We start from the raw sequence: 46,028 nt of genomic DNA on the forward strand, positions 1-46,028 counted from the left end.
CCGTCGAACGTGGCAAACGATAGCGGTTGAAATTCCATGTGCCGTTGCCGGGGCCGTCTTCGTAGAGCGGCAAATACTCATGCAGCGCATGACCGATGCCCATCGCAAGACCGCCTTGCAACTGGCCCGAAACCAGTTGAGGCGACAACTGGTTGCCACATTCGAGAATGGAGTGATGCGTCAATACTTCGACCTCGCCGCTCGACTCGTTCACTGCAAGTTCGACGAGCGTGCCGACCGCGCTGTAGTACGTGACCATTGCGTTATTGCGCTGCACGGGCGGAATGAACACGCGCTTTCGATCGAGCACACGATAGCTGTTGGACGTCGTCGCGGACTTCTGGCCGTTCGGCATTGCGCCGTTGCCGTAGCGAAGCGACAGTCCGTCGATTGGCAGGCGCTCTATCTTGCCGCCGACTTCGAACTCGGCCTCGGCCCATTGCCAGCGATTGAATACATGCACGGTGGCGCCCGTCACGAGTCCGAGTTCGTGCGCCTTTTTCGCAATCTGCTCGAACGGCAATGCTTCGAGTCCATCCGCCGACAGCTTGCCGTTCACCCAGCGCGCGTCTTCTATGCGCACGACAAGCGATGCGGCCTGACCGCCGCCCGCGCCGCTCGACCATATCGACATCGCCGCCGGCCATAAGCCGTGCACAAAAAGAACGCGCGCTGCTTCGCGAGTACTGTGCGTGAAGTAATAGGCCGAGTTAGTCGCACTCGACGGCGACATAAAGCCGGGCGACCAACGCGGATTCCTCGAAAGGCGATCCTGATCGGCCTGCGACATCAGGTAAGGATCACCGCTCGTGATTACCGGAAGATCGGGCCAGTCGGCCAACGCGAAATGCACGGTCGACGCCGGCACGCCGAGCCATTTCGCCACGGCAATGGCTTGCGATGTCGACATACCCGTGCCGATTTCCGAGCCCGAATGATGCAGCGTGATCTTGCCGTCTTCACTCATCTCGACTTTGGCGAACGAACATTCGGCGCCTGTGCCGAAGTCTTTTTGCACGCACGCGAAGCCCACGCCATAGCGTTTGCCGGGATGCTCCGCTTCGTACTTCGCTTTCTTCTGCGTGCGGTTCTTCCATAATGGATGCGACTTTGCCTTTTGCAGAACTTCATCGACGCGAACAGCGCCAGCCGGTATTGCGCCCTGCGTATTCTTCATTCCCGACCGCAACGCGTTCGTGAGGCGGAAATCGATTGGGTCGAGCTTCAGTTGTTCGGCGATTTCGTCGATCATCGTCTCGGTTGCGGCCATGCTTTGCAGCGTGCCGTAGCCGCGCGCAGAGCCGGCATCGACTGCGCGCGACGCAATGGCGGTTGCAGTGGGATCGCTCTTCGGAAAGTAGTAGATCGATTGCGCGGCGGTCGCACCGACCATCGCCACAGACGGCGAAAAGTTCATGCGCCCGCCGCCATTAGCTTCGAGATCGCCTTTGAACGACTGAAGCAGTCCCGTCTTTCTGTCGACAGCAATGCGGTACTTCATGTTGAACGCATGGCGTTTGAGCGCGCTTTGGAACTGCTCGTAGCGATCGTTAGCGAGGCGCACCGGTCGGCCATCGCCATACATCGCAGCGACAAGACCATAGAACGGCATGTTGTAGTGATCTTTCGATCCATAACCGACCGTGTAGCACGGGTGAAGGAATACACTCTTCACCGCGAAGCGGCACTTCGCGACCATCTCCGCCACGCTTTGCGCCACTTCCGCAGGGCCTTGCGTCGGCACGATCATGTGAAGCGCGTGCGAGTCGGCGTCATACCAGCAGTTCGCGTTATCCGGCTCGAGCGCGGCGGTATCGATCGACTGCGTGGTGTAGTCGCGCTCCATCACCAGCCAGTCCGCAGGCGGATGTGCGAGCGCGTAATTGCGCATTTCAAACCGGGTACTTCTAGCTCATCGCATGTCCGCACCGACTGAACCTCGTATTGCCGTACTTGTTCCCTGCCTCAATGAAGCGTCAACCATCGCGAACGTTGTCCGTGATTTCAAAACCGCGCTGCTGCGAGGTCTTCATCTTTGACAACAACTCGACCGACGCGACCATAGAAGTAGCGCGGAATGCTGGCGCGCATGTCCGCACCGTGGCACTTCGTGGCAAGGGCAATGTCATCCGGCGCATGTTCGCTGACATCGAAGCCGACATCTACGTTCTTGTGGACGGCGATGACACCTACGATGCGAACGCGGCGCCACAGATGGTTGCGACGCTCTTCGACGAAGGACTGGATATGGTTGTCGGCACCCGTATCTCGGAAGAGCAAGCGGCCTATCGATTTGGGCACAGATTTGGAAACGTCGTTCTGACCCGGTGCGTGGCTGGCATCTTCGGCCGCACTTTCTCCGACATGCTGTCCGGATTCCGCGTCTTCTCGCGTCGTTATGTGAAGTCGTTCCCGGCGCACGCGTCCGGCTTCGAGACAGAAACCGAACTAACCGTGCACGCGCTAGAGCTACGTATGCCGGTAGCCGAGACTCCTACCGTGTATAAGGCTCGTCCCGAAGGTTCAGCCAGCAAGCTCAATACATATCGCGACGGACTTCGAATCCTCATCACTATCGCCAGGCTCTTTAAAACTGAAAGACCCCTCGCCTTTTTCTCAATTGGCTTTGGCATCTGCGCGCTTGTCTCGATCCTGCTCGCAATTCCGCTATTCGAGACATACATCGGCACGGGGCTTGTACCACGTTTGCCAACCGCTCTGCTCTGCGTCGCCCTCATGCTGTTCGGCGCGATTCTGTTGATATGTGGGATCGTACTCGACACCGTCACGCACGGACGCACTGAATCGAAGCGCCTTGCCTATCTGGCGATCCCCGGTCCACGCCGCGCATGGTGAACTCGCAGTTCATTCGATTCGCCGTTGCAGGCGTCGTCGGTTTTGCAGCGGACGCAGGCGTGCTGTACCTTGCACTTGCTTGCGGACTGGGACCATTCTTCGGCCGCGTCATATCCTTTCTCGCCGCCGTTTGGGTGACGTGGCAAATAAACCGGCGATACACATTCCGGGAGCGTGCTGAACGCTCTGCCTGGGTTGAATGGTGGCGCTATTTGCTGTCGATGCTGACCGGGGCCAGCGTCAACTACGCGGCATACACGCTCGTCATATTGTCGGACTCTCGCAGTTCGTGGCTGCCGCTTGTCGGCGTCGCATGCGGCTCTGTCGCCGGAATGTTCGTGAATTTCTTTGCGGCCAAGCTTTGGGCCTTTCCTAAGTAGGCCGACTCAACGCCCACCAAATGAACGCTTCAACCATACAAAAACGAATGCACTGGCTTCGAGGCGTCAATATGAACAGCCCTCGTGCGCTGATGCACGCATGCTGGATCGTGCCAATTATCTTTGGTCTCTATTCGCTCGGTCAGGGTGCCGACTCGAATTGGGACCTCCGCAACTACCATCTATACAACGCCTACGCGTTTCTGCACGGCAGACTCGCGGTTGACCTGGCTCCAGCGGGGATGCAAAGCTATTTTAATCCGCTGCTGGACGTTCCCTATTACCTGATGACCATGCATTTACCTGCGATGCTGGTCGGGTTCATTATGGGGGTAATCCACGGTCTTAACTTCGTCCTCGTCCTCGGAATTTGTCGCCTGACACTGTCCGACCTCCCTGAATCGCTGCGCTATCGCGCGCCGTTCTGGCTCGCGCTCGCTGGCTGTGTGACCGCCAACTTCCTGTCTGCCGTCGGCAACAGCATGGGAGACAACACCACCTCGCTCGTCAGTCTGGGCGCTTTACTCATCGTCCTGAGGATATGGCCGCGACTCGCGCAGACCAGTGTGCACGTAATCGCGATGCTGTTCCTTGGCGGCATCGTTTCAGGCGCAGGTGCCGGTCTCAAACTAACGACCGTCGTCTATTCCGTCGCCCTCTGCGGTGGCCTGTTGTTCGCACCGGTATCAATCCCGGCTCGCTTCCGCGCTGCGTTCGTATTCGGACTCGGCGTTCTTGCCGGCCTCGCCATGACGGGCGGCTTTTGGTTCGCGGAGCTTTGGACCCGGTACGGGAACCCCCTTTATCCGCAGTTCAGTTCAGTCTTTCCAAGTCCGCTTACGGCTCCCGTGTCTGTGGTTGACACGCAGTGGCTTCCAAAGAATCTTTGGGAGGCACTGGCCTATCCCTTTATCTTCTCGATCAACCCGCACAGGGTCGCTCAGGCTCGCCTGCATCAGATCATCTGGGCTGTGGCTTACGTATGCTTTTGGTCCTGGGTCATCTATTGCGGCGCGCGAGCGCTTAAACGCTCCGCCCGGCCGCTGTTGCCAAGCCGTGGCCGTTACGTTATCGCATACGTCGTTATCGGTTTCGTCGTCTGGATGAAGCTCTTCAGCATTCAACGATATCTGGTCGCGGTCGAAGTGTGCTTGCCGCTGGTGATCTACCTGCTGCTCGGACAGATGCTTGCTTACGAACGAGCACAGCGGATCTGCAAGAGAATTCTTATCGCGTGCTCGGTCCTCGTCCTGATCGGCGGGGCACATTCGTGGGGCCATGAGTCGTGGGCTAGAAACATGTTCTCTATCGATTTGCCGCCTCTCGCAGAGCCTGAAAAAACGACCGTGTTGCTCACAGCAGGCGATCCGCCGCTCGGCTGGATGGTCCCCCTATTCCCGCAGGATGTCGCCTTTGCCACCACCCGCTCGGCGTTTCCGCAGGCTCGACCCGCCTTCGATAACAAGATCCATGAAATTGCACGCTCGCGGGGAGGGCCGGTCTACGCATTGATACCAGGCTATTGGGACAAAGATCGATACGATGTGCCAAGAAATGCACGCGAGATGGCGGACTCGCAAGCGGCCCTCGCGGACTATGGGTTCTCGCTGGACGTTGCGTCGTGCGTCTTATACAAAGGACACATCGGGGCTGGCACCTATCCGTATCAGTGGTGCCGCCTCGCCAGTAAAAGGTAGCCGATGAAATCCGGTGAAAGTACGGCGCCGATCGGCGAGACCGCCGATCACCCGACTCTTGATGCGAGTGCGTCGGACGTTGTGTATTTCACTCGAAACTGGGCAATGATTCCGCGGCAAGCAGGACAGGCATTTCACGCGAGGCTGGACATCGGCCACCGCCGTTTCCGCGACGAGCATGAACAGGCAGCTAGCGATATTCGTCGATTTCGATCGTTCCGCGCATTGCTTCGATTATTGAGCGGATGTCGTTGGGCACGTCGGGTACACGGTTTCCTGAGGGGTTGAACCAGAAGCAGGAGAACCCAACCTTCGCACCGTTCTGTTGCACGATCTCCTTCAAACCCTCGCGGGGCAAACCAAGGCGCGCTATGAGATACCGCAAATGCGGTTCCAGCAAATCGCTTTCTACCGCCGATTCGCTGCTTACGCCCCACAGGCCCGTTTTCCCCAAAGCCTTACTGGACTTTCCGGAAGGAAGGGCAAATGACTTTCCTTTGACGATCGCGGTGTCAGGGGTTATCTGAAAGTACTGCGTCCAGAATTCCGGTGATACGGCGTCTCCGGTTATCAGGAAAGACGCGTAGGCTCCGGCGTCCGCGCTCGCATTTGATGTTGAAGACTGGTTATGGTGCATAGTCGTGAATGCTGTCCTCAAATATTTTCCCGTTGAATTCCACGTTGCCATTGTCGTGAAAGATGCTGTTATCCGCTGGTCCAAGACGATTGGCATCTTTGAACTTGTGGAGCATAGTCCCGAACGTTTTGTAGTCGTAGCCAAGCATCTTCGCCGCATAGCGTGGATTATTCGTACTAGCCGCCAGTTCCGCTATGTCGCCGCTCACCGGATCTGGCGCGTAATCGAACGGCTGCGCATCGCCAAGCGGCGTAGCCGTTTCCGTAAGGTCACTCACAGCGTCGGCCAGTGACGAAGACTCAGCATTCGCATAGCGATCTGCAACCGCATTCGCCCGGTCCACAATGTCGTTATAGCGGTCAATGTATGCCGTCGCGGCATCGTAGGACATTCCGCAATCGTTCATTAACGAGCTGCGGAAGCTCGGGACCCTCTCCGGCTTAGGCACCGGATTGCCCACCGCGCCTCCCGTCCGCGATTGCTCGGCAATCAGCACAACACTCTCGCCACGGATCATCGACTGCAACGTCTCTACGACCTCAACGTCAGCGCCATTCTTTGCCAACCGCTCGTGCCAATAGAAATTCGTCGCGAGAAACGCGCGGACCCGCCGAACCAGCGCCGCGTCTTTAGCCCACACATCGGCATATGCGCGTTGTGAGAACTTCTTGCCCTCTTCAACCGCCTCTTTCTGCTCGGTAGAAAGAAAGATACGCCCACTTCCATAGGCATCCTTACGGTACATCACCCACCGTTGAAACGAATCCGTCTTCAGTTCGGTTCCACCCATCGCGAGCCTCGTCGCTTATGACGGCGTAACCCTGGCAGATCGCCCGACTCCCATGTTTTTGGGATCGCTCGTCACAAGCAAAAAACGCGTTGAACGTGACCACGTTCAACGCGTTTCCTTACTACAGGCTTTTAACTTCGTCTGAAACTTCGTCCGAAGCTCAAGCCGCCTTCAACAGCCCATGCGGATCGATCACGAACTTGCGCGGCGCACCGCCGTCGAACTGGCGATAACCGTCCGGCGCCTGATCGAGCGACACCACCGTCACGTTCACGATGTCCGCAATCGGCAGACGGTCCCACAAGATCGCCTGCATCAGATTGTGGTTGTACTTCATCACCGGCGTCTGGCCCGTGTGGAACGAATGCGACTTCGCCCAGCCGAGCCCGAAGCGGATGCTCAGACTCCCCTTGCGCGCGGCAGCGTCCGCGGCGCCCGGATCGTCGGTGACATAGAGCCCCGGAATACCGATCGCCCCCGCAGCCCTCGTGATTTCCATCAGCGAGTTCAGCACAGTGGCGGGTGCTTCCTCGTGCGAGCCGCTGCTGCCGTGGCCGTGCGCCTCGAAGCCCACGCAGTCCACCGCGCAATCCACTTCCGGCTTACCCAGAATCTGCTCGATCTGTTCGCCGAGCGTCGCATCCTTCGACAGATCGACGGTCTCGAATCCCATCTTGCGAGCATGCGCAAGGCGCTCCTCGTTCATGTCGCCGACGATCGTGCACGCCGCGCCCAACAGACGCGCCGACGCGGCCGCCGCCATGCCGACCGGCCCGGCGCCTGCGATATAAACCGTAGCGCCCGGCTTCACGCCCGCCATGACCGCGCCGTGATAACCGGTCGGCAGAATGTCGGACAGGCACGTCAGGTCGCGAATCTTCGACATCGCCTGCGCCCGGTCGGGAAACTTCAGCAGATTGAAGTCGGCATACGGCACCATCACGTACTCGGCCTGGCCGCCGATCCAGCCGCCCATGTCCACGTACCCATAAGCGCCGCCCGCACGCGACGGGTTCACGTTCAGGCACACGCCGGTATGCTGCGACTTGCAGGTCGGACACCGTCCGCATGCCACGTTGAACGGCACGGAGACGAGATCGCCAACGCTCAGCGTCTCGACGTCGCGGCCGACCTCGATCACTTCGCCGGTAATCTCATGGCCGAGCACGAGGCCGACTTCCGCGGTCGTGCGGCCCCGCACCATGTGCTGGTCGGAGCCGCAAATATTCGTGCTGACCACCCTCAGAATCACACCGTGACCGATCGAACGGCCGCGTGGGTCGACCATCTTCGGATAGTCGATCGATTGCACTTCAACCTTGCCCTGCCCCAGATAGACGACGCCGCGATTGCTGCTCATTGAATGTCTCCATGTCTTGTGAGCGGTGCGCGGCACTGTGCGCCGCACGCCGTTCAACGAGCGTAGCGCCCGCCGCGGTCAACCACCTGCACCGAACCCGACACGAGTTTGGCCGAAACCGACATGCCCCTTCTTCGCAGGTTTTTATTGATTGACCGTTCAATATAAAAAAACTACCATGCGTCGATCGAACCTGCGGGCGAGGTGCCGGCAGCCAACCGTCTGATCTTTACAGTCACGCCATGCCCAAGCTCGGAATGCGCGAAATTCGCCGCGCGCAGTTGATCGACGCGACGCTGCTCACCATCGACCAGACCGGCCTCGCGGGCGCCACGCTCGCGTCGGTCGCGCAGCGCGCGAGCATTTCCACCGGCATCGTGAGCCACTATTTCGGCGACAAGGACGGTCTTCTCGAAGCCACCATGCGCCATGTGTTGCGCGATTTGTGGCAGGCCACGTCCCGCCGCCGTCGCGCGGCAAAAACGGACCCGCGCTCGAAACTGCGTGCGGTCGTCGCCGCCAATTTCGATGCCGAGCAAACCAGCGCGCCCGTCATGAAGACCTGGCTTGCGTTCTGGTCCGAGAGCATGCACAAGCCGCAATTGCGGCGTCTGCAGTATGTCAACACGCGCCGCTTGAACTCCAATCTGTGCGCGGATTTTTCTAAAGCGCTGCCGCGTGCGGCGGCGCGGCGCGCGGCCAGCGGTCTCGCGGCATTGATCGACGGATTGTGGCTGCGTGGCGCCTTGTCGGGCGAACCGTTCGACACGAAAGCGGCGCTGCGCGTCGCCAACGAATACATCGACCTGGTTCTGGCGGCGCGCGAATAACGCGCGCAGCAGCCGGCGACATCTCTACCAAGGAGCACATGATGGCGGTATTCGCAACGCAACGTCTGTACATTGGCGGCGCTTACGTCGACGCGACCAGCGGTGAAACCTTCGACACCGTCGACCCCGCCACCGGCGAAACGCTCGCGACCGTGCAGCAGGCGAGTGCCGCGGACGTCGATCGCGCGGTGCAATCCGCGCGCGACGGTCAGCGCGAGTGGGCCGCGCGCACGGCAATGCAGCGCTCGCGCATCCTGCGCCGCGCGGTCGAGATTCTGCGCGAGCGCAACGACGAACTCGCGCTGCTCGAAACGCGCGACACCGGCAAGCCGATCGCCGAAACGCAGGCGGTGGACATCGTGACCGGCGCGGACGTGATCGAGTATTACGCGGGACTCGCGACCGCTATCGAAGGGCAGCAGATTCCGCTGCGGCCGTCGTCGTTCGTGTACACGCGGCGCGAACCGCTCGGCGTTTGCGCGGGCATCGGCGCATGGAATTATCCGATTCAGATTGCGTGCTGGAAGTCCGCGCCCGCGCTTGCCGCAGGCAACGCAATGATCTTCAAGCCGAGCGAGGTCACGCCGCTTACTGCGTTGAAACTCGCCGAAATCTACACCGAAGCCGGCGTGCCGCCTGGCGTGTTCAACGTCGTGCAAGGCGACGGCCGCGTGGGCGCGATGCTGGCCGCGCATCCGGACATCGAAAAGATTTCGTTCACGGGCGGCGTCGAAACGGGCAAGAAGGTGATGTCGATGGCGGGCGCGTCGTCGTTGAAAGAAGTGACGATGGAACTCGGCGGCAAGTCCCCGTTGCTCGTGTTCGACGACGCGGATCTCGAACGCGCCGCCGACATCGCGATGAGCGCCAACTTCTTCAGCTCGGGCCAGGTCTGCACGAACGGCACGCGCGTGTTCGTGCAGCGCAATGTGATCGAGCGCTTCGAGGCATTGCTGCTCGAACGCGTGAAGCGTATTCGCGTCGGTGCGCCGACCGAGGCGTCCACCAACTTTGGCCCGCTCGTGAGCGCCGCGCAATTGCAGAAGGTGCTCGGCTATATAGAAAGCGGCGTTACAGAAGGCGCGCGTTTGATCGCGGGCGGCAAGCGTTTGACAGAAAATCATTATGCGCAAGGTCAATACGTAGAGCCAACTATCTTCACCGGCTGCCACGACGACATGCGAATCGTGCGCGAGGAAATCTTCGGGCCGGTCATGAGCATTCTCGTATTCGACGACGAAGACGAAGCCATCGAGCGCGCGAATCGCACCGCGTATGGCCTCGCCGCGGGCGTCGTGACGGAAAATCTCTCGCGTGCGCATCGCGTGATTCATCGGCTGGAAGCAGGCATTTGCTGGATCAACACGTGGGGCGAGTCGCCCGCCGAAATGCCCGTGGGCGGCTATAAGCAATCCGGCGTGGGCCGCGAAAACGGCATCACGACACTCGAGCACTACACGCGCATCAAGTCCGTGCAGGTCGAGCTGGGCCCTTATCAACCGGTGTTCTGAGAGCGCTGCCATGAGTTCCAACGAATACGATTACATCATCGTCGGCGCGGGTTCGGCGGGCAACGTGCTGGCCTCGCGTCTCACGGAAGACGCCGACGTCACTGTGCTGCTGCTCGAAGCGGGCGGTCCCGATTACCGCTTCGATTTCCGCACGCAGATGCCCGCCGCCCTCGCCTATCCGCTGCAAGGGCGCCGCTATAACTGGGCGTACGAGACCGACCCCGAGCCGCATATGGACAACCGTCGCATGGAATGCGGACGCGGCAAGGGACTCGGCGGGTCGTCGCTGATCAACGGCATGTGCTATATCCGCGGCAACGCGCTCGATTACGACGGTTGGGCTCAGCACCCAGGCCTCGAAAACTGGACGTATCTCGACTGCCTGCCGTACTTCCGTAAAGCCGAAACGCGCGACGTAGGCCCGAACGCGTATCACGGCGGCGACGGTCCGGTGCATGTGACCACCAGCAAGCCCGGCAACAATCCGCTGTTCGCGGCGATGGTCGAAGCCGGCGTGCAGGCCGGCTTTCCGCGCACCGACGATCTGAACGGCTATCAGCAGGAAGGCTTCGGCCCGATGGATCGCACGGTCACGCCCAAAGGCCGGCGCGCGAGCACGGCGCGCGGCTATCTGGATCGCGCGAAGGCGCGTTCGAACCTGACCATCGTCACGCACGCGCTGACCGATCGCGTGCTGTTCTCCGGCAAGCGCGCGGTCGGCGTCGCGTATCTGCAGCATGGCGCGGCCATCAACGCGCATGCGCGCCGCGAAGTGCTGGTCTGCAGCGGCGCGATTGCATCGCCGCAATTGCTGCAACGCTCCGGCGTGGGCCGCTCGACGTGGCTGCGCGAACTGGACATTCCGCTCGTCCACGACTTGCCGGGCGTCGGCGAAAATTTGCAGGACCATCTGGAGATGTATATCCAGTACGAATGCAAGGAGCCCGTCTCGCTCTACCCCGCATTGCAATGGTGGAATCAGCCTGCTATTGGGCTCGAATGGATGGTGAACGGCACCGGCATCGGCGCGAGCAATCAGTTCGAAGCGGGCGGTTTTATCCGTACACGCGACGACGACTTGTGGCCGAACATTCAGTATCACTTTCTGCCGGTCGCGATTAATTACAACGGCTCGAACGCGATCAAGATGCATGGCTTTCAGGCACATGTCGGTTCGATGCGTTCGCCAAGCCGCGGACGCGTGAAGCTCACGTCGCGCGATCCGGCGGCGCATCCGAGCATCCTATTTAACTACATGGCCGATCCGCTCGACTGGCGCGAGCTCCGCGACGGCATTCGCATCACACGCGAGATCATGCGGCAGCGGGCGCTGGAGCGTTATCGCGGACGCGAGCTGAATCCCGGCGCCGAGCTGACTACCGACGCGCAACTCGACGCTTTCGTGCGGGCACGCGCCGAGACGGCGTTTCATCCTTCGTGCTCGTGCAAGATGGGCTACGACGACATGGCCGTGGTGGACAACGAAGGACGCGTGCATGGCATGGAGGGGCTGCGCGTGGTCGATGCGTCGATCATGCCGCTTATCACCACGGGCAATCTGAACGCGCCGACCATCATGCTGGCCGAGAAGATCGCGGATCGGATTCGTGGACGCGAGGCATTGGCGCGCGTGGACACGCCCTACTTCGTCGCGAACGGTGCGCCCTTCAGAAAGCGCGAACGTGTGACCGTTTAGCGCATTGCGTCAGCCGCCCGATTCTGTTTGCGAATCATGATGCCGTGAGGCCGTCAGGCGGTCACGCATCTCGTTCTTGACTTCCTCCTACCCAACATCCAGATTAGATCAGGAGTATTGAAAGCTCTCTGAGGACTCGTTGTCCGCAGATGGATGTTGTTGGCGAACCGCTAGCGTAGGCCCGGAGGCAAGATGAAATGGTTAGCATGGGTGTTGCCGTTAAGCATAGGTGCGCAGGCGTATGCACAATCGAACGAAGCAGGCGCGACTAGTCCCGCGAGAAACGACGCAACGACACAGACCAGGCAGGTGAACCAGCAGATCGCGAGTTACCTGAATCTCGCAGACAAGCGGGATTTCGAGGATGCCGGACGCGGCTTCATATCGTCCCTGCCGCAACCAGTTCTGACCACCGCGTCGGGGCGCACGGTGGTCGACCTCACACGCTATGCTTTCCTGCGCCCCGGAACCGAAGCTCCGCCCACGGTGAACCCAAGCCTGTGGCGTCAGGAGCAGATACTGACGATGAACGGCCTGTTCAAGGTGGTCGACGGCATCTATCAGGTGCGCAATATCGACCTGGCCAACATCACGTTTATTCGAGGGGCGACCGGCTGGATCGTCGTCGATACCGGAAGTTCAGCCGAGACAGCGAAGGCAGCGTTGGAACTGGTCAATGAAAAGGTCGAACGCCGGCCGGTTAGCGCCGTCATCATCACGCATAGCCACGTCGACCATTTCAGCGGCATCAGAGGCGTGGTCGACGAAAAAGACGTGGCCTCGGGCAAGGTTCCATTGATCGCGCCGGAAGGCTTCATGGAAGAAGCAATCAGCGAGAACATTTTCGCTGGAAACGCAATGAGCCGCCGCGCGTCGTACATGTACGGCGATCTTCTCGAGAAAGACCCGAAAGGTACGGTCGGCAGCGGCCTCGGCCTCGTCAATGCGACCGGCACGCTCACGCTGCTTCAACCGAACCGCCTCATCAAGAAGACGGGCGAGAAGCTGACGGTGGACGGCGTCGACGTCGTCTTTCAGATGGCGCCAGGCACCGAAGCGCCCGCCGAGATGCTGTTCTACTTCCCGCAGTTCAAGGCGCTCGATCTCGCCGAAGACGCGAATCATTCGTTGCATAACATTCTGACGCTCAGAGGCGCGAAGGCGAGAAGCGCGCAGAAGTGGGCTGCGGCGCTCGATCAAACCATTGCCATGTTCGGCAACGACGCTCAGGTGTCTTTCGGAAGCCACCATTGGCCGCAGTGGGGAAATGAACGCGTCGTCGAGCATTTGTCGAAACAGCGGGACCTGTACAAGTACATCAACGATCAGACACTGCGCATGGCCAACGAAGGCTTGACCATGCATGAAATCGCCGAACAGTTCGTGCTTCCCGATTCGCTCGCCAAGGAATTTTATAACCGTGGCTATTACGGCAATCTGAAACACGACGTCAGATCGACTTATCAACTCTACCTGGGATGGTGGGATGCCAATCCCGCGAACCTCGATCCGCTTCCACCCACCGAGGAAGCGAAGAAATACGTCGAGCTTATCGGCGCCGACAAGATCATGGCGAACGCGCGTGACGCCTATAGCAAAGGCGAGTACCGATGGGTCGCCACCATCACCAACAAGCTGGTATTCGCGCAACCTGATAATCAGGCCGCGCGGCGTCTCGAAGCCGATGCACTTGAACAGTTGGGCTATCAGTCGGAATCGGGCACCGTCCGCAATGTTTATCTGAGCGGCGCTCACGAGTTGCGCGGTGGCGTGAAGAAGATGGCCGGCGTGAACACGGCGGCACCCGACATCATCACGGCCATGTCGCTGGAAATGTTCCTCGACTTCCTGGCGATCCACCTGAACGGCCCGCGCGCGGCCAATAAAAACTATGCGTTCAATCTGATCCTCCCCGACGTGAAGAAGCAATTTGCGCTTACCGTGCGCAACGGTGTGATGAACTATGTGGAAGGCCGTCCATTGGAGCATGCCGACGGAACGATCACGTTCGACAAGTCGACCCTGGACGACATCGCGCTCGGCAATGTGAAGCTGCAGCAATTGTCCGAGACGGGTAAGGTGAAGTTCGACGGCGATAAAGCGAAGTTCCGGGAAATGCTCGGAATGTTCGATAAGTTCGATTACTGGTTTTCTATCGCGGAACCGTAAGCATTTTCCAACGGCGCGATTACGGTTGCGAGGAGACCGTATTGCGCTCACCGCGAACTGCAACTGCACGCCCTCAGTTTTTCTTGACCCTCGCATAAGTTATCGTCGATTGTCAGCGCTTTGCCAAAGCGGGATAGTGCTGCGTCTGGACACCCGCCGATAACCGTTCGAGGAAGCATTGCACATGAAGCTAAAAGCCGTGAGCCTGATGGTCACCCTGCTGTTTGCGCTGGGCGCACCTGCGCAGGCAAGCCGCGCGGCAAGCGAAGGCGAAGCCGAACGCCAGGTGAAATCCGTAGTGGACTCCGCAATCGAGCCGCTAATCGCGAAACATCATGTGCCCGGGATGGCGGTCGGAATCGTCGCCAATGGCAAAACCTACGTCTTCGACTACGGCATGGCATCGGCGGAAACCGGCAAGCCGGTCACGCAGCGCACGCTCTTTGAAATCGGCTCCGTGAGCAAGACATTCACCGCGACGCTCGCCGAATATGCGCAGTTGAACGGCCATCTGAGGCTATCGGACCCGACGCAAACATACTTGCCGTCCTTGCGAGGCAGCGCATTCGGCAAGGTTAGCCTGCTGAATCTCGCCACGCACACGCCCGGCGGTCTGCCGCTCCAGGTGCCCGACGAGATCCACGACAACGCGCAGTTGTTGCAGTACTTCAGCACATGGAAACCGGCCTACGCGCCGGGCACGTATCGTACCTACGCGAATCCGGGGATCGGCACGCTCGGTCTGATCACGGCGAAAAGCATGAATCAGGACTTTGCGTCGCTGATGGAGCAGCGCCTGTTTCCGGCGCTCGGCATGACGAGCAGCTACATCCATGTTCCGCCGACGAAAATGTCCGACTACGCGCAGGGCTACACGAAGGACGGCGCGCCGATCCGCATGAAAGGCGGCGTGCTCGCCGACGAAGCGTACGGCGTGAGGACCACCGCCGCCGACATGCTGCGTTTCGTGCAAGCGAACATGAATCTGATCGACGTCGACAGCCAGCTTCAGCGCGCGATCACGGCGACACACACGGGCTACTTCAAGGCCGGCGTGCTGACGCAGGACCTGATATGGGAGCAGTACGCGTATCCCGTCACGTTGACGACCTTGCACGAAGGCAATGCGCCCGCGATGGCCACCACGGCGACGCCGGTCATCGCAATCGAGCCGCCCTTGCTGCCGCAGCAGAATGTGTGGATCAACAAAACCGGTTCGACGAATGGGTTCGGCACCTACGTTGCCTTCATTCCGCAGAAACACGTCGGCGTCGTTTTGCTTGCCAACAGGAATTTCCCGATCGAGGACCGCGTAAGCGCTGCGTATCGGATCGTGTCGGCACTGGTGGCGAGCAAACAGTAAGCGCCGATGCCCGGTTAGCTGTGAAGAGCGCAGCCGACAACGACTGCGCTCTTCGCGGGTGGGTCGTCAATCGCGCACCGGACTCAGCACGCCGTGCGCGTCGGTCTCCACCGCTTCCGAGACGAGCGTCTCCAGCGCGAGTCCGCGTGTTTCGATGCCGAGTATCCACACAGCCGCGGCCGCGATCACGAAACACATTGCGCCGAGCGAGAACACGCCGCCCTGTCCGAACATCGGCAGCACGACGCCGACCACGTACGGCCCGATCAGCGAGCCCACGCGGCCGATTGCCGACGCGAAACCGGAGCCCGTCGCGCGCGCGCCGGTGCCGTACAGTTCCGGCGTGTACGTGTAGAGCACCGCCCACATCGCGAACAGGAAAAACTGCATCGCGAGACCGGCGCAAATCAGCAGCGTGGGCGTTTGCGCGTGCAGCGCGGTTTGTCCATAGACGTAGGCCATCACCGCACTGCCCGCGAGCGACGCGATACATGTCGGCTTGCGTCCCCAACGCTCGACCAGCCACGCCGCGCAGATAAATCCGGGAATGCCGCCGAGCGAAATCAGCACCGTATACAGCACCGACTTCGTCACCGCGAAGCCCGCCTGCTGCATCAACGCGCCGAGCCACGAAGTCAATCCGTAAAAGCCGAGCAGCGCAAAGAACCACAACGTCCACACCATGATCGTGCGACGCCGGTAAGCCGCGCTCCAGATCTCGCGAAACGCGCCCGCGCCTTTGGCGGCCACCGGTTCGACCAGCATGACCGGCTCGCGCAAACGGCTCAGACCGGCGGCCTTCATCACCTTGACCTCGATGTCGGCGAGAATTTTATCGGCCTCGCCGCGACGTCCGCGATGTTCGAGCCAACGCGGCGACTCGGGCACGACACGGCGCACGATCAGCACAAACACGGCCGGAATCGCGAGCAACGCGAACTCCGTGCGCCAGCCATAGGCGGGCAGCACGAAGTACGACACCACGCCCGCCGTGATGAAACCGAGCGGCCAGAAGCCGTCCATCAACGCAATCAGGCGTCCGCGCGACGAAGCGGGAACGAATTCCGACAGCAGCGTTTGCGCGATCGGAAACTCCATGCCCATGCCGAAGCCGAGCAGCACGCGATAGAAAATCAGCGCTTCGACGCTTTGCGCCGTCGAACAGAGATACGATGCGAGGCCCCACAGCACCATGCTCCACTGAAAAACCGGCCGGCGTCCGAAGCGATCGGCCAGCAGTCCCGCCACGGCCGCACCGCCCACCATGCCGAAGAAGCTCGCACTCGCGACGAGCCCCGCGGTTGCCGTCGACAAGCCGAATTCGGTCTTGATCGAACCGAGCACGAAGGTCATCGTGCCGAGATCGACGGAATCGAAGAAGAACGCAATCGCGATGATGATGAAGATGGTCCGGTGATAACCGGAGAACGGCAGCCGTTCGAGTCGCGCGGCGGCAGTTGCGCGAGGCTGAGAAACGGTAGGCATGGCATCCCCTGAATGATGCGGCGACGGCCGCGAGTGATGTTTCGAGCAGCGTTTTCAGTAGACGCCGACATAAATCGGCCACATAGAAGAAATACGTCATCCGGATGGAACAAGGGCGTCGTGAGGACGTTGTGTTAAGTTGATCGCCTCCTTTTTTTCTTGCGGCTTTTTTTACGCGAAGGCACGGTCCTGACGTTGCCTCCTGACGTTGGCTCCGATTGCGGCGCGCGCGATTTTCTAGGGACAATGGCTGTTCGGACTGGGCACTGATCGGGTAACGACTTGACGACCGCATTCACCAGACAAGTGGCATCCACGAGGTTTTCGCCGCCGCGCATCGGCTCGAAAACGGTCCGGCGCGCCGACCTGCTCACGCATCTCGAGCGCATGCGGCACGCCACGCTTGCGCTCGTCACCGGGAGCGCGGGCTACGGCAAGACCACCCTCCTCGCCCAATGGCGCGAGCGATGCGTGAAGGCGGGCGCGGACGTCGCGTGGTTATCGCTGAGCGCGGACGAAGCCGATTGGTCGCTCGCCGCCGCGGCGCGGCGCGTTCACCTGTCGCAACCCGCGTTGACGCGCAGCATTCAGGCGCTCGAGGCGCAAGCCGGCTTGCCGCTGTGCGAGCGAGGCCCGCGCGGCGTCAAACTGAACGCCGCGGGGCAGATGGTGGCCGAACGGGCAAGGCGCATTCTGTTCGAGACCAACAGCCTCGCCCGCGATCTGGTTCTTCTACAGCAGCATGAAGTGGGGAGTGTGGACTTCGGGCTTGGGCCGCTGCCGGCCGCGATCATGCTGCCGGAGGTGCTCTGCACGCTCAATCGCGATTGGCCTGGGCTGCGCGTGAACGCGGAAGTCAATGAAGGAGAAGCGCTGGTCGAATCGCTGCGCACGGAGCGGCTCGACTTCGTCGTGGTCGAACATCGTTACGCCCCGCTCTCCGCGGAACTGAAAATTCACCGCTTGCCTGTCGAGCCTGCCGGCTGTTTCGTTCGTCCGCAGCATCCGTTGCTGGCGGGCGAGATGACAGTGGAACGTCTGCGGCAAGCCGCGCTCGCTTGTGTGCGCGCGCCGCATAGTGCGCAGCAAAGGATGCGTGAGGTTCTCGGTTGTCTGCCGGGCGAGAACCTGCGCTTTCAGGTCGTCACCAACGATTTTCATGCGCTGGTTCATGTCACGCGTCGCTCGGATCTCGTCCTGCTGTCGCCGACGCGCGCGGTGCAGAACGAATTGCAGACCGGCAGCCTCGTGCAGTTGACGGTCCCGGCGATATTCAACCTTTCCGCGCAATTCGCCGTGGTCAGCCTGACGCAGCGCGCGCTGTCGCCGTCCGCGCAGCGGGCGATTGTCGCGATCGAGGCCGCGAGCGGTTCGACAGCAAGCGCGTCATTTCCAGAGCAGCCTGCGTAGGCTGAATGCACTCGCTCGCGGATGCGTCTCGCTAGAACCAAAAAGAGGTGCGTGGTCAGTGCCCGGTAACAGCGCGGCCAACACATCACAACGCCGAATCGAAAGCCCACGCCTACGAACGCATGCGCGCCCGCGCCGCGCCCGCAATGCGCGCGAGCGTCTCCGCACTCAAACGCGCGGCGACTTTCCGCACATAGTCATGATGCCGCGCCTGCAACGGCGCGCCGAGTTGCTGCGCGAGCAGATAGCGGATCAGCGCAATGCGCCGGTGCCGCAGCAGCATGCTTTGATCGAGCAGCGCGAGCGCGGCATCGGCATCGCCTTGGTGGCACGCGCGCTCGGTGAGTCGCGCGGTGACGACACGGGTCGACGTCATGTGAGTCCCGCAACGGGAAAACCGCGAGCGGCACGTGAGAGCAGCGCTCGCGGCGTGACGGCAGTCACGACATCAGCGGCTCGGCTGCGTCGAGCATGATCTTCACGAAGTAATCCGCGAAGCTGCGGCGCACGACGATGTCGAAGCTGTCCGCGCCGGTCGGCACGAGCGTGATCGACGCCTTGAAATAATGGCTTTGCGCGCACTGCCCTTCGCCGAACAGCTTCGGATGAAGATCGAGCGGACAGCCGCGCGACAGCACTTCACGCGTGCGCGTGCCGCTGATTTCGAGCACCGTATAACCGCTGCCGATGTCCACCGCCGACGCGAATACCCCTGCAAACGCAGTGCCGAGCGCCGCTTGCAACGGCGCTGTGCGCGTCGCGTCGTGCGTCATCGCCGAGCGCACGAGCCACTCGTCCGGGCCGAGCCACAGCATGTCGTAGCCGTTGCCGCGCGCGATCGTGTTGGGTGTCTCCGGCGGCTTGCAGCCGAGCACCTGTTCGACTGCCTGCACGAACGCGGCGTCGCGCGTATCGCCGCGCACATTCACGAGCTGAAGAAACGGCCGCTCGCTCAGCCTGAATGCCGCGGTCGCCGAAGCCTGATGCTTCTTCAGGAGCGCATCCACGCCCACGAGCGGCGACTCCTGCCACACGCCGGTCTGCTTGCCGACGGCGCGATCCACCACCGACGCCGCCGTTTTCGTTTCATTCCACATGTTGACGCGCTCCTTCGCTGTCGTAGAAGACCGAACTGGTGATCTTCGCTGCAATCTGTTTGCCGCTCGAAAGCGGGACCGTGACCGTTTCGCCGATCTTGTCGAGGCCGCCCTTCACGACCGCCATCGCGATCGAGCGCTTGAGAATCGGGCTGTAATAGCTCGACGTGACGTGTCCGAGCATCGGCGCGGTCTCGCCCTGGAACGGCCCCGCGACGATCTGCGAGCCTTCGGGTATCACGAACGACGGATCGTCCGCGAGCAGTCCGACAAGTTGCTTGCGCCCCGCCTTCGCCGTGTCCGAACGCGTGAGCGAACGCTTGCCGAGAAAGTCCTTCGACTTCGCGACGAGCCCGCCCATGCCGACGTCATGCGGCGTCATCGAACCGTCGGTATCCTGGCCGACGATGATGTAGCCCTTCTCCGCGCGCAACACGTGCATCGTTTCCGTGCCGTACGGCGTGATGTCGAATTCGGCGCCCGCGGCCATCAACGCTTCCCACACCGCGCGCCCGACGTTCGCCGGCACGTTCACTTCATACGCGAGTTCGCCCGAGAAACTGATCCGCATCACACGCGACGCCGCGCCCGCGACCGTGCCCTCGCGATAGCTCATGAACGGAAAGGCCGCGTTCGCGAAGTCGATGTCGTGGCAAACCTTCTGCAAGACCTTGCGGCTATTCGGGCCGACCACGGCGAAGGTCGCCCAGTGATCGGTGACCGACGCGAGGCGCACGCGCATGTCGGGCCATTCGGTTTGCAGCCAGCGTTCGAGCCACGTCAGCACGCGCGCGGCGCCGCCGGTCGTGGTCGTCATCATGTAGTGCTGGTCGGCGAGGCGCACGGTCACGCCGTCGTCGAAGATCATGCCGTTTTCGTCGAGCATCAGACCGTAGCGGCACTTGCCGACTTCGAGCTTGCTCCACGGATTCGTATAGACCCAGTTCAGCAGCTTCGCCGAATCGGGGCCCTGAATGTCGATCTTGCCGAGCGTGGACGCATCGAGAATGCCGACGCTCGTGCGCACCGCGAACGATTCGCGCGCGACGGCCGCATGCAGGTCTTCGCCCTTCTTCGGAAAGTACCAGGGGCGCTTCCAGTTGCCGACGTCCTCGAATTCCGCGCCGTTTTCGACGTGCCATTCGTGCACCGCCGTCTTGCGCACGGGATCGAGAAACTCGCCGAGCTCGCGCCCCGCGAACGTGCCGAACGTGACCGGCGTGTAGTTCGGGCGGAACGTCGTCGTGCCGGTTTCCGGAATCGTCTTGCCGAGCGCCTGCGCGAGAATCGCCATGCCGTTGATGTTGCCGAGCTTGCCCTGATCGGTGCCGAAGCCCATCGCGGTATAACGCTTCACGTGTTCGACCGACTCGAAGCCTTCGCGCGCGGCAAGGAAAATATCCGCGGCCGATACGTCGTTCTGGAAGTCGACGAACTGCTTCGGCCCACGCGTGGCGAGTTCGCGTCCGCCGACGAGCCACAGCGGCTGCATCTTCGCTTCGGTGATCTCGGCGACTTGCACGGTGTTCGGCCGCTTGACGATATAGCCCGCGGCGCGCGCGGCTTCGACGCCGGCATCGACGGCAAAACGAATGCCCTGGCCCAGCGTGAAGTCGCCATTGCAGGCGCCCACGCTCGTCTCCGGCTGCATCGCCTTGCCGGGCACGAAGCAGGCTTTGTCGTCATGCCAGTGTGCCTTGCCGCCCGATTGCGCGAACAGATGCAGCACGGGACTCCAGCCGCCCGACATCGCGAGCAGATCGCACGGCAACTCGCCTTGCTTGGCACCCACCTGACCATTCGCGTACGAAGCGACATCGACGGAAGCCACGCGCAGTTTGCCGTGCGCCGCCGTGATCACCGCACCGCTGATCACCTTCACGCCATAGCGGCGTGCGAGCGCGGGCAACGTTCCCTTCGATTCGCCCGCGCGTGGGTCGATCACCGTGACTTGCGCGCCGGCTGCTTTCAGATCGAGCGCGCATTGATAGCCGTCGTCGTTGTTCGTGAACACGATCGCGTCGCGTCCCGGCAGCACCGCATAGCGATGCAGATACGTCGACACCGCCGACGCGAGCATCACGCCAGGCAGATCGTTGTTGCCGAACACGATGGGCCGTTCATGCGCGCCGGTCGCGAGAATCACGCGTTTCGCGCGGATTTTCCACATCAGTTCGCGCGTGCCCTTGCGTTGCGACACCGGCAGATGATCGGTCAGACGCTGCGTGACCGTCACGAGATTGTGGTCCTGATAGCCGAACGCGGTGCTGCGCGACAGAATCTTCACGCCGGGCATTTGCCGCAATTCGTCTTCGATCTTGTGAACCCATTGCAAAGCCGGCTTGCCGTCGATCTCCGCGCGGCACGACAGCAGCGAGCCGCCGAGTTCCGGCTGATCGTCGACGAGCGTCACGCGCGCGCCCGACAACGCCGCTGCATGCGCGGCCGCGAGACCCGTCGGCCCGCCGCCGACCACCAGCACGTCGCAATGCGCGAAGCACTTGTCGTAGCGATCGGCGTCGAGTTGCTCCGGCGCCTTGCCGAGACCCGCCGCGTCGCGAATCACTTCTTCGTACTTCGGCCAGAACTTGCGCGGCCACATGAAGGTCTTGTAGTAGAAGCCCGCCGGAATAAAGCGCGCGATCTTCTGATTGACCGCCATGCGATCCTTCTCGATGCTCGGCTTCGCGTTCACGCTATTCGCGACGAGCCCCTGATACAGCTCGACTTCAGTGGCACGCGCATTCGGCACCGTGTACGCGCCCGTTTCGAGTTGCACGACGGCATTCGGCTCTTCCACGCCCGCGGTCACGATGCCGCGCGGCCGGTGATACTTCCAGCTACGCGCGACGAAATGCAAGCCGTTCGCGAGCAGCGCGGAAGCAAGCGTGTCACCCTGATAGCCCTGATACTGGCGTCCGTTGAAGGTGAACGTGAGCGGCAATGCGCGGTTGATGCGCCCGCCATTCGGGAGTCGGTCTTTCTGGCTCATTGCGTCTTGCCCTCTTGTGCGTTGCCGTCGTTGCTGTCCATCTTCAGCAGCGGACGGTCGAACGTTTCGTAGCCCTGAATCTCATAGCTCACCGTGTCGCGCTGCGCCTTGAACCAGCGGCGGCAGCCTTGCGCATGCATCCATTGCTCACGATGCACGCCGCGCGAATTCTTGCGCATGAACAGGTAGTCGCCCCATTCCTTGTCGGTGAGTTTTTCAGTGTCGAGCGGACGCATGATGTCCGCTTCGCCGCCGCAGGAAAATTCGGTTTCGGCGCGTGGCCCGCACCAGGGGCATTCGATCAGCAGCATGGTTGTCTCTCTATCTGGCTCAAGTGCGTGAGTGCCTGAGTGCGTTAGTGGGCGACGGCGGCGGCGCCGTGTTCGTCGATAAGATGGCCCGTATAGAAGCGGTCCAGCGAGAACGGCGCATTCAGTTCATGCGGCTCGTCTTTCGCGATGGTGTGCGCGTACGCCCAGCCCGAACCCGGCGTCGCCTTGAAGCCGCCCGTGCCCCAGCCGCAATTGAAGTAAAGGCCCTTCACGTCGGTCTTGCTGATAATCGGACAGGCGTCCGGCGACACATCGACAATGCCGCCCCACTGACGATTCATCCGCACGCGCGAGAACACCGGGAACATTTCGACAATGGCTTCGAGCGTCCCTTCGATAATCTGGAAACTGCCGCGCTGACCGAAGCCCGTGTACTGATCGACGCCCGCGCCGATCACCAGATCGCCCTTGTCGGACTGGCTGATATACGCGTGCACCGCGTTCGACATCACGACCGTATTCACCACCGGCTTGATCGGCTCCGACACGAGCGCCTGCAACGGATGGCTTTCGAGCGGCAAGCGAACGCCGGCCATGTCCGCGAGCGTCGACGTATTGCCCGCGGCCACGATCGCGACTTTCTTCGCCTTGATGAAACCCTTCGTGGTGTCCACGCCCGTCACCTGGCTGCCGTTACGGCGAATGCCCGTGACCTGGCAGTTCTGCACGATGTCGACGCCGGCCTGATCCGCGCCGCGCGCGAATCCCCATGCCACCGCATCGTGACGCGCGACGCCGCCGCGCCGCTGAATCGACGCGCCGAGCACCGGATAGCGGCTATTCAGATTGATGGTCGGCTCGATTTCCTTGATCTGCGCGGGCGTGAGGAATTCGGCATCGACGCCGTTCAGCCGGTTCGCATTCACACGGCGCTCGGTGTCGCGCACGTCCTGCAGCGTATGCGCGAGATTCATCACGCCGCGCTGGCTGAACATCACGTTGTAGTTCAGATCCTGCGAGAGTCCTTCCCACAGTTTCATGGCCTTTTCGTAAAGCGCGGCCGACTCGTCCCACAGATAATTCGAGCGCACGATGGTCGTATTGCGCGCCGTATTGCCGCCGCCGATCCAGCCTTTTTCGAGCACGGCGACATTGCGCACGCCGTGTTCCTTCGCGAGGTAATAGGCCGTGGCGAGACCATGCCCGCCGCCGCCGACGATCACCACGTCGTACTCGCGTTTGGGCTCGGGACTCTTCCACTGCCGTTCCCAGTTCTCGTGATACGACATCCCGTTGCGCAATAGGCTGAATATCGAATAGCGGCTCATCATTGATCCTTGTGGGTACTGTCGGTGCTTGCTGCCTGGTGCTTCATGAAATATGCAATGCGTGCTTCAACATTCGATGACGTTCACGGCCAAGCCGCCGCGCGACGTCTCCTTGTATTTCGTCTTCATGTCCGCGCCGGTTTCGCGCATCGTCTTGATCACGTTATCGAGCGACACGTAGTGCTGGCCGTCGCCCTTCATCGCCATGCGCGCGGCGTTGAGCGCCTTGATCGCGCCCATTGCATTGCGTTCGATGCACGGAATCTGCACGAGTCCGCCGACCGGATCGCAGGTCATGCCGAGGTTGTGTTCCATGCCGATTTCCGCGGCGTTTTCCACTTGCGTCGGGGTGCCGCCCATCACGGCGGCGAGCGCCGCGGCGGCCATCGAACAGGCCACGCCGACTTCGCCCTGGCAGCCCACTTCGGCGCCCGAGATCGACGCGGTCTCCTTGTAGATGATGCCGATAGCGGCAGCGGTCAGCAGGAAGTCGACGATGCCTTCGTCGTTCGACGCATGCATGAACTTCACGTAGTAGTGCAGCACAGCGGGAATCACGCCGGCTGCGCCATTGGTCGGCGCGGTCACGACGCGGCCGCCCGCGGCGTTTTCTTCGTTGACGGCCATTGCGTAGAGATTGACCCAGTCGAGCATGGAAAGCGGATCGCGCAGCGACTCTTCCGAACGCGAGCGCAATTGCGCGCAGAGGTCGGCGGCGCGGCGCTTCACATGCATCGGTCCGGGCAATTCGCCGCGCACCTTGCAGCCGCGTTCGACGCAAGCCGACATCGCGCGCCAGATCGCGAGCAGGCCGTCGCGCACTTCCTGTTCCGGGCGCGCCGCGCATTCGTTTTTCAGCGTGATTTGCGCGATCGAAAGGCCGGTTTCGCGGCACACACGCATCAGATCATCGCCGGTACGAAACGGATGCGGCACTTCCGCGCCGGCGCGCACGCCGTTCACGCGATCGCCTTCGCGATTCACCACGAAGCCGCCGCCAATCGAGTAATACTCTTTTTCTACAAGCAGTTGCCCGTTTTCGTCGAATGCCTGAAAGCGCATGCCGTTCGGATGCACGATGCTCGAACCGGGTGCGCCCGGCATCAGCTTGCGGAAAAAGCCGATGTGTTCCCGCTCGTCGAATTTCACCGTGTGCTTGCCGAGCAACGCAAGCTGCTTCGTCTCGCGGATGGCCTGCAAACGCGGCTCGACCGTGTCGGGGTCGATCAGTTCCGGCAGGTTGCCTTCGAGTCCGAGCAACACCGCCTTGTCCGTGCCGTGCCCCTTACCGGTCGCGCCGAGCGAGCCGAACAGCTCGACCTTCACGCGGCGCACGAAGGCGAGCAGATTGGCATCTTCGATATGCGACGCGAAGCGGCAAGCAGCGATCATCGGCCCGACCGTGTGCGAGCTTGAGGGACCGATGCCGATCTTGAAGAGATCGAAGACGCTGACGTTCATGGCGTTCCTTGTGCGTTGCAATGCCGGTTTGGCGGGATATCCGTTGAAACAGGCCCTATTGCACCGCACGTCAAATTGAACCGATAGAATAAAAACGGCATGACAGTGGGATAGTGGCGTCAAGCGCCTTGCGCGCCAAGCGTCGCGGCGTATTTACGAAGGCTTCTGACGTATTTTCGACAGGCGCGGCATTGGCGCTGCATTGGCCCGGCCCGATGGCGATTGCCGTTGCCGCTTCGGCCGCATTACGATGCATGCCGCGCCGCATCGCGGTGCTATGCTTGGCTCAACTCTTCTTTCGCTCCGGCTGCATTGCATGAACTCCGCTGAACCGCTTCCCCTTCAATCTATCGACGGTGCGCCCAAGCAGCGCATCCGCTTCGGCATTATTCTTCTGCCGAACTTCACGCTGACGGCGTTCTCGGGTTTCGTCGACCTGCTGCGTCTGTCCGCGGACGAAGGCGACTTCAGCAAACCCGTGCGCTGTTCCTGGAGCGTGATAGGGGAAACCCTTGCTCCGGTGCGCGCGAGCTGCGGCATCCAGATCACGCCGTGGGAAACGTTCGACGGCGCCGAGCCATTCGATTACGTGGTCGTGGTGGGTGGCCTGCTGCATTCGGGACCGGCTGCGAGCGACGCGACGCTCGCCTTCATTCGACGCGCTGCCGCGGCCGATGCCACGCTCGTCGGCATGTGCACCGGCGTGTTCTCGCTGATGCGCGCGGGCGTGCTCGACGGCTATCGGATTTGCGTGAGCTGGTTTCACTACTGGGACTTCATCGAGCGATTTCCGTCGGTCAATGAAGAGGCGCTGGTGGCCGACCGGCTATTTGTTATCGATCGGCGGCGTATTACGTGTTCGGGCGGACGCGCGTCCATCGACGTGGCCGCGGCTATTCTGTTGCGTCACTTCGAAACGGCGACGGTGCAGAAGGCGCTGCGCATTCTGCTCGTCGACGACATGCAGAAAGGCAACGCGCCGCAGCCGCATCCGCCGGGACTTGCGCCTGCCGCGCATCCGAAGGTGAAGCGCGCGATTCTGCTGATGGAACAGCACGTGGGGCGTTCGTTATCGCTCGACGAACTGGCGCGCAAGCTGGACTTGTCGCCGCGTCAATTGGAGCGGCTTTTCAAGGCGCAAACCGGCAAGGCGCCGCAGGCTTACGCGAAGCAGGTGCGGTTACGCACGGCTGCGTGGTTGTTGACGAGTTCGGACAAAACTGTGGCTGACATTGCTTCGAGTTGCGGCTTTTCCGATGCATCGCATCTGGGCCGCGAATTTCGCAAGCAATTCGGTTTGCCGCCGATGATGTACCGCGAGCAGCGCGGCACAGCGGCGGAAGCGGAAGATAGCGGTGATTATGATGAGACGTTTCCGGGGCGGGCGCAGGCGATTTGAGGTATTGAATCGAAGCGTCCAATTCGAAATCTCGATTTGAGGCCCTTATTCATGGCCTCAAATCGCGCAGCACCAATTTTCGCGCCGCATACCTAACGCGGCGCGAAACTCCCGCTTCACTTCCCCGCCACAAACGCCTTAACTGCCGGCAATCCATCCTTCCCATCAAACGTCTTCACCCCGGCAAGCCACTGATCCAGCACCGCCGGATTCGCCTTCAGCCACTCGCGCGCGGCCTTGTTCGGATCGACCTTATTCATGATCGGCATCATCACGTGGTTCTCGATGTCGGTCGTGAAATGCAGATTCGACACCAGCTTCGCGACGTTCGGGCAACGCGTCGCATAGTCGGTCGGCGTCACCGTCATCACTTTTGCTTCGCCGTAATTCGGACCGAACACGTCGTCGCCACCGGACAGATAATCGATCTTCATCTGCACATTCATCGGGTGCGGTTCCCAGCCGAGAAACACGATCGGCTTCTTGTCGCGAATCGAGCGGTTCACTTCGACCAGCATGCCCGCCTCGCTCGACTCCACCAGCTTGAACTTGCCGAGCCCGTACTGATTGCTGTCGATCATCTTCTTGATGAGCGCATTGCCGTCGTTACCCGGTTCGATGCCGTAGATCTTGCCGCCGAGCTTGTCGTAATTCTTCGCGATGTCGGCGAACGACTTGATGCCCGCCTGATACGCGTAATCCGGCACCGCCAGCGTGTACTTCGCGCCGGTAAGGTTGGGTGTGGGCAGCACATTCACCTGACCGGCTTTCTTGAACGGATCGATCATCGGGTCCATCGTCGGCGACCAGTAGCCGAGGAACACGTCGATCTGTTTGCTCTTCACGCCGGCAAACGTGATCGGCACCGAAGCGATCGTTTTGGTCGGCTTGTAGCCGAGTCCCTCGAGCACCGTCGACGCGAGCCCGGTCGTCGCCGCAATGTCGGACCAGCCGACGTCGGCAAAGCGCACGTCGCGGCACGCGGCAGGTTCGGCGGCAATAGCGGAAGTGACGGACGACACAGACAGCGCGCACAACGACGCAGCCCACAAACGTTTCATGGCGGTTCCTCAGGGTCTCAGGGTGATGAATGCTTGACTGCTTCTTTATGCCGACAGCCGCCGCTCCACGCTCGGCGCATGACCGAATTGCGCGCGATACGCCTTGCTGAAATGGCACGGCGAATGGAACCCGCAGACCGCCGTCACGCGCGCGATCGACGCGTCGGTGTTACGCAGCAGTTCACGCGCGCGGCGCAGGCGCAGCGTCAGGTAATAGTGCGTCGGCGATACGCTCAGGAACATCTTGAACATGCGCTGCAAGTGACGCTGCGACAAACGCACGAGCCGCGCGAGTTCGTCGAGCGACAGAGGCTCCTCGATGTTCGCCTCCATCAGCCGCACGACTTCGATCAACTCGGCGCGCGTGAAGCCGACGCGCGCATCGACGGGAATGTGCTGGTAGTCGGTCGAGCCGCGAATCCTTTCCACGATGAACTGCTCGGACACCTGCGCCGCCACCGAGTGGCCAAGCCGCATGCCGACCAGGTTCAGCATCAGATCGAGCGGCGCCGTGCCGCCCGTGCACGTCATGCGGTCGCGGTCGATCACGAAGAGTTCGTCGGCGAAACGCACATGCGGGAAGCTCTTGTGCAGCGGCGACATGTCTTCCCAATGCACGGTGCAGCGATAACCGTCGAGCAGACCCGCCGCGAGCAACGCATACGGTCCCGTGCAGATGCCGCCGAGCGGAATGCCTTGCGCGGCCACGTCGCGCAGCAGCGCGATCACCGTGTCGTCCACGTAATCGCGCACGTGCCATCCGGCGCAGACGATCAGCACGTCGGGCATGCCGGCCTGTTCGAGCGTGGTGGTCGGCTTGACGATGATGCCGTTGCTGGCTCGCGCCGGCTCGCCGTCCGGCGTGATGACCGACCACCTGTAGTGCTCCGCGCGGCCGACATAGTTAGCCATCCGTAGCACTTCGACCGCGCTCGTGAACGCGATCATCGAAAAATTCGGCAGCGTCAGGAAGCCGACGTGCGCGAGTCGGGAAAGCGGCGACCCGGACGGGGCTTCTATCGGAGTGATCGCGTCGCGCTTCATGGGGCGGCTCAGCTATGCTGCGCCGCCGGCGCCCGGCGCACCTTCATCAGATTGCGCACACCCGAAAGCAGCGGCGCGCGTGCCATGCCGGGCGAGCGGCCGAAGCTCTCCGTGATGCGGTCGAGAATGATCGCGAGCATCACGACCGAGAGTCCGCTCTCGAAACCGAGCCCGATGTCGAGCCGCTGAATGCTGGCGAGCACGTCGTTGCCGAGACCGCCTGCGCCGACCATCGACGCGATGATCACCATCGACAACGCCATCATGATGGTCTGGTTCACGCCCGTCATGATCGACGGCAGCGCGTTCGGAAACTGCACCTTGTAGAGCAACTGCCACGGCGTGCAACCGAACGCCTGACCCGCTTCGACGATTTCGCGGTTCACGTGCTTGATGCCGAGCGACGTGAGACGCACTGCGGGCGGCATCGCAAAGATCACGGTGGACAGAATGCCGGGCACGCGGCCAAGACCGAACAGCATCGCGGCCGGAATCAGATAGACGAACGCGGGCATGGTCTGCATCAGATCGAGCACGGGGCGCACCATCATCTCGACGGTGCGGCTCTTCGCGGTCCAGATGCCGAGCGGCACGCCGAGCACGAGGCTAATGAAGGTGGACGACAGCGTGAGGCCGAGCGTGATGACCATCTGATCCCAGAAGCCGGTACCGTAGATCAGCAGCATCGCGAGCAACGTGAAGAGCGCGAAACGCCAGCCCACCCGCCACAAACCGATGCCGACGAAAAACGCCATCAGCGCCCACATGGGCACTGCTTGCAGACCGTGTTCGACGATCGCCGCAAAGCTCTCGATGACCTTGCCGATGGAATCGAAAGTCTTTGCGTCGTGGTCGAGCAGATAGTGAACGCCGTGATCGACCCAGGCGCCAAGTGGAATGATTTCAGACATGGGAACCTCGATGGCGCGTGAGAACGTGCAGCACGTTCGTCTTGTTGACCGAACCACAGTAGGAGCCGTCTGCTTCGACGACCGGCAGGGGCGCGCGGCTCGCGACGACGCGCTGGACCACATCGTCGAGCGGCGTCGTGCGTCGGATGCACTCGACGTAGTTCAGCTTCGCGGATGCGTTGCCCGTTTCGTCGCGGCACACGAAGCCGCGAATCTTGCGCTCGCTGTCGAGCACGAAAGCGTAATCGGCGCTGCCGTTCAGCGTGGCGGCCACGCTCGACACGTCGATCTGCGGCGAGTGCGCATGCATCAGCGGCACGGCGTCGGTCTGCATCAGATCGCCGGCCGTCAGATAGCGGCTCGTGTCGATGCCTTCGAAGAACGCGCGCACGTAATCGTCGGCGGGATTGGTGATGATCTCCTGCGGCGTGCCGATCTGCACGACCTTGCCGCCTTCCATGATCGCGATGCGTGTGCCGATGCGCATCGCTTCCTCGAGATCGTGCGAGACGAACAGAATCGTGCGTTGCTGCTCGCGTTGCAGATCGAGCAGCACGTTCTGCATTTCCTTGCGCTTGAGCGGATCGAGCGCGGAGAACGCTTCGTCCATGATCATCAGCGACGGGTTCACGGCCAGCGCCCGGGCAAGACCCACACGCTGCTGCATGCCGCCCGAGAGTTGCGCGGGCAGCTTCTGCGCGAACGGCGCGAGGCCGACCTGCTCGAGCACCGTCATCGCGCGCGCTTCGCGTTCCTTGCGGCCGATGCCCGCCACCTCGAGCCCGAACGCCGCGTTCGAGAGCACCGTGCGTTGCGGCATCAGCGCGAAGGACTGGAACACCATGCTCATGTCCTTGCGGCGCAGCGCCGTCAGTTCGCCGCGCGGCACGCTGGCCACATCGCGCCCGTCGATCAGCACCTTGCCTGCCGACGGCTCGACGAGCCGGTTGATCAGGCGAATCAGCGTCGACTTGCCGGAGCCGGACAGGCCCATGAGCACGAAGATCTCGCCTTCCTTGACCTCGAACGATACGTTGTGAACGCCGACGATCTGACCGGTGCGCGCGAACACTTCTTCTTTCGTCGCGCCTCCTGCCAGCATGCCGAGCGCCTGTTTCGGGTTGGTGCCGAACACCTTGCACAGCCCTTCGACCACGACCTTGGGGGAATTCATTGAATGCTCTCCATGCAAAGCTGTCGGGCAGAGTTGGTGCTTTAGCACCTTACTCTGGTCCCATGCAAAGCTGTGGCGGACGTCCGTCCGCGCTGTGCATACATAGTTGCCAGAAAAAAGTGCGACTAGCCGACTATTTGCGACAACCACATGTGGAAATACGACACCTATGTCGCGTGGTTGCTGTCGCGCCAGCGTGGAAGCCTTGCTGGGCAAGGGTTTGACGCATATCGACGAAGTGCGCCGAAGATGTCGTTCCAAGCCAAATGAAGGCTTTTTTGGAGCAAAAAACGGCGAGGAAATACGAAATGCGGGGGTGTCGCGGCGCAACAGACGTTGGTGGTCAACGCCAACTCGCGTCGGGAATCGTCTGGCGAAACGCAGATGACACGCGAAACACCAGGAGACAACGCGTCCGCTAAGGGCTCTCAACGAGCGGCGAGCCATTGCAGCAGCCGCCTGCGAAGGCTGCCGAGGTCAGCGCCTTATCACGCGTTTTTACGCGTGCAGCACGAGCATCGCGCCGCACGACTGCAATGATTGCGGATGAATATCTACTGACTCGCGCCCGTACCGATGCCCGCTTTTTTCTGCGCCTTCTGCAGATCGTCCGGATAGTTCGGGTCGTTGCGCGACGGCTGATAGCCCGCATCCTCGAGCTTCTTCAACTCGGCATTCTTCTTTGCGCGAGCCTGTTTGCGTGCCGCTTTGCGCTCCGCCTTGGTCGGCTTGGCGGTGCTGCTCGCGCCGGTCGCGCCAGGTTGGGCGGTCTGCGCGTTCGTGTCGGTCGTGGTCTGCGCGGCGGCAAGCGGCATGCCGCCTGCTACCAGCGCGGATACGGCGAGGCCGAGCATCATCTGTTTGATGGCAATGGTCTTCATGGCTAACTCCTCTCAAGTTGGCAATTGCATTCAGTTTGTTCAGAACGCATCGTTCACTGCCGCGGATACCGCGCGATGATGCCATGCACGGCCGCAGTCAGAGCTTAATGCCAAACCGCATCGCGCGTGTGGTTGCCAGCACCTCGGCAGTTCGCGCCACGGCCAGTTTTTTTCTGCATGAGCGCGCGTGCTGAGCTATTGTTTAAGCGCGCCGGGAGCGCCGCCGCGGCACGCTTGAACAAAACAGGACGCTCCCAGTGAGAAGAAAACCGCTCACAGGCGTGTGTTTTTTTGCATGCAACGAAGCGACATTAACTTTTCGAGGATGGAGAAAACGTGAAAACAGTCAATCTTTTAAAGGCGCTCGGCATTGCATTGTGCGTCGCCACGGCGTCGAGCGCGTATGCGCAAGCGAGCGATGCGGCAATGGCCGACACGACCGCATCGTCGACTGCGCGCACAAAAGCGGTGAAAAAGACGGACCGCAAGCTCGGCCTCGACGTGCGCAAGGCGTTGTCCAAGGCACAAGGCTTCGACGTGTCAAACGTATACGTTCGGGCTCGCGGCGGCGCGGTCACGTTGACCGGATCGGTGCCTGACGGTGCGCAGATTCCGCAGGCCGAGGACGTGGCGAAGAATGTCGCCGGTGTGAAATCGGTGTCCAACAAGCTGACCGTGGCCACGCCGAACGGCGGAGGTTGAACGCCCGGCTTCACATGATCAACGGCGTCCTGCCGGATTGCATCGGACGACGAAGGGTTGCGCCTCGCACTGCTTTACGCGCATACGGCGCTACCCTTTGTCCCGGTATGTGAATCACAAGCCCGACGGCGCGCCGCTCACACGCGCCCCGCATGCGACGACCTCGCATAACGCGCGAGCATCCACACCGCGGCCGCACCGGCAGCGAGCATGACGGTTTGCCGCGGATGCATCGACGCCTGCGTGTACAGGCTCGACTCCAGCACCCTGCGCTTCTGTCCCGAACGCTCGCGCAACGCGCCGTCGTCGCCATGATTGCCGTCCGGCGTACGCGGCGGTTCCTGCGTACGTTGCGAAGCAATGCCGATGCGGCTCATCACACGGTCGTACAGATTCGGCGCGCGACGCGCGAACGTCACCATCGCCGCCGATGCGCCGCCGACATACAGATCGCGAACCGGCGTGCACGCCGCATGCAGAATCGCCTTGGCGACGATGTCCGGTGCATAGACGGGCGGCGGCAACTTCGGCTGCACGTCGAGATGATTGCGCGCGTGCTCGACGAACTGCGTATGAATGCCCGATGGTTTGATCAGCGTGACGGAAACTGGCGCGCGCTCTTCGATCAACTCCATGCGCAGCGTGTCGGTGTATCCCTTCACTGCATGTTTGGACGCAACGTAAGCGGCTTGCAGCGGCAATGCAATATCGGATAGCTCGCTGCCCAGGTTGATGAGCGCACCGCCGCGCTGCTTCAGGTGCGCAAGCGCAATCATCGATCCCTGCACGACGCCCCAGAAGTTGGTCTCGAACAACTCCTTCTGCTCGTCGATGGGGACATCGGCGCAGCGTCCGAAAATCGAGCCGCCCGCGTTGTTCACCCATGTGTCGAATCCGCCGAAGCGCGCGATGGCCTTGTCCGCGGCGGCCTGCAATTGCGCCTGGTTGCTCACGTCGGCGACCGCGTATTCGACAAGCGCCCCCTGATCGCCGAGTTGTGTGGCGAGCGTGCGGAGCGCTTCCTCGTCGCGCGCGATCAGCATCAGGCGCGCTCCCCTGCTGGCGGCCAGACGCGCGGTCGCAAGACCGATGCCGCTCGTCGCGCCGGTAATGACGATGACCTGCTGGGAGACGGGTTTGAGCTTCACTGTCATGGCAAAGTCCTCGAAAGAAGTCACGAATGGCGGCAGCTAACCGTGGAGACGGCGCACTGCGCGAGCCGGGTTCGCGTGTTGCAGCATCTCGCGTGCCGACTCGTGTTTTTCGGGCAAATCCCGCGCGCGGCGCCCCGCGCCCGCCAATTGCCGCGCGGCTCGCGGCACAGCATGACAGCAGACCGTCAGCAAGCGTTATGCAAATGAATGGCGATCGAGAGCCAGCGTAATATGCGCGCCCTTAAATCTTAATCATCGAATGCTTCAATGCGCGCAGCCTGTCGGGGCTGCCGCGCGCACGTCGACAGGCACAGCACCATTTCCAATAAACAAGATCTTCAGCGGACTCCACACGTGCATCAATGGAAGCGCTGAACGGCGAAGTCGAATCTGGAGCCTGTCACATGTTGCGCAGAACCCTGTTACCCATCCCGTTTGCCGCGTTGCTGACGCTCGCCGCGTGCAGCGATCACAGCGTCAATTCGACTGCGTCGTCGACGCCGGCTTCGTCGCCGGCGCCCACGGTGACCGCGCAGGACGCCGTGGCGACCGCGACGCCGATCAAGCACGTCGTCGTGATCTTCGGCGAGAACGTGTCGTTCGACCACTACTTCGCCACTTATCCGCAAGCGGCGAATCCCGTCGGCGAGCCGCAATTCACGGCAGCCGCGGGCACGCCCGCGGTCAACAACCTCGCGAACAACAATCTGATCGCGACGAATCCGAATGCGCTTTCCACGTCGCCGAATACGGCGGGCCGCACGGTCGGTGCCGTGACGATTGCCGGTCTCGGCCTTCCCGCCGCGGATCTGCTGCCGTTTCGCCTCGACCGCTCGCAGGCGAACACGTCGAGCCAGAACCACGCGTACGCCGCGGAACAGCTCGCGTACAACAACGGCGCGATGGACTCGTTCCCGCTCTTCACGGCCGCCGGTTCCACTATCGCCGGCAGCACCGGCGCATTTGCGACGAAGGGCCAGGTGCTCGGCTATTTCGACGGCAACACAGTCACGGCGCTATGGAACTACGCGCAGCACTTCGCGATGAACCAGAACGCGTACACCGACACGTATGGTCCGTCGACACCGGGCGCGCTCGCAGTCGTGTCCGGACAGAACAACGGTGTGATCGTTGCGGGCGGCACGTCGGGCAACGCGATTCCGGATTCGGCCGGCGGCTTCACGATGGTCGGCGACCTGGACCCCACGGGCGACGTCTGCACCCTCGCGGCGAACAGCGCCGTGACGGGCACGATGTCGTCGAACAACAAGAATATCGGCGACCTGCTCAACGCGAAGAACATCACGTGGGGCGGCTTCATGGGCGGCTTCAATCTGCAGACGGTCAACGCAAACGGCACAACCGGCTGCGCGCGCTCGACGTTCTCGCAGGTGCTCAACGCGACGAAGACCGACTACGTGCAGCACCATGCGTGGTTCCAGTACTACGCGAGCACGGCGAACCTCGCGCATACGCGTCCTTCGTCGACGGCTGTGATCGGTGCGACCGATCCGCTGGATAACACGGCAACGCCGGTTCATCATCAGTACGACACCGATGATTTCTTTGCCGCGGTGAAGGCGGGCAACTACCCGTCGGTCAGCTTCCTGAAGGCGCCGGCTGTCGAGGACGGCCATCCGGGCAACTCGGACCCGATCGACGAACAGGCATTCGTCACGAAGGTCGTCAACTTCCTGCAACAGCAGCCTGACTGGAAGAACACGGCCGTAATCATTGCCTATGACGATTCGGACGGCTGGTACGACCATCGCTACAAGGCGCCGACGAGTTCGTCGTTCGACTCGACGACCGCGCAATCGGCGGGCGGCAAGACCGTGGCGGGCAGCGACAACCTGAGCGCGGCGGGCCAATGCACGGCAGCCGGCGCGGTGCAGCCGCAAGGCGTGAACGGCGGCGCGGTGAACGGCCGTTGCGGTCCGGGCACGCGCACGCCGTTTGTCGTGGTGTCGCCGTGGGCGAAGGCTAATTTCGTCGACGACACGGCGATCACTCAAGCATCGGTCGTGAAGTTCATCGAGGATAACTGGCTCGGCGGGCAACGCATCGGCGGCGGTTCGTTCGATGCGACCGCGGGCAGCATCATGAACATGTTCGACTTCGCGGGGTCCGGCAACAATCCGCCGTTGTATCTCGATCAGAACCTCGGCACGAAGCTCGCGACCGCGCCGGCAATCTGAGCGTAAGCGTGAGCCTGGGTTGCGTGCGAACCTTGCCGTCTTTCGACGGCCGCGCGCAACTCACGGTAGAAGCGTAATCAGGCGTCGAGCCAGCCCCTGCATGCTGGCTCGATTCGCTTTTTTCATCGTATACGAAGCACTATTCGTCATCATCGCCATGAACCGATCTTCAGACGCCGCCCTGCCGCCGACCCTTCCCGCCGGCGGCGAACCGGGTCCCATTGTCACGCGCCGCTCGCTGCTGAAACTCGCTGCATGGGGCGCTGTGTGCAGCGTGATTGCGGCCGTTGCGCTTGGCGCGTATGCACTGGTTTATCCCGAGCGCATGCCGGCTTCTGTCGGCGCAATCGTTGAAGAGATCACCGGCGCGAATCCGCAACCCGTGCATCTAATGCGACCGGCTCGCGCGCCGTTGAGCGCCGTCGCATTGCTCGGCAAGCAGATTTTTTTCGACCCGTCGCTGTCGGCTTCGGGCACGCAATCGTGCGCGTCGTGCCACTCGCCAAAGAATTCATATTCACCGGACAACGCATTTCCGGTTCAGCTCGGTGGCGCGCACATGAATGAAGCGGGTTATCGTCCGCCGCCGTCACTCACGTATCTGTATCGGCAGGCGCCGTTCAGCATTGGCCCCGATCAGGGCGACACCGACGCGCCCGTCGATCTCACGCAACTCGCTTCGCAAGCCGCCGGCGTGCAGCGCGCACAGAAGACCGCCCTCGCCGCGCCCGCCGCTCCGGCGATGGTGCCGCAAGGCGGACTCTTCTGGGACGGCCGCGCCGATACTTTGCAGGACCAGGCAATTGGCCCGCTGACGAATCCAGTGGAAATGGCCAACAAGACGCCGGAAGACGTCGCGCACAAGTTGCTACAGACAAAGTACATCGACCAGTTCAAACAGATCTTCGGGCCGGCGATTGCTGCGAACCCGAGCCTGCTGATCTCCGAGGCGATGTTCGCAGTGGGCCGCTATCAGATCGAAGATCCGTCGTTTCACGCATTCACGAGCAAGTACGATTATTGGCTCGAAGGCAAAGCGCGGCTCACGCATGCCGAACTGCACGGCCTGCAATTGTTCAACGATAAAGACAAGGCCAACTGCGCGGGCTGCCACCTGAGTCAGCCGACCAGGGACGGCCTGCCGCCCGTGTTCACCGACACGCAATATGAAGCGCTTGGCGTGCCGCGCAATCCCGCGATTCCCGCGAACAGGGACCCGAAGTTCTTCGATATGGGGGTATGTGGGCCGTTTCGTGATGATCTCGCGAAACAGACGCAATACTGCGGCATGTTCCTCACGCCGACGCTGCGCAATGTCGCGAACCGCAGGGTGTTTTTCCACAATGGCGTCTATCACGACCTGAAGCAGGTGATGGACTTCTACAATCTGCGCAATACGTCGCCGGAAAAAATCTATCCGCACGATGCATCGGGCCACGTACAGAAGTACAACGATTTGCCCGCGCAATATCGCGCGAACGTGGATGTTTCCGACGCGCCTTTCGACCGCAAACCGGGCGACCAGCCCGCGATGAGCGAGGAGGACATTCAGGACATCATCGCGTTTATGAAGACGCTGAGCGATGGCTATCGCGAGGGCGGCTCGTGAATGAGGCGGCGCAGCGCCTCGCGGGCCGTTGAGGTATTCTTTGCGGTTCCCCGACTCTTGCCCTACTCCAACCGATGGCTGATTTCCCCTTCGACGCAGTACTCTTCGATTGCGACGGCGTGCTCGTCGATTCAGAACCAATTACGAATCGCGTGCTAACCGAAATGCTCGGCGAATTAGGCTGGCAATTGAGCATCGAAGAGACAATGCGGATTTTCGTCGGCAAAGCCGTGAAGGATGAAGCGCCGTTGATCGAAGCGCGGACCGGCGTGGCGATCACCACCGACTGGCTGATGCAATTCCGCGCGCGCCGCAACGCAGCGCTCGATAAAGAACTGGCCGCCATTCCGGGCGCTGTCACAGCGGTTCGCGCTATTCATGCAGCGTTGAATGGACGCATTGCCGTTGCGTCCGGCGCGGACCGCGTGAAAGTCGAATTGCAATTGACGAAGGCGGGCATTCTAGAGTGCTTCGAGGGCCGCATCTTTAGCGGTCACGAAACGCCCCGCAGCAAGCCATTTCCCGATGTTTATCTGGCAGCGGCGGCGGCGCTGAGCGTGGACCCGGCGCGCTGCGCGATCGTCGAAGATACGGTGACCGGCGCGACTGCCGGCGTGGCAGCAGGTGCGACGGTGTTCGGCTACTGCCCGAATGAATTCGGGCACAGCAGCGCAGCCGCGTTGCGCGCGGCGGGCGTCGTGCAGGTGTTTCGGGACATGAGCGACTTGCCCGGCTTGCTTGCCGCGTGGCGCGGCAAGGCGTGAATCGGGCTACTCGAACGCTGCGTCGATCGGCACGCGGTATCCCACCGCGAGGCGGTTGGTTTCGTTAGCCATGCCAACTACCGCGAGCAGTTCGCCGAACATCTCGTCGGTCATACCCGCACGGCGAGCGGCGGCCGTGTGACTCGCAACGCAATAACCGCAGTTGTTCGTCACGCTCACGGCCACGTAGAGCAACTCTTTCATTAACGGATCGAGCGCGCCGGGCTTCATCACGTCTTTCAGAGTGTCCCATGTGCGCGCGAGAGTCGGCGGATGCTGGGCGATGTACTTCCAGAAGTTGTTGACGTCGTCGACCTGACGCGTCTCCTTGATATCGTCGTACACGGCTTTGACTTCGGGTGACGCTGCGGAATACTCCACGGCTTTCTGCTGACTCATGGGCTCTCCTGTGTTTGACTGCATGAAAAGTGCGATTCGTGCTCGGTTCGGCAGATGCGACATATGCGGCCTATGCCGCATATTGCGTCTGCGTCCGCGTCTATTGTGCGCGCATTTTGCCGAACAGGAATCGACTATTCCGGCCTTACACTACCCTATCACCCTGGCGTGCGCGTCACCGCAACAACCGCCGCCGGCGCCGCTGCTTGCAGGTGTTCGCCGCCATCGCGACGCGTCGGCTCCGGACGCGTGGAGCGCTCCGATTGCGCCAGCAGCGTACCGACCGACGGATCGATTGCATCGGTGAAAGGCTTCGGATCCAGTCCGATTGCAAGCACCAGCAACGCCATTGCGCCGAGCAATACGAACTCGCGCTTACCGAGATCTTTCAATCCCGCGACTCGCGCATTTGCGATCGCGCCGAAAATCACGCGCTTGTACATCCACAACGTGTAAGCCGCGCTCAGAACCAGCGTGGACGCCGCCATTGCGCCGATCCAGAAGTTAAAGCGAATCGCGCCCATCAGCACCATGAATTCGCCGACGAAACCGGAAGTACCCGGCAGACCGATATTCGCCATCGAGAACAACATCACAAAAGCAGCGAAGCGCGGCATCGTATTCGCAACGCCGCCGTACTCGTCAATGGCGGCAGTTTTCGTGCGATCGTAAAGCATGCCCGTGCACAACAACATCGCGCCGGACACCACGCCATACGACAGCATCTGCACAATCGCGCCGGCCTGACCGATGCGGTTGAACACGAAAAGACCCAGCGTAACGAGTCCCATATGGGCCACCGTCGAATACGCGAGCAGTCGGCGCATGTCGGTCTGCACGAGCGCGAGAAGGCTTGCGTAGATCACGGCGACGAGCGAGAGCGTGATCATCATCGGCGCGAAAAAGTGGCTGGCCTGCGGCGCAATCGGCAATGCGAAGCGCAGCAGACCATAGCCGCCGAGTTTCAGCATGCCGATCATCACCGCTGCGCCGGTGGGGCCGTCGAGGTGCACGTCGGGCAACCAGGTATGCAACGGCCACATCGGCACTTTCACGCCGAATGCCGCGAGAAAGCCGAGGAAAATGAGTACTTGCGGCATCGTGCCAAGCCGCGTTTCGCGCCACAGCGCGAGATCGAAACTGTGCGTCTGGCTGTACAGATACAGCATCGACATCAGCATCATCAGCGAGCCGAGGAACGACACGAAAAAAAACTTCACTGCGGCATACGAGCGATTGGAATGTCCCCATGTGCCGATCAACAGATAGAGCGGAATCAACGTGGCTTCGAACGAGACAAAGAACATCATGCCGTCGAGCGACGTGAATACGCCCTGCATAAAGCCGGACAACATCAGAAAGGCGCCGAAGTACTGCGCGGTTCGCTCGGTGATCGACTCCCATGAAGCGACCACGATGATGATCGTCGTCAGCGCGGTCAAGGCGACCAGCCACAGCGAAATACCGTCGACGCCGACGTGCCACGCGATGTCGAATGTCGGCGACCATCGGAAGTTCTCGACAAATTGCATCGACGTGACGTCATTGCGGAAGGTCGCGACCAGCGGAATCACCGGCACGAAACCCGCGACGGCGCCGATCAACGCGAGCCAGCGCGTGCGGCCGCGTGCGGCGTCGGAGCCCGCGCGCAGAAGCACCAGGCCGGCGACGATAGGGATCCAGATAAGTAGACTAAGAAGAGGCAATGGCATGTGCTCTATCGAAACTTGGAGTACAAAACGCCGCCGCAATGCTTTCTATTTGGAAAGTATTGAAGCGAAAATGTAGGCTTCTATTGATCGGACTTGCGTGAATCGGCAGTGCCGGAGTTCACGTTTACCCGCAGTCGAATGACAAGGGTGGAAGGTTACCAAGATAAGAATAATTTTGCATCGCAACAATGCGCGAATGCCGTAGACAATGGATTGTTGCGCCCGCGGCCTCTTGCGCAACGAATTAAAATGTGCGTTTGCACAATCCCGCGACACGTGGTGGCGACGTCGCGCAGTTGCTGAAGGAAGCGGACTTTTGCCGGCTCTTTGGGAGAACTTTTTTGGATCGCTCAAGGCGCCGCACGCACGGCACTCGCGGCACTCGTCATACGGCATTCCCCGATTGCTCTTTTTCGGCCTGTAGCGCAGAGCTTTTTTATAAAGCGCGAAAAATTTTTGTTCTGTCGCGCGCCCGAAAGAAGGCGAGCGTCAGCCAACTTTCGCGCAGGGCGCCGCGCGACACTAATAAGCCGATGCGCCGACGCACCTTACAGAAGCCGAATATACTCAGCGATCAACAGTACTTTGCGGACCATGCATGCAGTTTCGTGACGAAGATGCGATACCCGCGCTCGAGTGCCGCGGGCTGAGCAAGAAGTACGGCAGCGGTCGAGTCGTACTCGCCAATCTGGATTTCACGCTCGCGCCCGGCGAATTCGTGGCGATCATGGGCGACTCGGGCGTCGGCAAATCGACGCTGCTCAATCTGATCGCCGGCCTCGATCAGGCGGACAGCGGCGAGGTGATGATCGGCGGTGCTGCCGTTTCGCGTCTGGATGACAATGCCGCGACGCGTTTGCGTCGTCAGAAACTCGGCTTTGTCTTTCAGGCCTTTCACGTGCTCCCACATCTGACGCTTGCGCAGAACGTCGCATTGCCGCTGCTGTTAAACGAACTGCCCGTTTCCGCCGCGCTCGACATGCTCGCGGCAGTCGGGCTCGAAGGCCGTGGCGACGATTTTCCGCGGCAACTGTCGGGCGGCGAACTGCAACGCGTTGCCATCGCGCGCGCCCTCGTGCATCGCCCTACTTTGATCCTCGCCGACGAGCCGACGGGCAACCTCGACCCCGACACAGCGCATGGCGTGCTCGCGTTATTTCGAGCGCAAAGCAAGGCGACCGGCGCGGCAACGATGATGGTCACACACTCGCAGGCCGCGGCCGCGATTGCCGATCGCATCCTGATTCTCAGCGACGGCGCCTTGCATCCCGCATCGCAAGCACAGGCGCTTTCACCCGCGGAATACGGCTCGCAACCTGCAGCGCGTTCAGTCGATGACGCCCGCTGATTCGTACCGCCCCGCGCGCACGCGCGGGCATCGCACTCTCGCGCGCTGGCTGCTCGGCGCCGAATGGCGCAGTCATCGCGGACGGGCACTCGTTGCAATTGCAACGATCGCGCTCGGCGTGGCGCTTGGCTATGCAGTGCAACTCATCAACAGTGCAGCCTTCAACGAGTTCTCCGCTGCGGCGCGCAGTCTTTCGGGCCAGGCAGATTTGCAAGTACGCGGCGCACAACCTTTATTCGACGAGTCAATTTATCCGCGCGTGGCCACAAGAGCGGGCGTCGCGCTCGCGAGCCCCGTACTGGCGCTCGACGTCAGCGTGCATGAATATAACGCCGCGTTGCCCGTGCTCGGCATCGACGTGTTCAGGGCGAGCCGCATTGCGCCGGATCTGATCGGCGTTCCGTCAGCCGCGCAGCCGCTCGACACGCTCGCCTCCGACGCCGTGTTTCTCTCCACCGCCGCGCAGCAATGGCTGCATGTGAAGACGGGCGACCAGATCGTGCTGCAAAACGGCACCGCGCTCGTGCATTTGCGCGTGGCCGGCGGCATCGCCAGAACACGGCCAGGACAACGGCTCGCCATCATGGATATTGCGGCCGTTCAGTGGAAATTCGGCAAGGTCGGCAAACTGTCGCGCATCGACGTGCAGCTCAAACGTGGCGTCGACCGCGAGCGCTTCAAGCGCGATCTGCAGAAAGAGCTAGGTAGCCAATGGATCATTGCGGAAACGCGCGACGTCGAAAGCCGCACTGACAGGCTCTCGCGTGCCTATCGAATCAACATGAACGTGCTCGCGCTCGTCGCGCTTTTTACCGGCGCGTTTCTCGTCTTTTCGACGCAGGCGTTGAGTGTCGTGCGTCGTCGCGCGCAGTTCGCGATGTTGCGCGTGCTCGGGCTGACACGCGGCCAGCTATTGCGTCAGATTCTCTTCGAGGGCGCGCTGCTCGGCTTGCTCGGTTCGCTATGCGGCCTTGCGCTGGGTTATGCGCTTGCTGCGGGCGCGTTGCGCTTTTTTGGCAGCGATCTCGGTGGCGGCTATTTTCCCGGCGTGCAACCGCAGGTCGGGTTCGAACCGCTTGCAAGCGCACTCTTTTTGACGCTCGGCATCGCGGTGGCTGTTCTCGGCAGTCTCGCGCCGGCACTCGAAGCGGCACGCGCACGGCCCGCGTCGGCACTGAAGGCAGGCGCCGAAGAAGGCGCGCTCGCGCGGCTCGCCACGCCGTGGCCTGCATTGCTATGCCTGCTGATCGCGGCGCTGCTGACGCAAGCGCCGCCTTGGTTCGACGCGCCCATTGGCGGTTATGTGGCCGTCGCGTTGTTACTTATCGGCGGCATTGCATTGATGCCGCGCGTGACCGCCCTTGTGTTCGGTGCAACGAGTCGCGGTTTGGCTGCGCGGCCGCGCAGCGGCGTCGCGAGTACGCTTGCGCTCGCACGCCTTGCAAATGCGCCGGGTCATGCGTCGATTGCAATGGGCGGCGTGTTGTCGAGCTTCGCGCTGATCGTGGCGATGGCGATCATGGTCGCGAGCTTTCGCGTGTCCGTCGAAGACTGGCTCGTGCATCTGCTATCGGCCGATCTCTATGTACGGGTCGCACAGAACGGCGACACCGGCGGCCTCAGCGCCGATGAGCAGCGCCGGCTTGCAAGCGTCCCAGGCGTTGCGAGAGCGGCCTTTACGCGCGCGTCGCATATCACACTCGACCCCGCGCGCCCCGACATCGCGATACTTGCCCGCGAAATCGATGTGGCCGATCCCGGCGCGAATCTGCAAATGACGGGACCTGTACTCGGTATTCGTGATCTGCACGGCGACGAAACACCTGTTTGGGTATCCGAAGCAATGATCGATCTATACGGCTATAAGCTCGGACAGCGTGTTCACTTGCCGATTGGCGAGCGCGGACACGCGTTCGTCGTGGCCGGCGTGTGGCGCGACTATGTGCGGCAAAGCGGTGCGATACAGATACGGCTCGCCGATTATCGGCGCCTCACCACCGACATGAGTGCGACCGATGTCGCGGTAAGCGTCGAACGAGGCGCGAGCGTCGAAAGCGTAATAGCCGGATTGCGCGCACTACCTTTCGGCGCGATGTTGCAGATCGCGCAGCCCGGCGACATTCGTGCGCGCACGCTCGTGATTTTCGACCGGAGCTTTGCGGTCACCTATCTTCTCGAGGCGGTCGCGATTGTTATCGGCTTGTTCGGTGTGGCCGCAACGTTCTCCGCACAGACGCTCGCGCGCGCTCGTGAGTTCGGCATGCTGCGGCATGTCGGTGTAACGCGCTCGCAGATCCTCGCAGTACTCGCACTCGAGGGCGGTCTGCTCACGGCATGCGGCATTGCAATGGGCTTCGTTCTCGGGTTTGCGATCAGCCTGATTCTTGTATTCGTCGTCAATCCGCAATCGTTTCATTGGAGCATGTCGCTGCATGTTCCGTGGATTATTCTCGGCACCGTTGCACTGGTGATGCTGGCGTCGTCGTGCTCGACGGCCGTGCTCGCGGGACGCGGCGCGGTTTCCGTCGATGCGCTGCGCGCCGTCAAGGAGGACTGGTGATGCGAACGCGGCTGCGCTTCTCGTCGACGTGCGGACTCGTGCGGCGCGCGGCGGTTCTTCGCCTTGCGGTTGAGATCAGGCTTCGCATTGCGCGGTTTTGGCGTGTACGTCCGCGAGTTTCTGTCTTGTTTCTTTCTACCGTGCTCGCTGTTTCGCCGGCCTTCGGCGCAACGCCGGAGTTTGCCGTCGTCACGAAAGAGCGTTCCGTCATGCTGCCAACGGACACTGGCGCTCACGCCGATTTTCGCACCGAGTGGTGGTACGCGACAGGCTGGCTCAACACGCCGGACAACAAGCCGCTCGGTTTCCAGATCACTTTCTTCCGGTCCGCAACGGGCCACGATGCCGCGGACCCGAGTACTTTTGCGCCTTCTCAATTGATCATTGCGCACGCGGCGCTGAGTGATCCGGCACTGGGTCATCTCATGCACGATCAACGGATTGCGCGCCAGGGCTTCGGGCTTGCGTATGCGAAGCCCGCCAACACCGACGTAAAGCTCGATGCATGGAAAATCGTCCGTGCCGCGGATGGCCGCTACGATGTCGCCGTCGATGCGGGCGAATTCACGTTGCATCTCACGCTAACACCGACACAGGCACCGTTGATTCAAGGCGAGCGCGGCTACTCCCGCAAGGGCCCGCGACCGGAACAGGCGAGCTACTACTACAGCGAGCCGCAACTGCGTGTGTCGGGCAGCGTGACAAGGCCCGTCACTGGAGGCGGTTCATCGCAAGCTGCCACTGCGGTAACGGGCATTGCGTGGCTCGATCACGAATGGTCGAGCACCCTGCTCGATGCGAATGCAGTGGGATGGGACTGGTTGGGCGCTAATCTGTTCGACGGGTCGGCTTTAATGGCCTTCAAGGTGCGCGGCCGCGACGGACACGCTATTTGGGCGCACGCTGCAATGCGCGATCGTGATGGACATGTCACGACTTTCGCCCCGAACGAGGTCGAGTTCACGCCGCGCCGCACGTGGCGTTCACCGCGCACCAACACGCCGTATCCGGTCGCGATGACGGTGAGGACCGGCGCGCTGACATGGCAGCTCGATCCGCTGATGGACGATCAGGAACTGGACTCGCGGCAGTCCACCGGCGCGGTGTACTGGGAAGGCGCGGCGCGGGTGAGCCGCGATGGTACTGAGCTCGGGCGTGCGTATCTGGAACTGACCGGCTATGCGGGCGCGATGCGCATGGGCGGGCCGTGACGGCGCACCGCATTTTCGTGCCCTTTGTTCCGCCGTGTAAACGCAGAAACCCCACCTTTGTGGGGTGGGGTTTCTGACACTGCTGGGGAGCCTGACGATTACCTACTTTCACACGGGTAATCCGCACTATCATCGGCGTGGAGTCGTTTCACGGTCCTGTTCGGGATGGGAAGGGGTGGGACCGACTCGCTATGGTCATCAGGCTTTGACTTGTTGTCGTGCTGGGTTTTGGGCCAACACAACCAATCTGGAAGAAGTAGTTTCTGGTGATGCTCACCAGGGTAAAGCTGTTTGGGCTGTGTTGTTCGAGGCACAACATCGATCACTCAACCGTGCGTCCTGTTCTCCCTGGCGGGGAGTTCCAGCGCATCCCCTTCGGGGATCGGACCAGTGTAAGCGCTAAAGCGCCAACGCTGGTCGAGACACACCTGTTATAGGATCAAGCCTTACGGGCAATTAGTATCAGTTAGCTGAACGCATTACTGCGCTTACACACCTGACCTATCAACGTCCTGGTCTTGAACGACCCTTCAAGGGGCTCGAAGCCCCGGGGATATCTCATCTTAA

34 protein-coding genes, 2 rRNA genes and 2 pseudogenes (1 of these 38 only partly in view) are annotated in these 46,028 nt (G+C 61.6%); 17 read left to right on the plus strand and 21 right to left on the minus strand.

Annotation, left to right across the window (positions count from 1 at the left end):
• Window positions 1–1,876 (minus strand): annotated as a pseudogene (locus BGRAMDRAFT_RS27550) (xanthine dehydrogenase family protein molybdopterin-binding subunit); its annotated part reaches 191 nt to the left of the window's first position; the annotation flags it as partial.
• Window positions 1,877–1,919: 43 nt separating this feature from the next.
• On the opposite strand from BGRAMDRAFT_RS27550, the pseudogene BGRAMDRAFT_RS27555 reads away from it, so the two are divergent.
• From BGRAMDRAFT_RS27555 to BGRAMDRAFT_RS27565, 3 genes and pseudogenes are all read left to right on the plus strand, one after another.
• Window positions 1,920–2,856, plus strand: a pseudogene (locus BGRAMDRAFT_RS27555) (glycosyltransferase family 2 protein).
• On the plus strand, window positions 2,850–3,236 hold the full coding sequence (locus BGRAMDRAFT_RS27560) for a GtrA family protein (protein ID WP_006052178.1): 387 nt from the start codon (window positions 2,850–2,852) through the stop codon (window positions 3,234–3,236). Before BGRAMDRAFT_RS27555 ends, BGRAMDRAFT_RS27560 begins: the two are co-directional and overlap by 7 nt.
• A 71-nt stretch (window positions 3,237–3,307) precedes the next feature.
• Window positions 3,308–4,933: a hypothetical protein gene (locus BGRAMDRAFT_RS27565; protein ID WP_006052179.1), complete on the plus strand. Its 1,626-nt coding sequence runs from the start codon at window positions 3,308–3,310 to the stop codon at window positions 4,931–4,933.
• Window positions 4,934–5,123: 190 nt separating this feature from the next.
• On the opposite strand, the gene BGRAMDRAFT_RS27570 is transcribed toward BGRAMDRAFT_RS27565, so the two are convergent.
• From BGRAMDRAFT_RS27570 to fdhA, 3 genes are all read right to left on the minus strand, one after another.
• Window positions 5,124–5,570: a DUF4279 domain-containing protein gene (locus tag BGRAMDRAFT_RS27570; RefSeq protein ID WP_006052180.1), complete on the minus strand. Its 447-nt coding sequence runs from the start codon at window positions 5,568–5,570 to the stop codon at window positions 5,124–5,126.
• The gene (locus BGRAMDRAFT_RS34070) at window positions 5,560–6,360 is read right to left on the minus strand and encodes a hypothetical protein (RefSeq protein ID WP_006052181.1); all 801 of its coding nucleotides are present in this window, start codon (window positions 6,358–6,360) and stop codon (window positions 5,560–5,562) included. Before BGRAMDRAFT_RS34070 ends, BGRAMDRAFT_RS27570 begins: the two co-directional genes overlap by 11 nt.
• Before the next feature lie 160 nt (window positions 6,361–6,520).
• Window positions 6,521–7,720, minus strand: a complete 1,200-nt coding sequence (fdhA, locus tag BGRAMDRAFT_RS27580) for a formaldehyde dehydrogenase, glutathione-independent (RefSeq protein ID WP_006052182.1) — start codon at window positions 7,718–7,720, stop codon at window positions 6,521–6,523.
• Window positions 7,721–7,962: 242 nt separating this feature from the next.
• Between fdhA and betI the strand changes: the two genes are divergently transcribed.
• The 5 genes from betI to ampC all read left to right on the plus strand — a co-directional run bounded on the left by betI (window position 7,963) and on the right by ampC (window position 15,289).
• Complete coding sequence (betI, locus tag BGRAMDRAFT_RS27585) at window positions 7,963–8,550, plus strand: transcriptional regulator BetI (protein ID WP_006052183.1); 588 nt, start codon at window positions 7,963–7,965, stop codon at window positions 8,548–8,550.
• A gap of 41 nt (window positions 8,551–8,591) precedes the next feature.
• The gene (gene betB, locus BGRAMDRAFT_RS27590; RefSeq protein ID WP_006052184.1) at window positions 8,592–10,061 is read left to right on the plus strand and encodes a betaine-aldehyde dehydrogenase; all 1,470 of its coding nucleotides are present in this window, start codon (window positions 8,592–8,594) and stop codon (window positions 10,059–10,061) included.
• A 10-nt stretch (window positions 10,062–10,071) separates the two neighbouring features.
• A complete protein-coding gene (gene betA, locus BGRAMDRAFT_RS27595) occupies window positions 10,072–11,757 on the plus strand; it encodes a choline dehydrogenase (protein ID WP_006052185.1) in 1,686 nt (561 codons plus the stop codon).
• A gap of 192 nt (window positions 11,758–11,949) precedes the next feature.
• A complete protein-coding gene (locus tag BGRAMDRAFT_RS27600; protein WP_006052186.1) occupies window positions 11,950–13,926 on the plus strand; it encodes an alkyl/aryl-sulfatase in 1,977 nt (658 codons plus the stop codon).
• A gap of 184 nt (window positions 13,927–14,110) precedes the next feature.
• Window positions 14,111–15,289 (plus strand): class C beta-lactamase, encoded by a 1,179-nt coding sequence (ampC, locus tag BGRAMDRAFT_RS27605; protein WP_006052187.1) that lies wholly within the window; start codon window positions 14,111–14,113, stop codon window positions 15,287–15,289.
• Window positions 15,290–15,355: 66 nt separating this feature from the next.
• On the opposite strand, the gene BGRAMDRAFT_RS27610 is transcribed toward ampC, so the two are convergent.
• Window positions 15,356–16,774, minus strand: a complete 1,419-nt coding sequence (locus tag BGRAMDRAFT_RS27610) for an MFS transporter (protein WP_006052188.1) — start codon at window positions 16,772–16,774, stop codon at window positions 15,356–15,358.
• A 306-nt stretch (window positions 16,775–17,080) separates the two neighbouring features.
• On the opposite strand from BGRAMDRAFT_RS27610, the gene BGRAMDRAFT_RS27615 reads away from it, so the two are divergent.
• A complete protein-coding gene (locus BGRAMDRAFT_RS27615; RefSeq protein WP_232292377.1) occupies window positions 17,081–18,184 on the plus strand; it encodes a LysR family transcriptional regulator in 1,104 nt (367 codons plus the stop codon).
• Between the two features lie 112 nt (window positions 18,185–18,296).
• Here the strand turns inward: BGRAMDRAFT_RS27615 and BGRAMDRAFT_RS27620 are convergent, their stop codons facing one another.
• The 6 genes from BGRAMDRAFT_RS27620 to BGRAMDRAFT_RS27645 form a co-directional block, all read right to left on the minus strand.
• Complete coding sequence (locus BGRAMDRAFT_RS27620; RefSeq protein ID WP_006052190.1) at window positions 18,297–18,560, minus strand: hypothetical protein; 264 nt, start codon at window positions 18,558–18,560, stop codon at window positions 18,297–18,299.
• Window positions 18,561–18,624: 64 nt separating this feature from the next.
• Window positions 18,625–19,281 carry a sarcosine oxidase subunit gamma gene (locus BGRAMDRAFT_RS27625; protein ID WP_006052191.1) on the minus strand — a complete coding sequence of 219 codons (657 nt, stop codon included), beginning with the start codon at window positions 19,279–19,281 and terminating at the stop codon, window positions 18,625–18,627.
• Window positions 19,271–22,273 carry a sarcosine oxidase subunit alpha family protein gene (locus BGRAMDRAFT_RS27630; RefSeq protein ID WP_006052192.1) on the minus strand — a complete coding sequence of 1,001 codons (3,003 nt, stop codon included), beginning with the start codon at window positions 22,271–22,273 and terminating at the stop codon, window positions 19,271–19,273. Before BGRAMDRAFT_RS27630 ends, BGRAMDRAFT_RS27625 begins: the two co-directional genes overlap by 11 nt.
• Window positions 22,270–22,584 carry a sarcosine oxidase subunit delta gene (locus BGRAMDRAFT_RS27635; RefSeq protein ID WP_006052193.1) on the minus strand — a complete coding sequence of 105 codons (315 nt, stop codon included), beginning with the start codon at window positions 22,582–22,584 and terminating at the stop codon, window positions 22,270–22,272. Before BGRAMDRAFT_RS27635 ends, BGRAMDRAFT_RS27630 begins: the two co-directional genes overlap by 4 nt.
• 44 nt (window positions 22,585–22,628) lie before the next feature.
• Complete coding sequence (locus tag BGRAMDRAFT_RS27640; protein ID WP_006052194.1) at window positions 22,629–23,873, minus strand: sarcosine oxidase subunit beta family protein; 1,245 nt, start codon at window positions 23,871–23,873, stop codon at window positions 22,629–22,631.
• 66 nt (window positions 23,874–23,939) lie between these two features.
• Window positions 23,940–25,334: an L-serine ammonia-lyase gene (locus BGRAMDRAFT_RS27645; RefSeq protein WP_006052195.1), complete on the minus strand. Its 1,395-nt coding sequence runs from the start codon at window positions 25,332–25,334 to the stop codon at window positions 23,940–23,942.
• A gap of 316 nt (window positions 25,335–25,650) precedes the next feature.
• Here BGRAMDRAFT_RS27645 and BGRAMDRAFT_RS27650 point away from each other — a divergent pair, with 316 nt between their 5' ends.
• Complete coding sequence (locus BGRAMDRAFT_RS27650; RefSeq protein WP_006052196.1) at window positions 25,651–26,733, plus strand: GlxA family transcriptional regulator; 1,083 nt, start codon at window positions 25,651–25,653, stop codon at window positions 26,731–26,733.
• Between the two features lie 116 nt (window positions 26,734–26,849).
• On the opposite strand, the gene BGRAMDRAFT_RS27655 is transcribed toward BGRAMDRAFT_RS27650, so the two are convergent.
• The 5 genes from BGRAMDRAFT_RS27655 to BGRAMDRAFT_RS27675 form a co-directional block, all read right to left on the minus strand.
• The gene (locus BGRAMDRAFT_RS27655) at window positions 26,850–27,794 is read right to left on the minus strand and encodes a choline ABC transporter substrate-binding protein (RefSeq protein ID WP_006052197.1); all 945 of its coding nucleotides are present in this window, start codon (window positions 27,792–27,794) and stop codon (window positions 26,850–26,852) included.
• 45 nt (window positions 27,795–27,839) lie between these two features.
• Complete coding sequence (locus BGRAMDRAFT_RS27660) at window positions 27,840–28,838, minus strand: GlxA family transcriptional regulator (RefSeq protein ID WP_006052198.1); 999 nt, start codon at window positions 28,836–28,838, stop codon at window positions 27,840–27,842.
• Between the two features lie 8 nt (window positions 28,839–28,846).
• The gene (gene choW / locus BGRAMDRAFT_RS27665; protein WP_006052199.1) at window positions 28,847–29,749 is read right to left on the minus strand and encodes a choline ABC transporter permease subunit; all 903 of its coding nucleotides are present in this window, start codon (window positions 29,747–29,749) and stop codon (window positions 28,847–28,849) included.
• A complete protein-coding gene (locus BGRAMDRAFT_RS27670) occupies window positions 29,742–30,923 on the minus strand; it encodes a quaternary amine ABC transporter ATP-binding protein (protein WP_006052200.1) in 1,182 nt (393 codons plus the stop codon). Before BGRAMDRAFT_RS27670 ends, choW begins: the two co-directional genes overlap by 8 nt.
• A 554-nt stretch (window positions 30,924–31,477) precedes the next feature.
• Window positions 31,478–31,804, minus strand: a complete 327-nt coding sequence (locus BGRAMDRAFT_RS27675; protein ID WP_006052201.1) for a hypothetical protein — start codon at window positions 31,802–31,804, stop codon at window positions 31,478–31,480.
• Window positions 31,805–32,140: 336 nt separating this feature from the next.
• Between BGRAMDRAFT_RS27675 and BGRAMDRAFT_RS27680 the strand changes: the two genes are divergently transcribed.
• The gene (locus BGRAMDRAFT_RS27680; RefSeq protein WP_006052202.1) at window positions 32,141–32,506 is read left to right on the plus strand and encodes a BON domain-containing protein; all 366 of its coding nucleotides are present in this window, start codon (window positions 32,141–32,143) and stop codon (window positions 32,504–32,506) included.
• Window positions 32,507–32,643: 137 nt separating this feature from the next.
• Here BGRAMDRAFT_RS27680 and BGRAMDRAFT_RS27685 read toward each other — a convergent pair whose 3' ends face one another.
• Window positions 32,644–33,660: an SDR family oxidoreductase gene (locus BGRAMDRAFT_RS27685; protein ID WP_006052203.1), complete on the minus strand. Its 1,017-nt coding sequence runs from the start codon at window positions 33,658–33,660 to the stop codon at window positions 32,644–32,646.
• 404 nt (window positions 33,661–34,064) lie between these two features.
• Here BGRAMDRAFT_RS27685 and BGRAMDRAFT_RS27690 point away from each other — a divergent pair, with 404 nt between their 5' ends.
• From BGRAMDRAFT_RS27690 to BGRAMDRAFT_RS27700, 3 genes are all read left to right on the plus strand, one after another.
• Window positions 34,065–35,858 carry a phospholipase C gene (locus BGRAMDRAFT_RS27690; protein WP_006052204.1) on the plus strand — a complete coding sequence of 598 codons (1,794 nt, stop codon included), beginning with the start codon at window positions 34,065–34,067 and terminating at the stop codon, window positions 35,856–35,858.
• 157 nt (window positions 35,859–36,015) lie between these two features.
• The gene (locus BGRAMDRAFT_RS27695) at window positions 36,016–37,467 is read left to right on the plus strand and encodes a cytochrome-c peroxidase (protein ID WP_044021922.1); all 1,452 of its coding nucleotides are present in this window, start codon (window positions 36,016–36,018) and stop codon (window positions 37,465–37,467) included.
• A 74-nt stretch (window positions 37,468–37,541) separates the two neighbouring features.
• On the plus strand, window positions 37,542–38,231 hold the full coding sequence (locus BGRAMDRAFT_RS27700; RefSeq protein ID WP_006052206.1) for an HAD family hydrolase: 690 nt from the start codon (window positions 37,542–37,544) through the stop codon (window positions 38,229–38,231).
• 6 nt (window positions 38,232–38,237) lie between these two features.
• Here BGRAMDRAFT_RS27700 and BGRAMDRAFT_RS27705 read toward each other — a convergent pair whose 3' ends face one another.
• Window positions 38,238–38,630: a carboxymuconolactone decarboxylase family protein gene (locus BGRAMDRAFT_RS27705; RefSeq protein ID WP_006052207.1), complete on the minus strand. Its 393-nt coding sequence runs from the start codon at window positions 38,628–38,630 to the stop codon at window positions 38,238–38,240.
• A gap of 158 nt (window positions 38,631–38,788) precedes the next feature.
• Window positions 38,789–40,342, minus strand: a complete 1,554-nt coding sequence (locus BGRAMDRAFT_RS27710) for a complex I subunit 4 family protein (RefSeq protein ID WP_006052208.1) — start codon at window positions 40,340–40,342, stop codon at window positions 38,789–38,791.
• Window positions 40,343–40,940: 598 nt separating this feature from the next.
• Here BGRAMDRAFT_RS27710 and BGRAMDRAFT_RS27715 point away from each other — a divergent pair.
• From BGRAMDRAFT_RS27715 to BGRAMDRAFT_RS27725, 3 genes are read left to right on the plus strand one after another with little or no spacing between them, the layout of a single operon-like run.
• Window positions 40,941–41,690, plus strand: a complete 750-nt coding sequence (locus BGRAMDRAFT_RS27715) for an ABC transporter ATP-binding protein (RefSeq protein WP_006052209.1) — start codon at window positions 40,941–40,943, stop codon at window positions 41,688–41,690.
• The gene (locus tag BGRAMDRAFT_RS27720) at window positions 41,677–44,250 is read left to right on the plus strand and encodes an FtsX-like permease family protein (RefSeq protein ID WP_006052210.1); all 2,574 of its coding nucleotides are present in this window, start codon (window positions 41,677–41,679) and stop codon (window positions 44,248–44,250) included. Before BGRAMDRAFT_RS27715 ends, BGRAMDRAFT_RS27720 begins: the two co-directional genes overlap by 14 nt.
• Complete coding sequence (locus tag BGRAMDRAFT_RS27725) at window positions 44,250–45,461, plus strand: lipocalin-like domain-containing protein (RefSeq protein ID WP_006052211.1); 1,212 nt, start codon at window positions 44,250–44,252, stop codon at window positions 45,459–45,461. The genes BGRAMDRAFT_RS27720 and BGRAMDRAFT_RS27725 overlap by 1 nt, the downstream gene beginning before the upstream one ends.
• An 89-nt stretch (window positions 45,462–45,550) precedes the next feature.
• On the opposite strand, the gene rrf is transcribed toward BGRAMDRAFT_RS27725, so the two are convergent.
• Window positions 45,551–45,664 (minus strand): 5S ribosomal RNA (gene rrf / locus BGRAMDRAFT_RS27730).
• A gap of 232 nt (window positions 45,665–45,896) precedes the next feature.
• A 23S ribosomal RNA gene (locus BGRAMDRAFT_RS27735) occupies window positions 45,897–46,028 on the minus strand; the annotation flags it as partial.

This window comes from Paraburkholderia graminis C4D1M, assembly GCF_000172415.1.
Lineage (GTDB): Bacteria > Pseudomonadota > Gammaproteobacteria > Burkholderiales > Burkholderiaceae > Paraburkholderia > Paraburkholderia graminis.

Bases quoted from the DNA above. Each gene is read 5' to 3' on its own strand.
- BGRAMDRAFT_RS27560 (WP_006052178.1), top strand. From the start codon at position 2,850: ATGGTGAACTCGCAGTTCATTCGATTCGCCGTTGCAGGCGTCGTCGGT.
- BGRAMDRAFT_RS27565 (WP_006052179.1), top strand. From the start codon at position 3,308: ATGAACAGCCCTCGTGCGCTGATGCACGCATGCTGGATCGTGCCAATT.
- BGRAMDRAFT_RS27570 (WP_006052180.1), bottom strand. From the start codon at position 5,570: ATGCACCATAACCAGTCTTCAACATCAAATGCGAGCGCGGACGCCGGA.
- BGRAMDRAFT_RS34070 (WP_006052181.1), bottom strand. From the start codon at position 6,360: ATGGGTGGAACCGAACTGAAGACGGATTCGTTTCAACGGTGGGTGATG.
- fdhA (WP_006052182.1), bottom strand. From the start codon at position 7,720: ATGAGCAGCAATCGCGGCGTCGTCTATCTGGGGCAGGGCAAGGTTGAA.
- betI (WP_006052183.1), top strand. From the start codon at position 7,963: ATGCCCAAGCTCGGAATGCGCGAAATTCGCCGCGCGCAGTTGATCGAC.
- betB (WP_006052184.1), top strand. From the start codon at position 8,592: ATGGCGGTATTCGCAACGCAACGTCTGTACATTGGCGGCGCTTACGTC.
- betA (WP_006052185.1), top strand. From the start codon at position 10,072: ATGAGTTCCAACGAATACGATTACATCATCGTCGGCGCGGGTTCGGCG.
- BGRAMDRAFT_RS27600 (WP_006052186.1), top strand. From the start codon at position 11,950: ATGAAATGGTTAGCATGGGTGTTGCCGTTAAGCATAGGTGCGCAGGCG.
- ampC (WP_006052187.1), top strand. From the start codon at position 14,111: ATGAAGCTAAAAGCCGTGAGCCTGATGGTCACCCTGCTGTTTGCGCTG.
- BGRAMDRAFT_RS27610 (WP_006052188.1), bottom strand. From the start codon at position 16,774: ATGCCTACCGTTTCTCAGCCTCGCGCAACTGCCGCCGCGCGACTCGAA.
- BGRAMDRAFT_RS27620 (WP_006052190.1), bottom strand. From the start codon at position 18,560: ATGACGTCGACCCGTGTCGTCACCGCGCGACTCACCGAGCGCGCGTGC.
- BGRAMDRAFT_RS27625 (WP_006052191.1), bottom strand. From the start codon at position 19,281: ATGTGGAATGAAACGAAAACGGCGGCGTCGGTGGTGGATCGCGCCGTC.
- BGRAMDRAFT_RS27630 (WP_006052192.1), bottom strand. From the start codon at position 22,273: ATGAGCCAGAAAGACCGACTCCCGAATGGCGGGCGCATCAACCGCGCA.
- BGRAMDRAFT_RS27635 (WP_006052193.1), bottom strand. From the start codon at position 22,584: ATGCTGCTGATCGAATGCCCCTGGTGCGGGCCACGCGCCGAAACCGAA.
- BGRAMDRAFT_RS27640 (WP_006052194.1), bottom strand. From the start codon at position 23,873: ATGAGCCGCTATTCGATATTCAGCCTATTGCGCAACGGGATGTCGTAT.
- BGRAMDRAFT_RS27645 (WP_006052195.1), bottom strand. From the start codon at position 25,334: ATGAACGTCAGCGTCTTCGATCTCTTCAAGATCGGCATCGGTCCCTCA.
- BGRAMDRAFT_RS27650 (WP_006052196.1), top strand. From the start codon at position 25,651: ATGAACTCCGCTGAACCGCTTCCCCTTCAATCTATCGACGGTGCGCCC.
- BGRAMDRAFT_RS27655 (WP_006052197.1), bottom strand. From the start codon at position 27,794: ATGAAACGTTTGTGGGCTGCGTCGTTGTGCGCGCTGTCTGTGTCGTCC.
- BGRAMDRAFT_RS27660 (WP_006052198.1), bottom strand. From the start codon at position 28,838: ATGAAGCGCGACGCGATCACTCCGATAGAAGCCCCGTCCGGGTCGCCG.
- choW (WP_006052199.1), bottom strand. From the start codon at position 29,749: ATGTCTGAAATCATTCCACTTGGCGCCTGGGTCGATCACGGCGTTCAC.
- BGRAMDRAFT_RS27670 (WP_006052200.1), bottom strand. From the start codon at position 30,923: ATGAATTCCCCCAAGGTCGTGGTCGAAGGGCTGTGCAAGGTGTTCGGC.
- BGRAMDRAFT_RS27675 (WP_006052201.1), bottom strand. From the start codon at position 31,804: ATGAAGACCATTGCCATCAAACAGATGATGCTCGGCCTCGCCGTATCC.
- BGRAMDRAFT_RS27685 (WP_006052203.1), bottom strand. From the start codon at position 33,660: ATGACAGTGAAGCTCAAACCCGTCTCCCAGCAGGTCATCGTCATTACC.
- BGRAMDRAFT_RS27690 (WP_006052204.1), top strand. From the start codon at position 34,065: ATGTTGCGCAGAACCCTGTTACCCATCCCGTTTGCCGCGTTGCTGACG.
- BGRAMDRAFT_RS27695 (WP_044021922.1), top strand. From the start codon at position 36,016: ATGAACCGATCTTCAGACGCCGCCCTGCCGCCGACCCTTCCCGCCGGC.
- BGRAMDRAFT_RS27700 (WP_006052206.1), top strand. From the start codon at position 37,542: ATGGCTGATTTCCCCTTCGACGCAGTACTCTTCGATTGCGACGGCGTG.
- BGRAMDRAFT_RS27705 (WP_006052207.1), bottom strand. From the start codon at position 38,630: ATGAGTCAGCAGAAAGCCGTGGAGTATTCCGCAGCGTCACCCGAAGTC.
- BGRAMDRAFT_RS27710 (WP_006052208.1), bottom strand. From the start codon at position 40,342: ATGCCATTGCCTCTTCTTAGTCTACTTATCTGGATCCCTATCGTCGCC.
- BGRAMDRAFT_RS27715 (WP_006052209.1), top strand. From the start codon at position 40,941: ATGCAGTTTCGTGACGAAGATGCGATACCCGCGCTCGAGTGCCGCGGG.
- BGRAMDRAFT_RS27720 (WP_006052210.1), top strand. From the start codon at position 41,677: ATGACGCCCGCTGATTCGTACCGCCCCGCGCGCACGCGCGGGCATCGC.
- BGRAMDRAFT_RS27725 (WP_006052211.1), top strand. From the start codon at position 44,250: ATGCGAACGCGGCTGCGCTTCTCGTCGACGTGCGGACTCGTGCGGCGC.